Genomic DNA, 57,671 nt, shown 5'->3' on the forward strand with positions numbered 1-57,671 from the left:
CGAGCGTCTCGCATTCGAAGCGCACCCCGTCCGCCGAGGTGAACATCGCCGTGCCGGGCGCCAGGTACTCCACCTCGTCGTCGTCCGCTGCGGTGGCCGCGGCGAGGTACTGGGTGAGCGTGAACAGCGCCGCCTGGCCCACCGAGGTGCGCACCCCGTCGACGCGCAGGCCACGGGCGCGTGCGATGAGCGCGGCGAGCACCCCCTGCGCCGCGAGCACCCCCGCGGCGGTGGCGGCGTAGTCGACGGCGAGCGGGGTGGGCCGCCCGACCGCCCGGCCGTGCACGTGCATGATTCCGCAGGCCGCCTGCACCGCCCGCTCCTCCGCCAGCGGCAGGTCCACCGGGCCAGCCCAGTCGATCTCGTGGGCGACGGAGCCGATGGCGGCGGTGAACGGCACCGTCCCCAGCAGCCGGGCGGCGAGGTCCGCAGCGACCTGCGGCCCGGCGGACCGCACGCTGTCCCCGCGCGGGCGCGCCACGTGCGTCGTCATCGGCCGGTCACCCCCTCGGGGCGGCGACCCTGCACCGAGTACAGGGTGCTGGAGACGGCGCAGAAGGCCGGGCTGAGCAGCAGCTCGCGCACCTCGTCCAGCTGGCGCTCGGTCAGCCCTGCGGCGATCAGCCGCTCCCGCAGGTGGTGGGTGTGGTGCAGTTGCAGGCGCAGTTCGGCTGTGCCGGCGCTGCGTAGCCGCAGGTAGGGGCGTGGGTCGATGTCGACGAGCCCGGCGGCGCGCATGGCGGCCGGTACCCGTTGGCCCCAGTGCGGGTCCCCGCCGCGCGCCCGCAGCGCGCCGGCCTTGGCGCGCAGGAACGTCCGGTACAGCTCCGCGGTGGCGTCGTCGGGTGTGAGCAGCGGTGGCTCGTAGGAGGCGTCGAGCTCGTCGATCTGGAGCGTGCCGCCCGGCTTGAGGGCCCGGACCAGCTTGCGGAGCACCGCGTCACGTTCCGGCAGGTGTTGCAGGACGAGCCGGGCGACGATGAGGTCGTAGGCCGCCTCGGGCAGCGGGTCGGCCACCACGTCGTGCGCGAGGACGACCAGGCCGGGCTGCTCGGCGAGGTGCGCGAGGTGGTGCGGCTTGATGTCGGTGGCCGTCACCTCACCGCTCGGGGCGACGCGTTCGGCCAGCCAGCGTGCCACGCTGCCGCCGCCGGCGCCGACGTCCAGGCAGCGCCAGCCGGCGGTGACACCGGTGGCGGCCAGCCTTTCGAGGGTGATCGGGTCGTAGGCGGTGGTCAGGCAGGCATGCTGCTCGTGGCTGTGCGTGCTGTCGTTGTCGAAGACGTAGCCGGGCCCCTCGACGAGGCCGGCCTGCGGTGACGGTGACGGGGGCACCCGGGTTGCTCCGTTTCCTTCTCTCAGGTCCATCGGCCCGATCCCGAGGTCTCCACGGAACCCGTGAGCAGGCGGGTCAGCTCGTCGCGCCGTACCTTGCCGGTGCCGGTGCGCGGCACCTGCTCCCAGGTGAGGACGGTCGGCGGCTGGAGCGGCGGCAGGTCGTAGGAGGCGCGCCGCCAGCTGCCCCCGTCCAGGGCGCCGTCGGGCGTGACGACGACGGGCAGGGGTGGTCCGCCCCGGGTGCCGAGCACGATGCACTCGAGGGCCTGCGGCAGCCGTTCTTCGAGGATGTCCTCGGTCTCCAGGCAGCTCAGGTCGGGCACGTGGTCGACCTCGCGGTCGAGCAGCCGGACGCTGCCGTCGCGGTTGCGGACGCCCATGTCGCCGGTGTTCCACCAGCCGCCGGCCCGCTTGGCACTCCAGCGTTCCGTCTCGCCCACGTAGTCGAGGCCGCGGGCGGCGGTGCGCGCCAGCAGCAGCCCCGTCCGTCCGCGCGGCAGCCGCTCGAAGGTGTCCGGGTCGACCACGCGCAGCCGGGTCTTGACCGGGACGGGGCGGCCCAGGTTGCGGGTGGTGGGCTGGGAGAGTTCCGCCGACACCGTGCGCCGGGTGAGGAACCGGAAGGTCAGCGGGCCGGTCTCGGTCTGCCCCCAGCCCTGCATCCACACCGGCCGGGGGTGCCGGCTGGCCGCCAGGTAGGCGCGGATCGTCGGGGCGTGCATGGCGTCGTAGGTGCTGGCGAACGTGCGGACGTGCCGGAAGGGGTTGTCCAGGCGCTCGGTGAGCGGCTCGAAGCGGACGAACGTGGCGGGCAGCGCCTCGAAGACGGTGGGGGGATGGGCGCGGAGCACCGGGTCGGCGCGATGGAGGTCCTGTCCCGTGATGATCACGATCTTCCGCGGTGCCATGCACAGGGCGCTCGCGGTCCAGCAGAACGTCCTGCCGTGCGCGAACGCGCTCGCGTTGCCCAGGGTGTCCTCGCGCCGCAGCCCGATCCTCGGGTAGCGCACGCTCTCGAACCGCGCCAGCTTGCGGATGATCGTCCGGGTCGAGTGCACCACCAGCTTGGGCACGCCCGTCGTGCCCGACGTGTGGTTGATCACCAGGGGCTGGTCGTCGTGCCGGCGCTGTGGCCCGGGGGCGGTGTGTCCCTTGAGGTCGTCGAGGCCGAGCGCGTCGGGTGCCGTGCCGTCCAGCGTGACGGTGGTGCCGGCGAGCGGGGTGAGGTCGGCGCCCTCGTCCCGGGCCCGGGCGAGCAGGCCCGTGGTGGTGACGAGCAGCGTGGGCGCGAGACGTTGCAGCAGGGTCCGCAGCGCGCCGCCCGGCAGGTGGGCGGAGAGCTGGGCGGGAACGGCTCCGATCCGCACCGCGGCGCAGGCGAGCAGGTCGTAGTCCCAGTGGTTGTCCTTGACGATCGCCACCCGGTCGCCCCGGCCGGCTCCGGCTGCGGCGAGCCAGCCCGCCGCGTCCTGGACGAGGGCGGCCAGCTCGGCGACGGTGTACTGCGTGCCGCCGTCCGCGGCGATGTCGAAGGGCCGGTCCAGGTGGACGCTCGTTCCCGGGCCGCGTGCGGCGCACTCGTCGAAGAGCACGCCCATGTCGTGGGGTTTCATGAGGCCTTCTCCCATGCGGTGGGCCGGTCGGGCGCGCGGTGTCCGCGGAGCCGGCTGAGCACCCGGGACGCGGCGAGCGCCCCGGCGCGCACGGCGCCTTCGCTGGCCGGCCGCAGCATCACCCAGTCGCCGGCGTACTCCACCGGCCCGACCTCGCGCGCCATGAAACGGGCCCTCAGCCGCAGCGCTTCGGGGGTCGCTTCCGGCAGACCGTGCACGAAACGGTGCACGAAGTACCGCGCGTCCGCCGATTCGAGTCCGGGCACATAGCGCCGTGCGGCGCCGGTGAGGCGGTCGATGACCTGCTGTTCCGGCGCTTGCAGGAGCTCCGGGATGGTGGCGGCGCCGGCCATGAGGGTCAGCAGGCCCTTGCCCGCCGGTACCCGCTGCGGGTGCTTGACGTGGTCGACGATGACGCCGGCCAGCACGCTCTCCTCCTTCTCGGGCGTGAGCAGGCAGTACAGCGGCCTGCTCGACTCCGGTGCGAGCGGTCTCCGGAGCAGGCAGCTGACCTTCAACGTCGGCGTGAACGTGCAGGCCTGGAGGTATGCGGTCACGTCCTGCGGGGCGCCCGGGTGCAGCCGGGCGGCGATCGGTGCGGGCACGCACAACACCGCCGAACGCGCCGTGACGACGGAGTCGTCGACGCGCACCCGTGCGCCCTCGCCGTCGGCGGTGACCTCGTGGACGGTGCTGCCGGTGACGACGTCGAGCCCTTCGGCGAGGCGACGGGCCAGCAGGTCCATGCCGTCCCGGTAGGTACGCCAGCCGGCCGGATGCCCCACCGCGAGGAGCAGGCTCACCATCGGCGCGGCCGTGGAACGCGCCGTGTCCCAGCCGAAGAAGCCACCGGCGACCGGCTGGAGGAGATAGTCGTGCAGGTCGGGGTGGTAGCGCGCGGCGAACTCCCGCAGCGTCGCCGCGCCCAGCGGGGTCAGCTCCGGATGGTCACCGTCGAACGCATGGCGGCGGCACCCGGCCGACACCAGGAAGCGCGCGAGGTCCAGCCTGGCCCGTGGCGAGAGGCCGGCGCCGCCCAGCACCGCTGACGTCTCCGCGACCCCCGGGTGAGCGCGTCCGTCGCGCCACATGCCGATGGAACTCCCGATGCGCGGCACCTCGCTCATCGGCACGCCCAGCCGCCGCAGCAGCTCCCAGGTCGCGCGGTAGCCCTGCTCCGGGATCTGCTCGGCGCCCTCGTCGACGGTGTAACCGTCGTGCCGGAAGCTGTGCATGCGGCCACCGACGTGCGCGAGCTCCTCGTACACCCGGACGGTCAGGCCGGCGCGTTGCAACTCGTACGCGGTGGTCAGGCCGGCGATGCCTCCGCCGACCACGGCGACGTCGAGATCGGGGCTCATCCGGCGACCCCCCAACCGGCCATGAGGTTCGCGGCGATCAGGAGCACCACGCTGAGGCGGTGCACCGTGAACCCGCGTTTGCGGGCGAGCATGATGTCGCCCTGCCGGAAGCCGGCGAGGTACTGCCGCAGCCGCCACACCGTCGCCGGCAGCATCACCAGGACGAACCACCAGGGGGCGATCCCGACCGCCGAGGAGAGTGCGCCCAGCAGGAACTCCGCCGCGGACAGGCACCCGATGAAGAGGGCGTTCCCGCGTGGCGACACCAGGGCCGCCACCGTCGGCCGCCCGACGCTGCGGTCCCCTTCGACGTCGTTGGTGTTGGAGTAGACGCCGAACATCAGCGGTCCGAAGCCGAAGAGCACGCCCTGGACCAGCACGAACGCGGAGTACTCGCCCGTCACCAGGCCGTACGGCGCCATCACCAGCGCGCCGCCCAGCAGGACGAGGAACGCCTCCTGGAATCCGTGGTAGCTGATCTTCACCCCGTAGGAGTACTGCGGGGAGATCGCGAACAGGGCCACGATCAGCACCACGGTCCACAGCGGCCGGTGCGGGGCGATGGCCAGGGCAGCCGCCCACACCAGGCCCCCGATCGCGGTGGTGACCCAGGCGAAGGCCAGCGCTTCGCGGGGGCTCAGCGCCCCCGCCACCAGGGGTTTGCGTGACTTCCTGCGCCGGGGGTTGTCCGGGCCGTAGTTGACGAGGTCGCTGCCGTCCAGGAAGCCGGTCAGGTCGTCGAACGCGACGAGACCCATCATCACGAAGATCTCGCCGACCAGGAACACGACGAGCGTCCCGGTGTCCGCGGCAGCGAACCGCGCGGTGGGCAGCAGCACCGCCGACAGGACCAGGACGATGCTGAGGTAGTAGTCGTAGACGTCGAGCTTGCCGAGTCGGGCGTAGCTGCGCAGCCGGCTGCCGGGGCGGTCGCTGCCGACGGCATGCGGGCGGGCCGCGATGGGATGGGTCATCTGCTCTGCTCCCAATGGTCGTGGCCCCGGCTCACGCCGGGTGGGGGAACCGGACCAGGGCCGCCGTGGACCGGTCGCCGCCGTAGTCCAGGGACCGCTCCTCGACGACCTGCGCGCCGTTCATCAGGGCGAGATAGGTGTCGAGCGAGCGCAGTCGGGACCATCGGCTGACCGGGATCCGGGCGCCCTCGTACTCGATGAGCACGAGATACCGGCTGGCTGCGGCGAGGGACGCGCAGACCTGGGACAGCTGCTCCCCGTCCAGCAGGTGCATCAGCACCCAGACGGAGACGCTGACGTCGAAGGTGCCCCCGCGCCAGGGCAGTTCCTCGGCCCGCGCCAGACGGAAGTCCACGTGGTCCAGGCCGGCGCACGCCGACCGCGCGGCGTCGAGCATCCGGGGCGTCATGTCGATCGCGGTGACGTGCTCGGCGTGGCCGGCCAGCGTCGGCGTCAGCCGTCCGACTCCGCACCCGACCTCCAGCGCGGACGCCACCGGCCTGCCGAGGTCCGCCGCGGCGGTGCGCAGGTAGTCGGCGACGATGTCCCGGGTGGCCGCGGTCACCCGGGAGTTGAGCGGGGTGGGTTGGGACGCGCGCATCACCCGCGCCAGGCCCTGGCGTTCGGCGCGGCGCGCCCACTCCCGTGCCACGTCCTCCTGGGTCGCAGCCGGTTCGTCCGTCGTAGTTTGCACATGGGCTGGCACACAGACTCCTTCGCATCGAACATCCCCCGGCTCTGACGGAGCAGGGGGGCCCGCAGGCGCCCGCCCACCTGCGGGCCAGGGGCTGAAACGGGCAGGGGGACTCACTGGTGCGCGAACGCACACACCGCATCGGCGATGCGCTCGACCTGGGCGTCGCTCAGCTGGGGATGCACGGGCAGCGACAGGATCCGCGCGCTCGCCCGCTCCGCGTGCGGCCACTGGTCGCCCGGCCTGCTGAACGGGGTGAACGCCGCCTGGTGGGGCAGGGGTTGCGGGTAGTAGACGTGGCAGGCGATGCCCTGCCGCGTGAGGTGGGCCCGCAGGGCGTCGCGGTGCTGGGCGAGCAGCGTGTACACGTAGTAGCAGCGGCCGTCGCTGCCGGGGGGCGGTGGTACCAGGCCGTGCTCCGCCAGGGCTGAGAACCGGTCGGTGTAGTAGCGGGCGATGGCCGCCCGGCGCTCCAGGCGCCCGGCCAGGCCGGCCATGCGGTGGACCTGGAACGCGGCCTGGATCTCGTCGAACCTGCTGTTGCTGCCGACGAGGTGGTGGACGAAGCGCCGTGTGCCGTCCTGTCCGTGGTTGCGCAGCATCCGCACCCGCTGCCCGATGTCGGCGTCCCGGGTCACCACCACCCCGCCCTCGCCGGGCATCCCACCCGCCTTGACCTGGACGAACGAGTAGACTCCGGCCTCGCCCCAGAGTCCTGCGGGCGTGCCGTTCAGCACCGCTCCCTGCGCGACCGCGGAGTCCTCGATCAGGCGGACGTGATGCCGCTGGGCGAGTGCGACGAACCGCGGCATGTCGGCCATGACGGAGAACATGTGCGCGGGCATGATCGCCCTGGTACGGCCGGTGATCCGGCGCTCCACCTCGTCGGGGTCGGCGACCATGGTGTGCGGGTGGATGTCGGCGAACACCGGCGTGGCTCCCACCCGCACCACGGAGGCGGCCAGCGGGGCACAGCCGAAGGCGGGCACCACCACCTCGTCCCCGGGGCCCACGTCCATGGCGGTCAGGATGAGGTCGAGCCCGGACGTGCCGCTTGCGCAGGCGACCACGTCCGCGGCGCCGAGGGACTCGCGGAGCAGCTCCTCGAAGTGCCGGGTGTGCGCGCCGAGGATGAAGCGCTGCTCGGGTGCGAGCCCGATCCGGCGGATCGTCTCGAGCATGACCGCACGGTCTTCTTCGAAGAGGTCGGACGGGAAGAACTCGATGGCCTGCGGATGCGGCCGGCTCGCCACCGTCATCGTCCCCTCCGGGATGCCGGGATGGCGGTTGTCGTGGAGAACGCGCGCACCGCCTCGCAGACGTGGTCGATCTGGTCGACGGTGAGATCCGGATAGAAGGGCAACGCCACCGCGTGCTCGCTGGCCGCCTCGGCGTGCGGGAAGTCGCCGCGGGAATGGCCGAGTTCCGCGAAACAGGGCTGGAGGTGCAGGGGTACGGGATAATAGATCTCGGTTGCGATGCCCCGGCCCGTCAGATGGTCGACGAGCGCGTCACGGCGCTCGACTTCTATCAGATAAACATAGAAGACATGTGCGGAATCCGTCCCGCGTTCGACCACCTCGGGCAGGCGGATGATTCCCGGTACACCGGTGAGACGCTCGCGGTATGCGTCGGCCAGCTCTGCGCGCCGGGCGATGTCACTTTCCAGACAGCTGAGTTTGGCCAGCAGAATGGCCGCCTGGATGTCGTCCATCTTGCTGTTCGTCCCCGGGACCGTGGTTTCCGTCGAAATCCGGGGGAAGTCGTCGAGCGTCGGTGCACATCTGCCGTGGTGGCGCAGGCCCGAGACGAGATCGGCGATCTCCCGGTCGTCGGTGAGCACGGCGCCGGCGTCCCCGAGCGCACCGAGGGTCTTGCTCGGGAAGAACGACAGCACGCCGCCCCGGCCGTGCAGGCCCGCGTGGCTGCCGTGTTGCCGCATGCCGATCGCCTCGGCGCTGTCCTCGAGGAGCGTCAGCCCGTGGTGGGCGGCGACGTCGGCCAGCGCCGCCATGTCGGCCATCTGGCAGAACAGGTGCGCCGGCATGACGAACCGGCTTGCCGGCGTGGTGGCGCGGGCCAGCGCGTCAGGGTCCATGGCGTAGGTCGTCGGGTCGATGTCCACGAACTCGGGTCGCCCTCCGGCGAGCACCACCGAGGTGGCGGTGGCCACGAAGGAATAGGCGGGCACCAGCACGCCGTCCCCGGGGCGCAGGCCGCAGGCGCGTAGGAGGAGGACCAGCGCGTCCGTTCCGCTGTTGACGCCGATGGCGTACCGGGCACCGGTGTACGCCGCCAACGCCTGTTCCAATTCAGCCACCTGGCGGCCGTGCGAAAATTTTCCGTTGTCGAAGACCTCTCCCACATGCTTCTCGATCAGCGGCCACAGCCGTTCGAAAGTCACCGTCTGCGAGAAGAACGGGATCACCGGTGTAGCCCCCCAGAGCGTCTTCGTATATACGTGAGGCAGAAACGTCCGCTTGGCATGTGCACCGTCACGGAGTACCGAAAGCAGCGACAGGCGGGGCAGTTATCGCACGCCCTCAGGTCGCTTCGGCACCAGGATTACCCCGTTGCCCCGCGTCATGACCGGACGGCGAACCATCTTCCCTCTTTCGAGTTATTAGATGCTGGCATTACTTGCTCGCCCTTCCGTCACCGCGCGAGAGTCGGCCGACAGCACCGGTCGCCTTGACGGAGGATGATGGCGCCCCCCGTACTCCAACCCCTGATCGTCGGCCTGGGCCGCTCCGGAGCCGGGCTGCACCTGAAGGTTCTGCAACGCATACCCACCGGCCCTCCCGTCGCCTGCGACCCGCGCCCGGAAGCGGGCCGGGAGCTGCGCGGCGTCACGGTCACCCGGTCGCTCGCCGATGCCGCGCGCCTGCTCACGCCCGCCACCACCGTCGTCCATGTCTGCACCCCGCCGGCCACCCGCCCGGCCGTGATCGCCGAGCTGGCCGAGCGCGGGTTCACCAGACTGCTCGTCGACAAACCGCTGGCGATCGACCACGCGGCACTCGACGAGATCCTCCGGCTGCGCCTGCGGTACGACCTCGACATGGAGGTCGTGACCCAGTGGCTGGCCGCCGACCTCACGCGCGAACTGCGCGGGCTGGTGCGGGAGAAGGCCTTCGGCCCGCTGGGCTCCATCGACGTCGCCCAGCACAAGCCCCGCTTCCTGCGCACCTTGGTGACCGAGGCGACCGACGAGGGCCATCCCAGCGCCCTGGACGTGGAGATCCCGCACTCGCTCGGCGTCGTCCTCGACCTGGCGGGACCCGCCCGGCTGCTCACCGCGGGATGGGACGAGATGCGCTGCGGGGACGTCGTGCGCGCCCGTATGGGAGGCACCCGACTCACGCTGGCGCACGCCTCGGGGGTGCGGACCGAGATCGTCTCCGACCTCACCTCGCCGATCCAGCAGCGCAGCTTCACGCTCCGGTTCGAACGCGCCACCGCCACCGGCCACTTCCCGCTCAGCGAGCACGACGACCACGCCCAGTTGGTGACCGAGACGGCCCAGGAGCGGCACGTCCGGATCTTCCGGGACGACTCGCTCACCGCCTTCGTGCGGCGGGCCTACCGGCGCTTCCTGACCGGCCGCAGGGCGGATTTCACGCCGCACCGTGAGGCGGCCCGGCTGCTGTGCGCCGCCAAGGAACGCTGCCGCCGCTCGGAGGACGCGAAGACCGCACTCGCCAACGCGAAAGAGACCACGTGCCATGCCCCTTGACCGGCTTGATCAGCGCTTTCCCGTGGACCGGCTGGCAGGCATCGGTGACGAGGCGGCGGTCGGACTCGACGGGCAGCTCGCCGCGCTGCGCCGGCTGAACTGGTCAACGGTGGAGCTGCGGACCGTGAACGGCACCGCGGTCGCCGACCTCACCCCCGACGCCGCGGGCACCCTCGCCGAGCGCCTCCGTGCCGCGCGGGTCCGTGTGGTCTGCCTCGCCTCCCGCATCGGCAACTGGGGGCGGCCCATCACCGGTTCCTTCGACGACGACGTCGCCGAACTGGAGACCCTCGCACAGTGGTGCACCCTGCTGGGCTGCCGTTACGTCCGCATCATGTCGTATCCCAACGACGGCCTGGCGGAGCGCGATTGGGCGCGGCACGCCATCGACCGGATCTCCCGTCTCGCCGTGCGTGCGGAGCGGTGCGGGGTCACCCTGCTGCACGAGAACTGCGCCGGCTGGGCGGGCCGGAGCGGGAAGCGCACGAGGCGCCTGCTCGACGAGGTGGGCAGCCCCGCGCTGCGCCTGCTCTTCGACATCGGCAACGGCGTGCCACACGGTTACGACGCCCACCGGCTGCTGGAACAGGTCCTGCCGTACGTCGCCCACGTGCACGTCAAGGACGCGGTTCCGACGGCGGCCGGCACGGTGTACACGTTGCCGGGCTACGGCCGGGCGCGGGTGATGGACTGCCTGCGGCTGCTGCTGGGGTCCGGGTACGCGGGGGCGTTCTCCCTCGAACCGCACCTCGCGACGGTGCCGCACGAGGGGCGGCGGGCGCAGAACGGTGACGCGGCCGAGTCCTTCGTGCGCGCCGGCCGGCAACTGCGGCGGCTCCTGGACACGCTGACCCGCGACGAACAGGCGCGTGACGCGCTCGACCGTTCGGGGCCCACGGCGGACGCACCGCCGCGGGCGGCCGGGCCCGTGGTCGCCGAGGCGGACACATGAGGCCAGGCGCGTACCCGTACGGCGGCACGCTGTTCGAGGCCGCCGACCGGGAGTTGCTCCTGACGCTGCTGCGGACACCGACCGTCAACCCGCTCGAGGCCCCGGGCCGTGACGATGCGGACGACGGGGCCGGGCTCCGGCGCGCACAACACTCCTACGCGACGGCCGCCGAGAAGCTCGGCATGCGGATCGTGCGGCACGGCTCCCCGCCCGCGGCGGCGGTCCGGCGCGCGGACGTGCCGGCCGCGGTCCGGCGCGCCGCCGAGGACCCCGACTTCCTCGCCCGGCAGCCGAGCCTCGTGCTCCGCATGGGTCCGGAGCTGCCGCTCGGGTCCACCGTCATGTTCAACGTGCACCTCGACACCGTCGCCGGCCTGCATCCGGTGGGCTTCGACGGTGTCCGCTTCACCGGCCGCGGCGCCATCGACGCCAAGGGTCCCGCGGTGGCGCTGCTGGCCGGCATCCGGGCGGCGCTCGCACGGCATCCGGCGATCGGCCGCGATGTGGCGGTCCTCGTCCAGGCGGTCTCCGGCGAGGAGGGCGGCGCCATGGGGACGTTCGGGACGCGCCCGCTGGTCGAGGCGGGACTCGTGGGGCGCCTCAACGTCTTCTGCGAGCCCACCGGGCTCCGCTACCTCCCCCGGGCCACGGCCTCGATGACGGCGTGCGTGCGGGTCGACGGCGACGACGCCGTCGACGACCGCCCGGCCGCCGGGCACAACGCCACGGTGCTGCTCGGCTTCCTGGCCCAGCACCTGGCGCGTGAGCTGGACGTACGGGTGCCGGGCGGTGCGGTCTGCGTCGCGGGACTGCACACCGGGGACCTGCACAACCGGGTCTACGGCCGGGGCCGGCTGCTGCTCAACCTCGCCTACGGGTCCACCCCGGACGGCGCGGCTGCGGAGCGGGCGATCGCCGGCGCGGTCGACTCCGGCCTGCGCGCCTTCGCCCGGCAGTTCGCGCCCCTCCCGGGGTTCGCGCGCACCGCCGCCGATGCCGCCCGCGTCACCCGCCTGGAGTGGCTCAAACGCGGGCTGCCGTGCCTGGACAACGGCGACCCGTGGGCCGAGGAGGTGCTGGCCCGTGCCGGCGTCGCCCGGTGGCCCGACCACGAACCCGCCTTCACCTGCGACGCCATCTGGATGGCGGGGCTGCCCGGCGTCTTCACCACCGTGCTCGGCCCGGGCTCGCTCGACGCCAACCGCGCCCATGCGCCGGGTGAGTTCGCCGACCTCGCCGACCTGGAGTCGTTCGCCGGCACGGTCGCCAGGCTGCTGATCGCCTTCGCCGAGCGGTCCCGCCACCCGGAGGACCCAGAAGGCCCGGAGAGGCCGGAGAGGCCGGAGAGCTCAGACAGCCCAGAAGACCCAGAAGCCAGAGAGAGCCCTGAAACCCCGGAAAGGACGTCCACGTGAGCCACCGGCAAGACGCCGACACCCGACCGACCGTGCTGGTCGACCACCAGGAGCTGCATGCCGCCGTCGCCGCCTGCTTCGCGGCGCGCGGCGTGCCGGCACCGCGCGCCGCCACGGCCGCCACGGCGTTGTGCTACGGCGATCTCACCGGGCTCGACTCGCACGGTCTCGCCAACCTCAGCCGCCTTTACCTGCCGCTCTTCGACTCCGCACGGGTCGACCCGGTGGCCGAGCCCGTCACCCTCACCGACCTGGGTGCCTGTGCCCTCGTCGACTCCCGGCGCGCGCTCGGGCTGTGGGCGGCCGCCGAGGCGATGGACTCCGCGGTGGCCCGCGCACGGCGGCACGGGATCGGCCTGGTGTCCGTGCGCAACGCCACCCACCTGGGGTGCGCCGGGTTCCACGCGACCCGCGCCGCGTCCGCCGGCATGATCGGCCTGATCGCGAGCAACTGCGGGGGCCAGCGCATCGCCCGTCCGCCGGGGGGCGCGCTCGCCATGCTCGGCACCAATCCCCTCAGCGTCGCCGCGCCCGCGCTCGACGGGCACCCGTTCGTCCTCGACATGAGCACGACCGTGGTGCCCACCGGCCGGATCCGCGCCGCAGCCCGGCACGGCGAGCCCATCCCTGAGGGGTGGCTGGCGGACCGGGAGGGAAAGCCGGTGACCGATCCGGCCGCGTTCGACGCGGGGGACGCCTACCTGCGCTGGCTGGGCGGCGATCCCGAGACCGGCGCCCACAAGGGGTTCGGCCTGGGGCTCGTGGTGGAGCTGCTGTCCGCGGTGCTCTCCGGGGCGGCCGTCGGGCCGGCCGCCGCGGCGCTGGACGGCGACGGCCGTCCGCACGGCAGCGATGACGACATCGGCTTCGTCGCCCTCGCCATCGCCCCGGGGACGCTGCGCTCCGAGGCGGACTTCCTGGCGGCGACACGTGCGCTCTTCGGCACCCTGCTCGCCTGCCCGCCCCTGCACGAGGACGCTGCGGTGCGTTACCCGGGCTGGTGGGAGGCCGAACGTGCGGCGGAACGCCGACGCACGGGTGTCCCGCTCGCCGCCGCCCTGCACGCCGAGCTGGTCGGTCTGGGTGTGCTCCGGAGCGACGAGGGAGCCGCGTGACGGCCCCCGGCCGACCGGCCGCGCAACCAGTCACCCGATCGGCCGCCCAACCGGCCGCCCACCGGGTCGGCATCGTCGGGCTGGGTGTCATCTCGGCGTTCTACCTCGCCGCCGTCGACCAGCTGCCGGGCTGGGACCTGGCGGCGGTGTGCGACGTGCGCGAGGCCGCGCTGGCCCCGCACCGGGGGCGCGTGCCGTGCTACCGGGAGCACCGCTCGATGCTGGCGGACGCCGCACTCGACGCCGTCGTCGTCACGGTCCCGAACGACGCCCACGCCGCCGTCTGCCAGGACGCCCTGAGCGCCGGCGTCCCCGTCTGCGTCGAGAAGCCGCTCGCCCTGACGGTCGCGGAAGGTCGCGCTCTCGACCGGCTGGCACGGGAGCGTGGCACGCCGCTGTTCACCGCCTTCCACCGGCGGTACAACGCCGCGGTGCTGGCGCTGCGGCACCGACTCGCCGACCGGACCGCCGGGGACGCCGCGGCTCCGATCGCGTCGATGACGGTCCGCTACCTCGAACGCATCGAGGAGCACATCGGGGCGGACACCTGGTACCTCGATCCGCGCCGGTGCGGTGGCGGATGCGTGGCGGACAACGGCCCCAACGCCTTCGACCTCGTCCGGTTCCTCCTCGGCGACGTCGAGGTGACGGATGCGGCGCTCCAGCGCGACGCCGCGGGTGTCGACCGGCAGGCCACGGTGCGCCTGCGGGCGCCGGGCGGTGCCGAGGCCACCGTCGAACTCGACTGGTCCCACCCGGGCGAGACGAAGGACCTGGCGGTACGCCTGGTCGACGGCACGGTGCTGCGGGCGGACCTGCTGGCGGGCCACCCCGGCTTCAAGTCGTCGTTGTGGCACGAGTACGTCGGCATCCTCCGGGACTTCGCCGCGGTGCTGGCCGGCGGCGGGCCCGGGCCCCGCGCCGGACTGAGCGCACTCGAGCTGGTCGCGGCGGCCTACCGCGCCGAAGAGCCGTCCCCTCGAACGTTCGGGAGTCCCGTGTGAATCCGCTGGTTCCGCCTGTGCGCACGTCCGTCCTGACCGCGTCCGTCGAGGACGGCGCGAAACGGACTGTCGAGGGTGTCCTCGTCAAGGTTCTGCTGCACCGCAGGACCGAGCGCGGTATGTCCCTGGAGCCGTTCGCGAGCCGCTGCGTGCGGCGCGGCGAGGTGCACGAGCTGGTCACCACCGACCACCACGAGACGGCGCCCGGGGCGCGGATCGACCGGGTGGGGTTCCTCGGCTTCGCCGAGTTGGGCTGTGCGGGGGTGGTCGACCGGGGTGACGCCTTCTGGATCGGCGGCACCCGGATCGGCACGGTGCTCGGCTTCGACGCCTGCCACCTGCCGAACCACTACAACATCCTGATCAGGACCGACCGGTTGCTCACCGGGGGCGAGCTGGGCCTACGGCCGGAGATGCCGGTGCGCTTCGCGCCCGCTGCGGCGCAGGCCGGGATGTCCTGATCCGCGCTGCCCGACGTGGGAACGGCTCTCCCGACGCCACTCCGCTCACCACGTGAAAGCGGCTGGTGACCTCGTACGAGGTTCACCAGCCGCGTCACCCGGGCGTCACCCCAGCAGTTCGACCTCCAGGCGGCCGAAGTGGTACTCGCGTACGGCGCCGAGCAGCTCGTCGAGGGACAGCTGGCCGTCGCCGTCGGCGTCGACCTTGCTGAACGCCTCGCCGGCCGCGTCGCCGGGGACGCCGACGGCCGTCAGCCAGGACGCGAACTCGGAGCTGTTGATGAGCCCGTCGTCGTTCTTGTCGCACAGCCCGACGATGGCCTTGACCACCGGGCCGAGGGCACGGTTGAAGGCGGCCTCGCCCGCCTCGAAGATCAGGTTCCCCGTGATGCCGACGAAGGCGTCCCGAGAGATGGACCCGTCGGCACCGACCCCCGCCTCGCGGGCGAGATAGTCGAAGAGACCGTCGAACGCGGCACCGAGCGCCGCCGCCTCCGGAGCATCGGCGGACTTGCCGAAGTTGAAGGCGATCTTGGCGGCCTCCTCAGCGAAGTCGCCACGCTCCAGAGTCCCGTTGCCGTCCGCGTCCCACTTGTCGAAGCGCTTGTTGATCCGGTCGTTCGCAATGGCGGTAGTCACCGACTGCGTGTCCTTTCTTCATGTTTTCCCATTCCTTCTCCCGGATGTGACCAGGAGACAACCGGCGCCTTGTGCAGCTTCTTCGGCACCGGCTTGCGCGTGCGTCATCGACGCCCGGCGCAAGTCTTGAATTACCCGGATGGCATCACGCGTGCGGCGGCGCGTGATGCGTTCGTCACAACAGCGCGGTCCGGGCGCCCGCCACCTTTCCGCGGGTGTCCAGCACGGGACACCCGGCGCGGCCCACCATCGACGTGTCGTAGCAGGCGTGGCCCTGAAGGAGAATCGCCACATCCACGTCGTTCAACGCCTCCGTAAGAGACGCCGCCCGGCTGATCACCGCACCGTCCACCGCGAATTCGGGAATGTACGGATCGTGGTAGACGAGTTCGGCTCCCTCGGCTCGGAGCCCTCTTGCCAGCGGTATTGCGGGGGTCTCCCGGACGTCGGCCACATCCGGCTTGTACGTCACTCCGAGCAACAGGACCCTGGCGCCGCGCAGGGATCGCCCCGTCGTCTCACCGAGGAGTGCGGCGGCCCGATTGACGACGTGGCGCGGCATCCGGTCCAGTACGCCCTGCGCCGCCGGGACCAGCGTGAGCGGGAACCCCTCCGCGTCGGCCTTGGCCGCCAGGTAGTGGGGGTCGACCGGGATGCAGTGCCCGCCCACTCCGGCCCCCGGGGTGAAGGGCTCGAAGCCGAAGGGTTTCGTCGCGGCGCAGTGCAGCACGTCCCAGACGTCGATGCCCATGTGGTCGCAGAGCAGCGCGACCTCGTCGACGAGTGCGATGTTCACGAAGCGGTAGGTGTTCTCCAGCAGTTTGGCCATCTCCGCCTCGCGGGTACCGCGCGACACCACCACCGTGTCGACGAAGCGGCTGTAGAAGGCCACCGCGTGCTTGGCGCAGAGCGGCGTGCAACCGCTCACCACCTTCGGCGTGTTGGGTAGTCCGAACTCCTTGTTGCCGGGGTCGATGCGTTCGGGCGAATAGCCGAGGTGGATGTCCTCACCGACCCGTAACCCGCTCGTCCGTTCCAGGGTCGGCCGCACCACGTCGTCGGTGGTTCCGGGGTGGCTGGTGGACTCCAGGACCACCAGCGTCCCGGTGCGCAGGTGGGCGGCGACGGTGCGCGACGCCGCCTCGACGGCGCCGAGTTCGGGCCGGCGGCGCGCGGACAGGCCGGTGGGGACGCAGATGACCACCGTGTCGGCCCGCCTGATCACCGAGGGGTCGGTGCCGGCGCGGAATCCCGCGGCCCGCATCGCGGCGAGCTGCTCGTCGCTCACGTCGCCGACGTGTGAGCGCCCCGCGTCGAGCCCGGCCACCACCGCGTCGGAGACGTCGTAGCCGAGCACCGTCAGTCCTGCCTCGTGCGCCCGCCGCGCGAGCGGCAGCCCGACGTAACCGAGGCCCACGACCACCAGGTCAGTCCTCATGCACCACGCTCCCTCCCACGCCGACGGTTCAGACGGAGAAGCTTCCGTACCCTTCCGGAACGTGCATGCCGAATCCGGGCAGCACCACCATGCCGGGGGCGCCGCAGAAGGGATCCGGGTGAATCATGACGGTCGCGTCGGTCTGGTTGTTCAGCACATGTGCGAAAAGCGGAAAGGAATAACAACCCTCGGGGTTCTCATAGGTCTTCAGTGGGGTGACTTCGGTACTGAAAACCACCACCTGCCCGGTGGCAGCCTGCGCGGGCGTAGCCGTGACTCCCATCATCAACCCGGCCACTCCCAGAGCCATCAACGTGGCAAAACGACGCATGACACTTCCTCCCAGAGGTCGACACCGAACGTATCTTTTCCTCCTCCAACGTGGTTATGTCATGATGATCTCATTCCACCCTTTCGAGCAGCGGCTAGAACCCTTATCGCATTAAGGGCACGCATCGACCCCCATACGACCGAGGCCATATCTCACCTCTTGCGGATGGCCGAATTTCATCGCCGGCGGCATTTACGCGACCGTGTCCGACGAAGGGCGCAGCGCGGGGTCCGACAGGTGGGGCGGCCCGGCAGCACGGCGCCTTCAACGCGCCCCCGTACGCCACAGCGGCAGCGGGCGTCCCGGGGTCAGCGGTGCGGCCGGCGCATCCGGCGCCGTACGGAACTTCTGCCGCCGAACGCCCGCTTGACCACGCCCGCTCCCCGGAACTCGCTATAACCTTGCTACCCCATCGTCACGAAACGGCTGTCCACGCCGGTGAAGGGTGAGGTTGATGCGGGTCGGGGAGTTACGGGCGCCCGAGAGCGAGGCCACAGCGAACCCCGTTGACGACAAATCGGATGAGAAGCGGCGGTTGTCCGTCTTCGATCTCGTCGGTATGGCGGCCGGCGGGGTGATCGGTTCCGGTTGGCTGCTCGCCGCGGTCAAGGCGGATGACACCGCGGGATTCGGCGCCGTGTGGTCCTGGGCGATAGGGGGCGCCCTGATGCTGGTCATCGCCGTGGTGATGGTCGAACTGGGGACGGCGGCGCCCAGGACGGGCGGGCTGGTCTTCCTGCCGTTGCAGAGCAGCGGGCCGCTGGTGGCCACGATCGTCGCGGCCGCCTTGTGGATCTTCTACGCGATCAACACGGCGAGCGAGGCCGCCGCGATGACGAAGGGCCTGTCCTTCTGGCGCTCCGGACTCTCCTACCCCTCCGACCCCGGTGATCCCTCCCAGTACACGCTGACCCATACCGGCCTTTTCTGCGCGGCCCTGTTCATGGCGGTGATCACCGTACTGAACCTGCTCGCCCAACAGCTGCTGGTCAAGGTCAACTTCCTGCTGACGGTGTGGAAGGTCGCCGTTCCGGTCCTGGTGGTCGTCCTGCTGATCGCCTCGGGCTTCGACCACCACGGTCCGACCACGCGGCCGGACACGCACGGCCACGGAGTCGGTGCCGTGCTGGCCGCGGTCGTCAGCAGCGGTGTCATCTTCGCCTACATGGGCTTCCAGGCGCCGCTGGACTTCGCCGGGAGCGTGCGGCGCCGCGGGATCGGTCGGCCCGCCCGCATCCGGTGGGCCGTCTACGGGACGGTCGTCGGCTCGCTGATCCTTTACGTCCTCTTGCAGATCGTCTTCTCCACTCACCGGAGCCAGTGGCTGCCCGGCAGCCCAGACTCCCCGTACACACAGTTCGCCATCGCGGCGTCGATAGGCTGGATCGTTCCCCTGCTCAGGGTGAACGCCCTGCTGTCACCGATGGGTGCGGGGGTGGTCTTCGCCCACGGCCTCACCCGTGAGGTCGCCGCGCTCAGCCGGGCCCACCTCACCCACCGGGGACTGCAAACCGCCACCAACGCCTCCATCAGCCTGGGCCGTCGCCACTACGACGTGTACTGGGCGGTACTGCTGGTCGACTTCGTGATCGCCTGGATCATGCTGGTGGTGTGCGGCGGAAGCTGGGGCACCCTCGCCGCGATCAGCGGCGTCCTGGGCCTGGTCATCTACGTGATGCCGGGCGTCGTCCTGGTCTCCCTGCGCAAGCACCTGGCGGAGGGCCAGATCGGCGCCACCGCACGGGTCCTGGCACCGGTCGGCTTCGTGGCGATAGCCCTGGTCCTGTACTGGGCCGGCTGGGAGTCGCTGTGGAAGGGCATGGCCGCGCTGGCCATCGGCATCGTGCTGCTGCTGGGGTTGCCGGTCCTCGCGCGGTGGGACCTGCCCGTGGTGGGCCGTCTCCTGCGCCAGTACGACGCGAAGGAGCACGCCGACCTGCTCCGGACGGTGCGTGATCCCCAGGCGGCCTGCGCTGCGTCGTTGACCGGATATCTGGCCGTGCTGACCCTGCTCACCCTGATGGGCAACTCACCGGTGGCCCTCCTTCCGAAATCCGTGGGAAGTGTCGTGGTCGGCGTGGCGGCGCTGCTGGCCTTCTGGCACCTGGTCGCGCTGTCCAAGGCGTACATGGAGAAGGAGAAGCCCAAGCTGCCCGCCCCGCTGGAAACCGCGCTCCCGCGGGCTACCGCTGGGAAGTGATGACCGCCGTCGCCTCCGTGTCGCAGCCCCCGTTCCACAGGGCGCTGACCGCCTCGTCGCGTGACGCGTCGGACCAGCGGCCCACGGTGGCGCGCAGCAGGAAATGCCGGCGCTCGTCCGTCATCGTGCTCCCGCGCAGCCGTCGCGTCACATCCACGACGCCCTGCGGGGTGACCCGGTCCTCGTTCTCCAGATAGCGTTCCAGCAGGTCCCAGCCGTCGGCCGGGCAGTCCTCCGCATACAGGCGGCTGGCGATCTCGGCAACGAGACCGGCCGCGCCCTCGCCCCTGCGAGCCGGTCCCACGGGGTCGGCCAGCTCCTTGCGCGCCCAGCGCCGATCCATGGACATGTCCTTGGCCCGCAACTGCTTCACGTACGAGATGAACACCTTCACGTACCCGGTGAGCAGCTCGCTGGCCGGGTCGGTCTCCAGGATCCGGGTGGCGAGTTGCTGCGCGATTTCCCGGGCGACGTGCTGCCGGTCCCGGCGCCCGGTGACCTCGCGCAACAGGGTGACCAGTTCCGGACCCGATCGTCCGGCGATCTGGACGGCGGCTTCGATCCGCAGCAGCCGGGTGCACTGGGGGGAGGCGTGCTTGTTGCGGCTCAGCCACGTGTGGATCCGGTCGATGTCGTCCAGGCTGCGCGGCCCGGAGGCGCCGGCGCCTCCCCTGACGATCTCGGCAAGCAGGTTCCTGGTCGTCTTGGTGAGCGCTTCGGACCTCTGCCAGGCGGCGATGATGTCCGCCAGTGCCCGCTGATCGGCACGGGAGGCGGCGTACCCCCGCAGGGCGGCACACTTCTCGGCCTGGGGCTTGAGCAGCAGGCCGCAGAGGTCCACGAGTTCCTGCGCCGGCCAGTGGAGGCCGACGTCCTTCACCAGGATGTCGGTGTCACCGGAACGGATGGAGATCAGCTTGGCGGTGACGCGCACGGTCCGGTCGACCCGCGGCGCCTGGACCACCTCCCCTTGGAGCCACTCCTCCAGGATCCGCTCGGAAGGGCTGAACTGGTGCAGCGCGCCGACGAGGTCGTGCAACTCCTCCGGGTCGGCGTCCGACACCTCCGGCGACGAGTCGTCCACGTCGATCGCGTCCAGGGTGAGCCGCAGCAACGTGTCGGCTTCCCGGACACAGCCCTCGTCCCGCAGCGCGATGTAGAGCAGGGCCTTGTCCAGGTGGGTGCGCCCCGAGCTCGTCCGGGCGAACACCCGCAGCGTCTGGGCGGCCAGCTCGGGCGTGTCCAGGCGTCGGCAGGTGGCCACGAACTCGGCGACGTCCAGGGTCGCGCGCTGGCAGGCGACGTCGTGGATGATGCCGTCGCTCAGCGGGGTGCTCCCGGAGCGGCCCGCCCCCTCCGCCTTCCACTGCCCTATGGCGAGTTCGGCCGCCTGCGGAACGCTTCTGGTCAGGGCGGCGGTCGCCAGTACGTGGACCGCGTCGCGGTAGTCGAAATGCGCGGAGAACTGGATGAGTTCCGCCACGTCCCGTTTGATCGCGAAGGCCTGGAGGGCCCGGATCGCGACGGCCGGCTGGGCCTCCTCGTGGTCGTCGTCGGCCCCGGGGTCGGCCGTGCCGGGCGCGTCGCCTTCGCGTAACGCCTGCATGCGCTGGACGAAGTCCTCGACGGTGCCGCTCGTCACCCAGGCGTAGCCGAAGTCCTGTTCCCCGACCGTCTCGTCCTCGGAAGGACCCGTGTCGTCTCTTCTCATCGACGCAGAGCCCGCTCCACCTGATTCCAGTAGCGGGCGAACTCACGCGGGGCGAACTGCTCGTTCGCCTGCTTGTTGATCTCGTGCGCGATGGCCCGGCCGCCGTCGCTCCGCTGCTCGTACAGGGTGGCGACGACCTTGCCGGTCTGCCGCGGGTCCCGGAGCAGATTGCTGAGGTCGAGGTCGACGTCCTGCGGCCGCATCAGGGTCTCGACCCACTCCGCGGTACCGACCGGGAGGCCGGGCGGCCGTCGGCGCAGGGCGGGGTCCATGCGGTTGGTGAACAGGCGGGTGCGTTCCCGGGCGCCGTTGAGCGTCATGTTCGGCACGTCGTGGGAGGTGACACAGCGGTGCATGCCCGCCTGGACGGCGTCATGCACCATCCCCAGGGTGAGCTGTTCGTTGGGGTCCTCGGTGCCGCGCAGCAGCACGTTGAGCAGGTGTCCGCTGAACGGTGTGCACTCGGACAGCGGGTACGGAAGCGCCGGGCACCCCTCGGCGTCCGCGTAGTGCCAGTCGTTCTTGGTGGCCGTCAGCACGCAGCTGCCCTCGTCCAGTATGCCCAGCGCATCGGGCGACCCGCCCAGCTTGGGCAGTTCGTTGGAGTAGCAGCAGTCAGCGATCAGCACTTTCAGCTTCGCCTCGCTCTTGCGCATGGCGCGGTAGAGATACCAGCTGGAGAGCCACGTCCACGGGCTGTCCCGGCGCGAGGACTCCACCGAGAAGTGCACCTGGGGCCCGGGGAGGTCGCGCCAGTGCGCGCCGTGCCCCACGTAGACGACCATGAAGACATCGTCCGGCTCGGTCTGGTCCGCGACCTCCTGCACCGCCTGCATGACGCCGTCGGCCGTGCGCAGTTCGTCCTGGGTGACCAGCCGGCAGCTGGTCCACATGTCGTCCCCGGCCAGCACCTCGGCGTACGTCCGGGCGCTCGCGCTGATCCAGGAGTAGCTGGGTATTCCGGAGTCCGGGCCGTACTCGGCCGGCCCGATCACCACCGCGCGGCGTGCCACCTCAGTGGTCCGATCCGGTGGAAGCGGGGCCACCCGGCGCTTCCCCGTCGGGCGCCGGTTCCTCGCTGACCGTCATCTCCAGCGGGTCGAGCCGCTCGCTGCGCCACCGGCCGACCAGTTGCTTCGCCCGGTCCAGGGCCGCCTGCACGGTGACCTCCGTGGCCTTGGTGAGGACGGCGACCATCACGATCTCGGCGATGCTGCCGTTGAGGACCTTGCCCTCGTCGACGGGTTGGGGGCGCCAGACGACTCCGGTCTGCCGCTCCAGTTCCGCCAGCATCAGATCCGGCTCGTCGATGCCTAACGGCCCCTTCACCGTCACCGAGATCCTTGCGCTCACGACCTACCCCCCTATGGGCCTGACACGGCATCAGTCAGTCGACGGTAGCTTTGCGCTCTGTGCAGCGTCAACGCGCCCCGAGGCGCGGCGAAGGCGCTGCTCACGCCGGAGCTTGCAGCCCGGGTGGCTTCGTATGGCTTCATATGCTTCATGACGGCTTCATGCCGCTTCATTCCGCTTCAGGAGAGCTGTCGCCACGCGTGGTCGAGCGTCAGGCGCAACTGTGCCCTCTGTTCGGCCGTCAGGCCCTCCGTCATCCGCAGCTCCAGGTCATGGACGGGCTTCTCGTAGTCCGCGAGGAGCCGGTGGCCGAGATCGGTCAGCGCCAGGAGCAGCTCGCGCCGGTTGTCCGGATTGGGGCGCCGGACGACATGGCCGCGGGCCTGGAGGGTGCGGACCATGTCGGCCATGGACTGGGCGGTGACGAAGGAGAAGCGGGCGAGCTGCGCGGCGGTGAGGCTGCCGTGGCGTTGCAGCACGGTCAGCGCGGTGTACTGCAAGGCGGTCACACCGGACGGCTTGAGCACCTCGTCGAGCCTCGCCCGCACCACCAGCTCGGTGCGTTTGAGCAGATACAGCAGCGACGGGGAGGCGTTCGCGCCTCGCCCGGCAGGCTGCGCGGCGGCTTCGGACACGGCACCCCCCGTTCGACGGTCCTGGCGGCGCGCCGCCACGGCACGCCCCTGGAAGACGAGGCCACCGTACTCCATTGACAGGAATCCTGTCGGTCACAACACTGATGTCACAGCCAGGAATCCTGTTGATGAAGGGTGTCGCCCATGGATCTCACCGGGAAGGTCGCCGTCGTCACGGGCAGTGGCCGCGGCCTCGGGCTCGGCTACGCCCGGGCACTCGCCGCGGCCGGGGCGTCCGTCGTGGTCAACGACGTGGACCAGCAGGCCGTCGACGCGGCGGTGCGCGGCATCGAGGCGGCCGGCGGCACGGCGGTCGGGGTGGCCGCCGCCGTCGGGGAGACCGCCACGGCCGAGGAGCTGGTCGCGACGGCGGTGCAGCGCTTCGGCCGGCTCGACGTCCTGGTGACCAACGCCGGCATCCTGCGGGACAGGGTCCTGTGGCGGATGACCGACGCCGACTTCGACGACGTCGTACGCGTCCACCTGCGCGGCACGTTCACCTGCGCACGGGCCGCCGCGGTGCGGATGCGGGAGCAGGGCGACGGTGGGCGCCTCATCCTCATCGGCTCACCGGCCGGCCAGCGCGGGAACTTCGGCCAGACCAACTACGCGGCGGCCAAGGCCGGCATCGCGGCGATGGCCCGTACCTGGGCGATGGAACTGGCCAGGGCCCACATCACGGTGAACGCCGTCATTCCCGTGGCCGCCACCGAGATGACCAAGACCATCCCGGCCTTCGCACCGGCCATCGAGGAGGCCGAGCGCACCGGGGCGCCGCTGCCCGACTGGCTGCGCAGGGACGAGGGGCTCGGCTCCGTCGAGGACGTCGCCGGCCTGATCACCTTCCTCGCCTCCGACGCCTCGGCCACCGTCACCGGCCAGGCGATCGGCGTCGGCGGGGACCGGCTGGCGCTCTGGACGCATCCCCAGGAGAAGAAGGCCGACCTCAGGGACGGCGGCTGGAGCGCCGACGAGATCGCCGCCGCATGGGCCGACGGTGTCGGCGCCGAACCCGAGACCTTCGGCATCCCCGCACCCCAGTCGCCGGCGGGAGACTGACATGACAAGACCGTCCCGTATGGACCCCGCCCAGCTGACCGCGATCGACGTGCACACGCACGCCGAGGTGTCCCGGACGGGCCATCCCGCCCTCAGTTCCGAGCTCATGGCTGCGTCCGAGAAGTACTTCGCCGCACACGGTCACCGGATGCCCACGATCGACGAGACCGCCGACCACTACCGGCAACGGCGGATGGCGGCCGTCGTCTTCACCGTCGACGCCGAGCACGCCCTGGGCCATCCGCCCATTCCGAACGAGGAGGTCGCCGAGGACTGCGCCGCCCATCCGGACGTGCTCATCCCGTTCGCCTCACTCGACCCGTGGCGCGGACGGGCAGCGGTGCGCGAGGCCCGCAGGCTGGTCGAGGAGTACGGCGTCCGGGGCTTCAAGTTCCACCCCAGCCTCCAGGCGTTCTCACCCGACGACCGGATGGCCTATCCGCTCTACGAGGCCATCGAGGAACTCGGTGTGCCGGCCCTCTTCCACACCGGCCAGACCGGCATCGGCGCGGGGTTGCCGGGCGGCGGAGGCATCCGCCTGAAGCACTCCAACCCCCTGCTGGTCGACGACGTGGCGGTGGACTTCCCCGGCCTGCGGATCATCCTGGCGCACCCGTCGTTCCCGTGGCAGGACGAGGCGCTGGCGGTGGCGACGCACAAGCCGCACGTGTACATCGACCTGTCCGGCTGGTCACCGAAGTACTTCCCGCCGCAACTCGTCCGGTACGCCAACACGCTGCTCAAGGACAAGGTCCTCTTCGGCTCGGACTACCCGGTCATCACGCCCGACCGCTGGCTGAGCGACTTCGAGAAGCTGGACATCAAGCCGGAGGTGCGCCCGCGCATCCTCAAGGACAACGCGCTGCGGCTGCTGGGGCTCGACTCCGGCTGAACCCGGCTGATCCCGGCCAATCCCGACCGTTTCCGGGTCCCCGTTCTCGTCCCCGTCCCCGTCCTCGTCCCCACTCCCCTCCCCGTTTTCCTTCCCTCCCCCTCCCCCTCCCCCTATCCCGTTCCCCGCCTCCTTTCCCGTTTCCTCCCCGTTTCCCGTTTCGGACTTCGCCTCTTGTCCCCTCCTCTCTTCCGCCCACTGCGAGCCCCGCCGGCTCAGGCGCAGGGCTCGGCCCATCCGTCCGAAAGGAAGGGCCCCGGATGCGCAACCACGGCATCGGATCCTGGACCGCGCGACGCGCCCGCAAGACACCGCACCGGACCGCCGTCGTCCACGGGGACGTCACGCTCAGCTACGCCCAGCTGCATGACCGGGCCACGCGGCTGGCCCACCATCTGCGCGGGCTCGGGGTGCGCCCCGGCGACCGCGTCGCCTTCCTCGGCCCCAACCACCCCTCGTTCCTCCAGACCCTCTTCGCCACCGGGCAGCTCGGTGCCGTCTTCGTGCCGCTCAACACCCGGCTCGCCGAGCCCGAGCTACGGCACTGCCTCGTCGACTCAGGGGCGAGCGTGCTCGTGCACACCGCCGCCTTCGAGGAGTTCGCCGCGTCCTGCGACACGCCCTGTCGCCGCACGGTGGGCGCCGCACTCGACGAGGAGCTGGCCGCCGGTGAGGCGACGCCGATCGACGTGCCCGTGACGCACGCCGACGACGCCGCGATCATGTACACCTCGGGGACGACGGGACGTGCCAAGGGCGCCGTGCTCACCCACGGGAACCTCATCTGGAACAGCCTCAACACCCTGGTGGACGGCGAGTTCCCCGACGGGTCCGTCACCCTGCTCTCCGCGCCGCTGTTCCACACGGCCGCGCTGAACATGACCTGCCTGCCCACCCTGCTCAAGGGCGGCACGCTCGTCCTGGAGGAGTCGTTCTCCGCCGCCCGCGCCCTCGAGCTCGTCGAGCGGTTCAGGGTCAGCGTGATGTTCGGCGTGCCGACCATGTTCCAGCAGATCGCCGCCGAGCCCGGGTTCGCCGCGGCCGACCTGTCGTCGCTGCGGATGCTGATGTGTGGTGGTGCCCCGGTGCCGGAGGCGTTGATCCGGACCTACCAGCAGCGCGGGCTCGGCTTCATCCAGGGCTACGGCATGACCGAGGCCTCTCCGGGCGTGTGCCTGCTCGACGCCGAACACGCCCTGGACAAGGCCGGCAGCGCCGGGCTCCCGCACTTCTTCAGCGATGTGCGGATCGTCGATCCCGCGGGAGACGACGCCCCCTGCGGCGAGCTGCTCGTGGAGGGGCCGAACGTCATGCGTGGTTACTGGCACCGCCCCGACGAGACGGCCGCGGCGCTCGACGAGGGCTGGTTCCGCTCCGGAGACATCGCCGTCACGGACGCGGACGGGTACGTCACCATCGTCGACCGGACCAAAGACCTGATCATTTCAGGCGGGGAGAACATCTATCCCGCCGAGATCGAAAAGGCCCTCTACGCCCACCCCGCCGTCGGCGACTGCGCCGTCATCGGTGTGCCGGACGTGACGTGGGGCGAGGTTCCCCGCGCGGTGGTGGTGCTCGCACCCGGTGCCCATGCCGCCGCCGAGGACATCCTTGCCTGCCTCGACGGGCGGCTGGCCCGTTACAAGATCCCCAAGTCACTCGTCTTCGCCGACTCGCTGCCCCGCAGCGGCGCCGGGAAGCTGCTCAAGCCCCGCATCCGCGAGATGTTCGGTACCCGTCCCTGATATTCGGTACCCGTCCCCGAAGGAGACCCTGCACTATGGCCGCCTTGCGCACCGCCACCGGACTCGCCGGGATCAAGGCCCTCGCCGGGGCCGATCTCGGCCACAGCGAATGGCTGGAGATCACCCAGGACCGGGTGGACACCTTCGCCGACGCCACCGGCGATCACCAGTGGATCCACACCGATCCCGAGCGTGCCGCCACGGGCCCGTTCGGCGGCACGATCGCCCACGGCTATCTGACGCTGTCCCTGATCATCCCGCTCTTCAACCAGTTGCTGGCCATCGAGGGCACGTCCGTGGGCATCAACTACGGCCTGGACAAGGTCCGCTTTCCCCACCCGGTGAGGGTCGGCGCCAAGATCCGGCTGCACGGCGCCGTGGAGTCGGTGGAGGACGTGCGCGGCAACGGCGTCGAGTTGCGGCTGGCCTTCACCGTGGAGATCGAGGGTGCCGACAAGCCCGCGTGCGCCGCGCAGGCCATCTATCGCCATTACGCCTAGGGGGTGTCCGGGGCCCTGCCGCCCTCGATCGCACGCCGGGGCCGCGTCGTTTTCGACGCGACCCCGGGCCCCGGACGCCGGACCCCGGCACCGCTCAGCGCGGTGGCCCGGTCATCCCCGGTCATTCCCAGGCGCAGTGCACGTGGTTGCTCTCGTTGATGGCCTCGGTGGCGCCGTAGGACTTGCAGGCGCTGATGAAGGTGTCGTTGCCGACCGACATGTTGTCGGCGTCGAAGGCGATGCCCTTGTAGTGGTTGGAACCGCTCGTGTGGTCACCGCCCGCGATCTCGGTGATCAGGAACGTGTAGCCCTTGTCGGTGGCCAGCTTGAGCATGCCGTTGAGCATGTCGGTGGAGAGCCAGACCTCGCGCTCGCCGACGTCGCTGTAGCTGCTGGTCTCGGCGGTGGTGCCGTTCTTGGTGTCTGTGATGTTGGCCTGGGCCGTGGAGTCGGGGTCGCTGATGCCGCTGACGTGGTAGTTCAGCAGCGAGATCTGCGAGTTGGCGTCGATGGACGCGGCGAGCTGGGCGCGGGTGGTGTCGCTCCCACCACCGCCGGCGCCGCCCACGAGGGCGTTCCAGGTGTCCACGGCGACGATGCCGTCGGCCGTGAGGCCGTGCTTGGTCTGGAAGTCCGTGACGGCATCGGTCACGGCCGTGCCGAAGGTCCCGTCGACGGCCAGGCCGTAGCCGTACCGGTTGAGCTGGGTCTGGGCCGCCTTCACGGCGCTTCCCGTGTCGCCGCTCTGCACGGTGACGACCAGCTTCGGCCAGGTCAGCGGGCCGACGCTGCCGTCGGCCGTGAGTCCGTTGGCGCTCTGGAAGGCCTTGACGCCGGCCTCGGTGTCGGCACCGAAGATGCCGTCGGCCGTGGTCGCGTCGCCGTGCTCGGTGAGCAGGTGCTGAATGGTCGTCACCTGGTCGCTGGTCTCGCCACGCGAAACGATGGGCCAGGTGGCCGCCGAGGCCGTGCTCGGGCCGAGCAGCACGGCTACGAGCGCCGCGAGGACCGTGGCGACGATCACGGGTAAGCGTCTTTGCATGACTCTCCTTGGCCGGGCGCTGCCTGCACGGTGAGGACAGCGGTATGGGCGTTGTGACGCATGAAATGTCATACGTCGCCAGATGCGCAAGGGACGCGAATCGCCACCGCGGGGACCGTGCGTGCGGGCGGGCCGTGCGGGCGGGCGGGCCGGGGTGGCCGCCGGGTCGGCGGCCACCCCTCGTTCCGCAGTGCCCGTACGTTCCTCAGTGCCCGTAGGCGACCAGCGTGTGGGAGGCCGGTACCACGACAAGGCCGCCGCCCGCGCCGAGGCCGGTGAGGGGCTGGGACACGTTGTGCTCGTCGGGTCCGTGGATCGGCGCGCCGACGTCGGTGGACCAGACGGACTCACCGGTCGCCCCGTTGAGCGCCCACAGCTGACCCGTTTCGGAGCCGACGTAGACGTAGCCGTTGACGACGATCGGCGCGGTGCTGATCTGCCCGTCGCCCTTGAACGTCCAGCGGGTGGCCAGGGTGGGGGTGTACCGCTCCTGGAGGACGCCGCCGTCGACGAAGTAGCCCTCGCGGCCGTCGACAGCCGGTGCCGGCGACGAGCCGCCTGCCGCGTAGGTGTCGCGTACCGTCCCGTCGGTGGCGTCGAGCACCGAGGGGGTCATCCCCGCGTCGTCGCGTATCCAGACCCCGCCGTCGGCGACGACAGGGGTGCGGCCGCCGCCACCGGAGCACTCCGTGTCGTGGTGCCAGATCGGGTCTCCGGACCGCGGGTCGAAGGCGTAGGTCTGCTCGCAGGCGTAGGAGACGTAGACCCCGTCGGCCGTGACGGCGGGCGAGCTGTCGTCGCCGTTCGCGACCGGCCGGGTCCAGCGCACCGCGCCGCTGGCCGCGTCCACGGCGTACAGGGTGCCGCCCGAGCCGGCGCCGCCCGTGTACACCAGCCCGCCGGCGAACGTGGGCGGCGAGGTGAAGGAGTACTGCCCGGGCAGCGTGACGGTCCACAGCTGCGCCCCGGTGGCCGGGTCGAACGCGGTCAGCACGCCGTCGTAGTTCTGGGCGTAGAGCCGGCCGTCCCCGTAGGCGAGCGCGGACCACCAGTAGGTGCCGCCGAGGTCGACGGGCGCCCACGCGTCCTGCCCCGTGGTGGCGTCCACGGCGTACAGGGTGGTGCCGTACCCGTCCGGCGAGGCGGCGGTGGCGAACACGCGCCCGCCGGCCACGATCGGGTAGGAGACGTCCCCGCCCAGGTCGCGTGACCACTTCTCGCCGAGCGGCGGCGCACCCACGCCGGTGTCGAGCAGGCTGCCGTCATGCTGTGCGTTGCTCTGGTAGGTGACCGAGACTCCGGTCTGCGTCGTCTGCGCGGTGCCCGGCGTCGTGAGCCCCACGACCGACAGCGCCGCGCCGCACAGGACGACGATGGTTCTTCGAAGTTTCACTCAGGTGTCCCTCATCATTCGGCTTCGCACGTGGCGATGCGTACGGGGCGGGCCGGCCCCCGGATGCGGCGGTCGGCTCCGAGCCCGTGACATGTGCCGAAGATAGCGAAACGCACTGACAACGCGGGTGGTTGAGCGACTTCGCCCTACGCGGCTACTGCTGCTCCTGCTCCGGGGCGGCGGCCGCAAGGTCGTCGATGCTGCCGGACATGATCGTGCGCAGCTGCTCGGTGATGTGCTGGGCGGGCCAGTCCCACCAGGCGATGTCCAGCAGGCGGGCGATGTCCTCGTCGCTGTGGCGGCGCCGGATGAGGGTGGCCGGATTGCCGCCGACGATGCCGTAGTCGGGGACGTCGTCGACGACGACGGAACCGGAGGCGACGATCGCCCCGTGCCCGATCCGGACCCCGGGCATGATCATGGCCTGGTAGCCGAACCAGACGTCGTTGCCGACCACGGTGTCGCCGCGCCCGGGCAGACCGGTGATCAGATCGAAGTGCTCGGCCCACGAGCCGCCCATGATGGGGAACGGGAACGTCGAGGGCCCGCTCATGCGGTGGTTGGCGCCGTTCATGATGAACCGCACTCCCTCGCCGAGCGCGCAGAACTTTCCGATGACCAGCCTTTCCGGCCCGTAGTGGTACAGCACGTTGCGGGTCTCGAAGGCGGTCGGATCGTCGGGATCGTCGTAGTAGGAGAATTCGCCGACCTCGATCAGCGGCGAGGTGACCAGCGGCTTCAACAGCACGACACGCGGCTGGTCGGGTATCGGGTGCAGCACGGTCGGATCGGCGGGAACGGCTGGCATCGCTAATCGACTTCCTCACGCGGTACGGCCGGAACTGGGCTGCCCATGATCGCAGACTGCCGCGGCGCGCCGCCGCGGCCGACACCTGGGCCTGGGCCCGGGCGTCGGCTAACGCGTGGGGCCGTGGTCGGGCTCAGCCGCCTTGGCGGCCCGCTCGATCTTCGCGCACATCTCCTTCCAGTAATCCCTGTCGTGCCCGTGCAAGGCCTCGCCGTCCGCGTACGCGCCGACCGCGCCGTCGAGTTGTTCCCGCAGGATGTCGGCGTGTCCGGCGTGCCGGTTGGTCTCGTTGAGCACATGGACCATGACGTTGAAGAGCTTCACGTGTGGACGGGGCCACCAGGGCACGAACCCGGGCGCGTCGATGGCGAGCGCCTTGATCGTCGCGTCCGTGTGCTCCCCCACGCGCCGGTAGAGGCCGACGATCTGTTCCCGTGTCTCGTGCTCGGTGACCCAGTGTTCGTCCTTCCACGCGGCGTCGTCGTCCCAACGGGGCACGGTGTCGGGGAAGGGCCGGTCGAAGACCTCGCCCAGGTACCTGGCGTCGCAGAACGCCACGTGCTTGACCAGGCCGAGGAGGTTGGTCCCGGTGTCGGTCAGGGGGCGGCGGACGTCGTACTCGGACAGCCCGTCAAGCTTCCAGAGCAGCGCCGCGCGTGCCCGCCGAAGATCGTTGTGGAGGTACTCTTTCGCGAATTCGTCGACCACGGGGTGTCAGCCTGCCATGCGCCGTCGATGGATGGGAATGTCCGTCGCGCCGGGCCTCCGGATCGGCTCACGGTCGTTCGACGACGATGTCCCCGGACCGCGAGGGGACGGCGTCCAGCGCCGCGAGCGTCTCGTCGTCGAGGGCGATCGCTCCCGAGGCGACGTTGGCCTCCAGGTGCCCGACGTCGGCGGTACCCGGAATGAGCAGCGTGTTCGGGGCGTGGTGCAGCAGCCAGGCCAGGCCGACCTGCGAGGGAGTGCGGCCCAGGGACCGGGCGACGGCGGTGACGGCGGGCTCGTCGGTCACCTTCGGCATACCGGGGAAGGCGCTGCCGAGCGGGAAGAACGGCACCCAGGCGATGTTCTCGGCACGGCAGAGCCGGAGCATGTCCTCGTCGCCGCGGGAGACGAGACTGTAGGCGTTCTGCACGCAGGCCAGGCCCACCGGGAGCGCCCGGCGCAGCTCGTCCATGCCGATGTGGCTGATTCCGATCTCGCCGATCTTGCCCTCGTCGCGCAGGGCGGTCATCTCGGCCAGCTGGTCGTCGATGTCGACGATCTGCTCGCCCTCAGCGCGCAGGCCCGGGCCGCGCGCGGCGCGGCGCAGGTTGACCAGCGGGATCTGGTCGAGTCCGAGGCCGGCGAGGTTGTCCTCGACGCCTGCGCGCAGTTCCTCGGGCCGCTGGGCCAGGCGCAGCTGGTGTGGGCCGCCGGGGTCGGGGGTGGCACCGACCTTGCTGACGAGGAGGACGTCGTCCGAGGGCCGGATGGCCTCGCGGATGACGTCGTTGACGAAGCCGTTCCCGTAGAACTGCGCGGTGTCGATGTGGTCGATGCCGAGCTCGACCGCGCGGCGCAGGATGGCGAGGGCCGCGCGGCGGTCGTCCCGGAGGCGTGCCAGCTGCATGGCTCCGTAGCCGACGCGGGAGACGGTGCGACCGGCCAGCAGGCCCGGCCCGCCCGCGCGGGGGACTCCGGTGGCCGTGGACTCGGAGGATGGGCTGGAGTAGGTCATGAGGTGCCCGTTCTTGTGAGACACTGTAGAAACGGAGGTTCCTCCGCTTACTAGGACTGTAGCACTACCGGAGGAGCCTCCGTTTTGAGTACGACCGAGCCGCCGCACCCGGACCGCTCGCATGCGTCCGAGCCGGGGCGTCCCGCCCGTGCCGATGCGCGGCGCAACCGCGAGAAGCTCCTCACCGCAGCCCGTGCCGTGTTCGCCGCTGCCGACGACACCGTCGCCCTGGAAGCCATCGCCCGCGAGGCCGGCGTCGGCATCGGCACCCTCTACCGCCACTTCGCCACCCGCGAAGCCCTCGTCGAAGCCGTCTACGCAGCCGAGCTGGACGACGTCGCCGCCAGCGCCCACACGCTGCTCTCCGAGCTGCCACCGCCGGCGGCCCTGCGCGCGTGGATGGACCGCTACGCCGCGTTCGTCGCCACCAAGCGCGGGATCATCGGCACCCTCCGTGCCGGCTGGGCCGCAGGGACCATCGCCACACCGGCCACCCGGGAACGCCTCACCGCCGCGATCGCGACCATCCTCACGGCCGGAGCGCAAGCGGGCTCGCTCCGCCCGGACGTCGAGCCCGACGACGTGACCACCATGCTGCTCGGCATCTTCCTCGCCACCGCGGCCGGCGGCGGCACGGATCGCACCGGCCGCATGCTCGACCTGCTCGTCGACGCGCTCCGCCCGCTCACGGAACGGGCCGACCCGTCCTGACTACGCGCCTTCTGACTTCGCGCCTTCGTCGAGCTTGCCCTCGTGCACCGTCGCCACTTCCTGCTGCGGATCTCGTTCGCGTTCCTGCCGCGGATCTCGTTCGCGCGGTCGGGCCACAACGGTCTGGCCGATTCCGCCCGGTGGCGTGAAATACCAGCGCGCGGTGAGGAGCATGGGGACCCCCATCACACTGGCCACGAGCACCGAAGCGGCCGAGAGGGACGCGTCCGCGAGCCGTGCGCCGAAGGTGCTCCCCAGGAACACGCATCCGTCGACCACGGGGATGAACGCGGCGTAGAAGTACCCCATGACCGCGCGCGGGATCCGGATCTGGACCTCGGCGTAGTACAGGACGTAGCCGGCCGACTCCATGATCCCGATGACGACCATGACGGCCAGTGCGGCCGAGAGGTTCGGCAGCCACGGCAAGGACAACCACCCCACCGCCTCGATCAGCATCACGGCGACGTAGAGGGCACCCGAACTCACCTTTCTGAAGCGCGCCGTGAGCAGGCTTCCGCAGAGCCCGCCGATACCCACCACGGCCAGCATCCAGCCGTAGAACCCGGAGACGCCGGAGTACTGCCGCGCGCCCATGACGACCAGCATCATCCGGCCGAGCGTCACGGCCAGGACGTAGCTGAACGAGGTGAGGGTCGCCCCACGGATGAACGCGTCGCCCGAGATGACACGCAGGAGCGTCCGGGTGCTGGTGACATACGCCGCCATGAGCGCCCTGCGGCCCTTGGCCTGCGTGGGTTCGGCCTCCTCGTCCTCGGTCGGCGGCAGGGGCGGGACCCGGAGCATCATGATCAACGCAACGAGCGCGCTCGCCGCCTCGAGGAGGAAGGCGGTCCCCAGCGGCCAGCCGACGGCGATGATGGTGCCGACCAGCGGAGGACCGGAGAGAGTGGACACCCGCTCAGCGGCCATGAGCAGGCCGTTACCGCGCCGCTCGTCGCCCTCGCTCACCACCGCGGGACGCAGGACGAACCGGGCGGGCCCGGCGAGCATCGCGGTGAGACCGATGCCGAACGTGAGAAGTTGGATCTGCCACAGCGCCTCGCACACGGGGATGTTCGCCGCGAACAGCGCGGACAGGAGCGAGCTGAGCATGGCGACACGGCGCGGGTCCCGCCTGGCCAGAAGCCTTCCCACGATCGGCCCGACCGCGATGTTGGGCACCAGCCTGAGGGCCAGGGCCAGCCCCGCGGCCAGCGTGGTTCCGTAGTCGCGGATCAGGAGCAGCGGAAGGGCGACCGCGGTCATGCTCGTCCCCAGCTCGACGGCGAAGATGCTGACCATCAACGGAACGAGACCCGGTTTCCGCACGCGTCAACACCTCTGGCGGCCCGGTGCGGTGCCCGCGACGCTCTCGTCCTGCCGCCCCTGGGGGTCCCCCTTCGCCATGGCCGTCAGTATGGACCTCGTGCGCGAGGGCGGGCACCGCAATTTTTCGCGAGGCCGACGTGGACGTGGTGCGCCGCATCCGCAGCCTGCTCGCCGCCGGCCTGAACACCGCCGCCCCGGCCGACGTGACCGCACGCGCGAAGGACGTCGTGCCCTCTGCCGCCGCGCGGTGACGCCGTCCTGGGCGCGTCAGAGGTGGTAGGTGTTGCTCTTCTTCGCCAGCGCCCACACGTAGTACCACTTGTCGTCACGCAGCGCCCGGAGGCTGGAGTCGGCCGCTGCCTGGATGATTCCCCAGACACCACCGGCGCCGGCGACCCCGAGGACGGTCACCGCCTCCTGAAAGGCGGGCCCGTACACCGCGACGAGGGTGGCGCCGACCGTGCCGACCGTCGCCCCGGTGACCGCGACAGCTCTCTTGCGTCGCGCAGCGATCATCTGACCTTGGATCCTCCAGATCTCGCTCTGGATCTGCTGCCCGATCTTGATCATCTCGCGTTCCGCCTGATCCGCATGCAGAGCATCGTCCAGACCGACAAATGCATCACGCATGAAAAGGCGAAACTGGGCATAGGAGGCGAATTCATGGACGGTGATCTCGCTGAAATCCCGGAGGTCCACGCCCTCAAGAAAAGGAAGATCGATATGCAGGATGGGGCGCACGATCTCACTGTAAACCGGAGAATCCGCATATTCGCCTACGATCCTCCCGTGCCGCCTGATGAAGTCCAGCAGGAGAAGGTTTCTCCGGGTTCGTGCTTCGTCGGTGGTACGCGTCGTATTGACAAATCCGGTCGTCACACCGGATTCGGATTGCTCTGTCGTGTCAATTTTGAAGGTGGGTAGATACCAGAGGAGCCCGGTCTTGAGAAGTTCTTCCGTCTCTGTGATCCAGCTGCCCAGGTGTCGCATGTTCGGGCATTTCATGGAGGTCGTCCGCCACGTGGAATGTCCCTCGACGACCTGCGGAAAATGGTGTGCCCCAACGGAGATCGCACGAACATTCGATGCGACTCTACGCTCAACGACACTCCACGCCCCCGCCCCACCATGAGAGAGCAGGAGCGTGTCCGACACAAGAATCCCGCGCTTGGTGAAGGCATCGAAATCGCTGTCCGATGCGACGAGCCCGATATGGAATCTCTGCCGGGAAAAGAGGTCACGGGATTCGGGTGCACTCAGCTCCGCCCAGCTCCTGAAGTAGCGACCGTACTCCTCCGCCATGGACTCCGGGTACTCTCGCGCCCTGCGTGGCAGTTGCCCGAAGAAATCCTGCATGACCCCCGCCAATGACGCATCCTGGATGGGCTTCTTGCGCTTGAACACGAGGGTCCGCCGATCTGAAAATACTACGAACGGTGCACGGGCCCGGGTTTTTCCTCCATCACCATGACCCGCCTCAAGTATCCGCGCAGTCGACGACGCAATGCGAGCGGTTCCAAGAACTACCGGCCGCCCCCCACCCGCCCCACCGTCACCGAAGCCGTCAGCGGAGTGTCCGCCGAGGACTCTCCCACGTAGAGCCGGTACGTGCCGTCCGGCACCGTCCAGCCGTGTGTGTGGGTGTCCCAGATGCGCAGGGCGTCCGTGGTGAGGGTGAGGGTGACCCGCCTGGTCTGGCCGGGGTTCAGGGTGACCTTGGTGAAGGCCTTGAGTGCCTTGGGGGGTTCGCCGGAGCCGGTGGGGTGGCCGACGTAGGCCTGGATGACGTCGGAGCCGGTGCGGTGGCCGGTGTTGGTGACGTCGAGGGCCAGTTTCACCCTGCCGTGGGTGCCGGCGGCCGCGGCGATGCGGGTCGGGGTGGTGCGCAGGTGGGAGAGCTTGAAGGTGGTGTACGACAGGCCGTAGCCGAACGGGAAGAGCGGGGTCTCGTTCTGGTCCTGGTACCAGCGGTAGCCGACGTCCAGCCGCTCGCTGTAGTCGTACACGCCGTTCACGGCCGGGTAGCGGCCGGGCGCCGCGGCCACCGGGGTCTGCGTGTCGCTCTTCGGGAACGTGACGGGGAGCCGGCCGCCGGGCTCGGCGGCGCCGGTGAGCAGTTCGGCCAGGGCGGCGCCGTCCTCCTCGCCGGGGTACCAGGTGTCCAGCACCGCGCCCACCCGGTCGAGCCAGGGCATGAGGACCGGGGCGCCGGCCCGTAGGACGACCGTCGTCCTGGGGTTGGCGGCGGCGACCGCCTCGATCAGGGCGTCGGTGGTGCCGGGCAGCGCCAGGGTGGTGCGGTCCGTGCCCTCCTTGGAGGTGTCGCCCACCACGACGACGGCCGCGTCCGCGTCCTTGGCGGCGGCGACGGCGGCCTCGATCTGGGGGTCCGGCAGGTTCGGCGCCGACCAGCCCACGCTCACCGAGGCGTCGCTGGCGTTGTCGTAGTACTCCACCCGCAGGGTGTGCTGCTCACCGGCGGTGAGTTCGATCGGCGCGCTCGTGACGGTCCTGGACGCGTGGTCGCCCCAGTTGTCGACGATCAGCTGGTCGTCGAGGTAGACACGGCTGCCGTCGTCGCTGGTGGCGGCGAGGGTGTAGGCGGCGGTGACGGGCGGGGTGATCGTGCCGGTCCAGCGCGCCGAGAAGCCGTCGGTCGGGAGGCCCTCGGCCGGTGCGTCCTTGCCCCAGGAGAAGTCGATGTTCGACTCGGAGCGGGTGAGCACCGGGGGTCCTGTGAGGGTCTTGTTGGCGAAGTACTCGCCCTTGAGGTCGCTCAGCGCGGAGGCCGGGATCGGCGGCTGCGCCGTGGCGCTGCCCGCCTTGACGAAGTCGACGTCCACCGCGTCGCCGAGCTCCGTCCTGATGCCCGAGACCGGGTCGACCTTCTTGTACGGGGTGACGGCCGAGCTGCCGCCGCCTCCGGTGATCGCGGTGTCGGCGTTGGGGCCGATCACGGCCAGCGAGTCGAGCTTCTTCGGGTTCAGCGGCAGCACGTCGTCGTTCTTCAGCAGCACGCTGCCGTCCTCGGCGGCCTGCTTGGCGAACGTGGCGTTCTTGTCGAAGTCCGCGGTGGTGGACCGCTGCGGGTCGAACAGGCCGGTGCGGAACTCCAGGCGCAGGATGCGGCGCGCCGCGTCGTCCAGCACGGCCTGCGGCACCTGGCCGGCGGCGACGGCCGCGGGCAGCTGCTGGAAGTAGGTGGTGCCGCTGAACTCCTGGTCCAGGCCGGCGAGTGCGGAGTCGACCGTGGAGTGGTTGGCCGGGTAGTCCGTCCCGATCACGCCGTCGAACTTCCATGTGTCGATCAGGACATCGCGCAGGATCTGGGCGTTCTCGCAGGCGTAGACGCCGTTGACCTTGTTGTAGGCGCACATGACGGACCAGACCCTGCCGTCCTTGACGGCCTTCTCGAAGGCCGGCAGGTAGATCTCGTGCAGGGTCCGCTCGTCGATGTCGGAGCTGGCGGTCTTGCGTTCGGCCTCCTGGTTGTTGCCCGCGTAGTGCTTGACCTGGGCGGCCACGCCCCGGGACTGGATGGCCCGGATCTGCGCCGCGGCGATGTCGCCCGCCAGCTGCGGGTCCTCGCCGAGGGTCTCGAAGTCACGGCCGGCGAGCGGGGTCCGGACGATGTTCACCATCGGGCCGTAGATCACCTGGTAGCCGCGGTACCTGGCCTCGCTGCCCATGACGGTGCCGTATCCCTCGGCCGTCCGGGTGTTGAAGGTGGCGGCCAGGGAGACCGGTGAGGGCAACGCGGTCTCCGGCTGGCCGTCGCGCACGCCCGCGGGACCGTCGGTGAACTGCGTGCCCGGGATGCCGAGCCGGGGAACGCCGGGGACGTAGCCGGTGGCGTGCGAGCCGGTGGGGCGGCCCACCGCCGTCATCAGGGTCGCCTTCTCCTCGTTGGTCATCTGCGCCAGCAGTTGGTCGACCCGCTTCTCCAGCGGCAGGGAGGTGCTGAGCCAGGGTCTGGATCCCTCCGGATCCTGGCCGGCGGACTCGGCCCCGGCGGCGGAAGGAAGCGCGAGCGGAAGGGCCAGGGCGGCGGTGGCCACCACGGTCGCGATACGGGCCAGACGCATGCAGTCACTCCAAGGCGGACGAGCGGATCTACGGCTGATGCGCGGGAGGCCCCGCAGGTGTCAGGTGGTCCGGTGCACGAAAAACCTGACTCAGTGTGGGCCCCCACCCACAGCGCGTCAACGTGGCGGACCTGCCTTCTGCGCCATGGCAACCCGCGTCCTTCGCCTTGCGCATCCGTTCCCCGTATGGCCTCAAAAGGACGCGTCGGGTACCCGCACCGCCAGCAGGGCCACGTCGTCGTCGTTGTCCGAGGGGCGCGTCCGGGCCAGCAGTTCGTCCGTGAACGACTCCAGGGGGCGGTGGACCAAGGACGCCGCGTGCCGTCGCAGGTGTTCCAGTCCCTCGTCGATGGTGTGACTCACGGACTCGATCAGGCCGTCGGTGTAGAGCAGCAGGGTCGCCCCGGGCGGAAGCTCCGCCACGGCGTCCGGGCGGGGCTGGTCCGGCGTGACGCCGAGCAGTACCTCGTTTCCGCCGGTCAGATAGCTGGCCACGCCCTCGCCGGTGACCAACAGCGGCGGTGGATGACCCGCGTTGGTCCAGGTCAGCTCGTAGCGGCCGGCGTCGTTCCGGGCCATCCGGGCGAAGATCAACGTGGCCAAGGAGACCTCCGCGACGTGCAGGGCCGCCTGGTCGAGCCACTCCACGATCTTGCTCGGCGGCCTCCGCTGGGACAGGGCGTACGCGCGCAGCATGCTGCGCAGCTGGGCCATGCCGGCCGCCGCGTCCAGGTCGTGGCCGACCACGTCGCCGACGGCGAGGGCGGTGGCGCCGTCCGGCAACACGAAGGCGTCGTACCAGTCGCCGCCAACCTGCGAGGCGTCCGGCGCCGGCAGGTAGCGGACGGTCATCTCGCTGCCCGGCAGACGCGGCAGTTGGGGCAGCAGGTGGCGTTGCATGGTCTCGGCGATCTTGCGCTGCCGCTGGTAGAGACGGGCGTTCTCCAGGGCCAGGCCGGCCCGGCGGGCGATGTCCTCGAGCAGGGCGATGTCGGCCGCCGTGATCTGCTCGGGCTGGTCGGCGCGCCCCAGGGTGACGGCGCCCAGCACCTCGTGGAGGGTGCTGAGGGGGGCGATGATGGCCGAGTGCATGCCGGTCGCCTCGAACAGGCGACGCTGCTCGACAGCGATACCCGAGTCGGGCGGCCCCTGGTAGGTCTCGGGCCCTGCGACGGTGGACGCGACGCCGCGCAGGGCGCGGGACAGCGGCATGGGGGACTCCTGGGGCACCGGCGGCATGGGCCCCTGGAGGTCCTTACGGAACACCACGGTGCCGTCTTCGGCGTGTGCGACGGCGAACCGCTGCACCTCGTCCCGCTCGGTGATCAGGTCGATGACGGCCCAGTCGGCGAGGCGGGGCACGACCAGGCCGATCAGATGGCGCAGCGCCACGTCGATGTCCCGGGTGGAGGTGAGCAGGGTGGTCGTCTCGGCGAGCAGCGCGAGCCGTTCCAGGTCGGAGAGCCGGTCGCTGCCCGACGGCAGCTCGGGGCTCCTGTCGAGCTCGTCCGCCGAATGGATGAGGACGAGCACGGCCGACGGTCGCTCTCGGACGCCACAGGGAGTGACCAGCCACATCACCCGCAGCAGCGTGCCGTCGCCACGCTCGACCCACAGGTCGCTGCCCTGTGTGGTGCGTCCGGCCAGCGTGTTCTCCCGGAGGCGGCACTGGGCCCGCGGCACGGGATCCCCCTGGCGGGTGCGGTGCAGCAGGTCATGGGCGTCCTGGCCGATCATGTCGGAGGCGGAGCGGCCCAGAAGTCGTTCACACCGCGCGTTGGCGCTGACGATGCAGTTCCGCTCGTCCGTCAGGAACGCACACGTGCCGAACTCCTCCAGGGCCCTGGCCACCACCTCCTGAGGACCCGGGCCCGTCATGGCCAGCCTCCTCTCGATCGGAGAACGCCTCGGCCGCTGTGATCCGGTGTTCCCCCTGGGGCGCATGTGATGCCTGGGGTCGGGGACGATTCCCTGCCCCGTCCCGCTGGGGTCGCCGTCCCCGCCGCGAAGGCCCGGTTGACATGACGACACCCTGCACGAATGCTGGACCTCTTGGAGAGCGCTCTCCGATCGCAAGGAGTGGGAGGCCCGGATGGCGGCTGAGGAAGCGGAACCAGTCCAGGAGGCGGTGGCGGAGGAGGGAGCGGAGGCGGGGGTCGAGCAGCTTGCGGAGAAGCTGGACCTGGCCCAGCAGGTCAAGCTCCTCACCGGGGCGACGACCTGGCGCACCGCGCCCGAACCCGCCATCGGCCTGACCGCGATCGCGTTCTCGGACGGCCCGGCCGGGATCCGCGGCGAGCAGTGGGACGAGCGCCTCACCTCCGTCCTGCTTCCCTCCCCCACCGCGCTCGCGGCGAGCTGGCAGCCCGCGCTCGTCGGGGAACTGGGCGCCCTGCTGGCCGCCGAGGCCCGCCGCAAAGGCGTGCACACCGTGCTCGCGCCGACGCTGAACCTGCACCGTTCGCCGCTGGGCGGCCGGCACTTCGAGTGCTTCTCCGAGGACCCGTGGCTGACGGGCGTCATCGGGGCGGCGCTGGTCCGGGGCGTGCAGGGCGCCGGGGTGGCCGCCACGGCGAAGCACTTCGTGGCCAACGACTCCGAGGCGGACCGCCTCACCGTCGACGTGCACGTGTCGGAACGGGTGCTCCGCGAGGTGTACCTGGCGCCGTTCGAGGCGGCGGTCGAGGCCGGCGTCTGGCTGGTGATGTCCGCCTACAACCGGGTGAACGGCGCCACCATGTCGGCCAGTCCCCTGCTCCGCGACCCGCTCAAGGCGGAGTGGGGCTTCGACGGTGTCGTGGTCTCCGACTGGGGAGCCGTGCGCGACACCGTCGGACCGGCCACCGCCGCCCTCGACCTGGCCATGCCGGGCCCCGCAGGGCCCTGGGGCGATGCGCTGGCCGCCGCGGTCCGGGAGGGGCGGGTGCCCCAGTCGACCGTCGACGAGAAGGTACGCCGACTGCTCCTCCTCGCCCGCCGGGTGGGCGCCCTCGGGGCGGCCCCGGGCGGGTCGGTGGCGGTCGACGGGGGCGCCGCGGGAGGGGCGGGCGCCGCGGGAGCGGCGGGCCTCGCAGGCGCCGCGGGAGCAGCGGGCCTCGCGGGAGCCGCGGGAGCAGCGGGCCTCGCGGGAGCCGCGGGAGCAGCAGGCCTCGCAGGCGCCGCAGGAGCAGCAGGCCTCGCAGGCGCCGCGGAAGCCGCGGGAGCCATGGGAGCCACGGAAGCCACGGGCCGAGCGGCCACCACGGCGCCGGACCCTGCGGATGCCTCGGTCACGGACACGGCACGGGTGGACACGGCACGGGCGGACGCGGCACAAACGGAAACCGCACAAGCGGACACGACACAGCCGGACACCGCACAAGCGGACACCGCACAGACGGACGGAACACACCCGGACGCGGCACAAGCGAACACGACACACCCGGACGCGGCACAAGCGGACGCGGCCGTGCGTGCGTTGTTGCGGCGGGCGGCGAGCGCCGGCACGGTGCTGCTGCGCAACACCGGGGTCCTGCCGCTCGATCCGGGCGGCGTCCGGACGCTCGCCGTCATCGGCCGGCACGCGGCGGCGCCGCGCGCCCAGGGCGGTGGCAGCGCCGAGGTGTTCCCGGACCGGGTGGTGACGCCGCTTGACGGCATCCGTGCCGCGCTGCCCGCCACCACGCGCGTCGTGCACGCCCCCGGGCCCGCGCTGGACGCTCCCCCGCTGTCTGAACGGCGTGGGCGGTGCCCCCACCCCGCGCCTCTGGACGGCACGCTCGCCCGTGACCCGCTCACCGGCGAACCGGGCATCCGGCTGCGGGTGCTGGACGCCGCCGACCGGGCGGTGTTCTCCGAACACCGGCTCTCCGGACGGATCCTGGAGCCGCACCTCGCGCCTGGGGCGCACACCGTGGAACTGTCCGCCCGCTGCACGCCCCGCCAGGCGGGCGAGTGGACCTTCGGTGTGGCCGGGTTCGGGCGGATGACGCTCACGGTGGACGGTGTGCCCCTCGTCGACGGCGACTTCCCCCGCGAGACGGACGACCCGACGCAGGTGCACGTGCGTCCGCCACGGCAGCAGGCCCGCATCACCCTGGACGCGGGCAGGGTGGTCACCGTCGTCGCGCGCCGCGAACTGGCGGCGGACACCGGCAGGGCGACGATCCTGTCCGCAGCGCCACCCCCGTCGGACGACACCGCCGACCTGGCCGCGGCCGTCGACGCCGCGCGCCGCGCCGACGCGGCCGTGCTGCTCGTCGGCACCACCGAGGAGAGCGAGTCGGAGGGCCGCGACCGCACCGGGCTCGACCTGCCAGGGCGCCAGGACGAGCTGGTGCGCGCGGTGCTCGCGGCCCAGCCGCACACCGCGGTCTGCGTCAACGCGGGCGGTCCGGTCGCAATGCCCTGGCATGCGGGAGCGCCCGCGCTGCTGCTCACCTGGTTCCCCGGCGGCGAGGGCGGGCACGCGCTCGCCGACGTGCTGTTCGGCCGCACGGAACCGGGCGGCCGGCTCCCCACCACCTGGGGCACCACCCTCGCCGACGTGCCCGTGCACGCCACCGACCCCTCTCCCGAGGGCGTCCTCGCCTACACCGAGGGCCTACACATCGGCCACCGCGCCTGGCTGCGCGCGACCACCCCGCCCGCCTACTGGTTCGGGCACGGGCTCGGCTACACCACCTGGGCGTACGAGGCGCTCCACACGCCGGACGAGGCCGTGCCGGACGGCGCCGAGCTCCGCGTGCGGGTGCGGGTGCGCAACACCGGGCCGCGTGCCGGGCGTGAGGTGGTGCAGGTGTACCTGGCCAGGCCGGGCTCCGCCGTGGACCGCCCGGTGCGCTGGCTCGCCGGGTTCGCGGAGGTCACCGCGGCGCCCGGCGAGACGGTGACGGCAGCGGTGCCGGTGCCGCACCGCGCCCTGCGGCACTGGTCGTCCGACGCGCACGGGTGGCGGGTGGAGCCGGGCCCGTTCACCGTGCTGGCGGGGCGCTCGGCCGGCGACATCCGGCTGGAGGGCCGGCTGACGGTGCGTTGAGGTCGAAGACGGCACACCGAAGGCCGCCCGCCCCCAGGTAGCCGAGTGGGGGCGGGCGGCCGTGGTGGTCAGATCCCGGCGAGCCGACGTGACGTCACCGTCGGACGGTCGTCGGACGGGGCGTCGGACCGGTCGTCGAACGGCTCAGCTGTACACGCCGAACTCGTACAGCGAGTAGCCGTAGCCGGTACCGCGCTGGGTGCCGGTGAGGCGTACGTACCGGCCGGTGCCCGAGACGTCGAAGTCGTCGATGTTGCCGTCACCGTTGTCGACGGACTTCACCGTGGTCCAGTTCTGGCCGTCCTGGGAGGTCTCGATCCGGTACGCCCTCGCGTACGCGGACTCCCAGGCGAGCTGGATGTGCTTGAACGTCGTCGAGCTCCCCAGGTCGACCTGGACCCACTGCGGGTCGCTCCAGTCGCTGGCCCACCGGGTGTCGAACTTGCCGTCCACGGCGTTGCCGGCCGGGCAGGGGCAGCCGCCGGTGGGGTCGGTCTGGGCGGTGGAGGCGGTGGCCGGCTTGCCCTGCGCCACGTCGGTGCCGTTCACCGGCGGTGCCACCACCCGTACCGACCTGGCCTCGATGCCCGCGTTCCCGTGGCCGTCCGTGGCCCGGACGTACACCTTGTAGACGCCCACCTTGTCGGGCACCTTCGCGGTGAGCGAGCCGTCGCCGCCCACGGTGGTGTCCGCGGCCACCAGCGCCTTGTTCTGGTCGATGTAGTTGCTGCTGAACAGCACCTGGTAGGTGACGGGGTCGCCGTTCGGGTCGGTGGCCTGGGTGGCGATGTGCAGCTGGCCGCCGGCGGGCACCCCGTCGGTGGCGTGGTCGACCGTCATCTGCGAGATCACCGGCGGGGTGTTGTCGTTTGACGTGTCACCGCCGTACGCCTTCTTGACGGAGTAGTACGACAGCCGCTTCAGACCGCCCGGCAGCAGGTTGAACCAGATGCCGCCGAAGTCGTCCTCGGTCCCGTAGTGGAACATCGTGGCACCCAGCGCCACACCCTTGTGGCCGGTGATGCAGCCCCAGGCCTTGGTGTAACCGTCCGCCTTCTGGAGGTCGGTGGGCTCGTCGGGCACGCCGTTGGCGTCGTCGGGCACCTCCCACTCGCCCGCCGGGCCCGTCTCGGTGACGATGTAGGGCTTGGTGTAGCCGCCCTGTTCCCAGTCGGACCTGATGTTGCACACCGCGTTGTAGGCGTTGACCGCGTACAGGTCCAGGTCGGGCGCGTTCCTCTTGTAGTACGGCCAGGCGCCGGTCCAGGCGTCGGTTGAGGTCACCGGGTGGTTGGAGTCCACCTGGTGGATCTTCTTGGCGATGTCGTTGACGAAGGTGGTGTAGGCGTTGCGCTGCGCCTCCAGCTCGTCGCCGCTGAAGCAGTTCTGGAGGCCGAGCGTGGACTCGTTGCCGACGTTCCACATCAGCACGCCGGGGTTGTCCTTGTAGGTGTCGACCCACTTCGGGAACTCGGCGAGCATCTGGTCCTTGTAGGACGTGTCCGTCACGTAGTTGACGCAGCCGCCGGACCCCGGGCCGCCGCCCGGCTGGAGCCAGAAGCCGGCGATCACCTTGACGCCGTTGGCCGCTGCCGCGTCGAAGAGCGGCTGGCTGGTGGCGTCGGTGCCCCAGGTGCGGATGGTGTTGACGCCCATCGAGGCCAGGTCCGGCAGGTACTTCGTGGCGTCGGCGACCGCCGGCCCCCAGGTGAGGCCCTTGACCTGGTACGGGGCGCCGTCCACGGTGAGCTGCCAGTTGCCCTGTGATCCGGTGACCTTGACGACGCTTCCCGCAGCCTGCGCGGACGGCGCCTGAAGGCCGATCAGCGTGCCGGTGAGCAACGCCGCGGCCGCGAGCGGCGCGACGAGGGCGCGTTTCGGCGACCGGCCGGTGGGGTGGGGCATGGTGCGCTCCTTCGGTGTGCGGGTGGTTGTGGGGGAGGTCGTCGGCCACCCAGGAGAGCGGGAGAGCGCTCTCCCTCGGTCGCCGACGAAGGCCGGGCCCCTTGACGGGCCCGGCCGGGTGGCGGGTTACGGAAGCTCGTAGTCGTCGTTGAGAACGGGCCCCTCCTGCGGGTTGCTCTGGTCGTAGCCGCGGTCGTCGCACTGGAGGCCGTGGTTGATGCAGTGGGTGACCATGGCCTGGAGCGTGGCGGCGTCCCAGCCGTCCATGAAGTCGTAGTGGAAGGAGAACCCGGCGCCGCTGGCCAGCCTCACCTGGGACATGTCCCCGTTGACCGGCCAGGCCATCTTGAACTCGATCATCGGCAGCGCGACCGGGTGGTCGGCCGGACAGCCGTTGTAGTTGGCGCCCGAGGCGACCGGGTAGGCCATGTGGCTCTGGTGGTCGGGGGTGTCCAGGTGGATGCCGTCCCAGCAGCTCGGGGCCTGGAGCCTGATGTTGAGCTGGGTGTCCTGGCTGGTCGGGCAGCTCGCCGGGAAGTCCCAGTTGTGGTAGCTCTCGCCGCACTCCCAGCCCTCGACGGTGCCCTTGAGGTGCTGGAACTCGTCCTTGCTCTGCATGGGGCTGCCCACCACGAACCTGAGCCCCTTGGGGAAGGGCCGCACGCTCGTGTAGTCGGTCACGCCCGCCTTGTAGTAGATCGTCTGCGGCCCGATCGGCATGATCTTCTGGTCGCCGTCGTACAGGCTCGGCATCCAGTAGGCGGACTTGTCACCGACGGCGTTGCAGCTGGTCCCACCCTGGTCGAGGGTGCCCATGGTGGTGTCGGCGTTGGTCAGGGTGTTGCCCATGAACGTGTGGTCGTGGGACTTTCCGGGCTGCCCGGGGAAGACGATCGGGTCGTCCGGGGCCGTGTGGTTCGGCGCGCACTTCGCCTGGAACTCGTGGAAGTACCGGTGCGGCGGGTCGACGGTGGACGGCACCACGCCGGTGACCGGCGGGTCGGCCATGATGTAGCCGTCGCCGTCCGGGTCGTCGCCGGACGCCTTGGTGGACGGGGACATGGTGTGCGACATCGTGTGCGACATGGCCGCGGAATGCCCCGCCGAAGCGCCGTGACCGGCGCCTGCCGCGACACTCACGACCGCCGAACGCTCCCCGGCGTCGCCCACCGCGGTCACCTGGCCGACGCCGATCGCGGTCAGGGCCAGCGCGGTGGACAGGAGCAGTCCGGAGAGGGCTTTGGGCCTCCAGGGCATGGCGAGCCTCCTGCTGCTGTAGGGGGTGTGAGTGGGAGAACGCGTCCGGCGGATCGTCAGGGATACCGCCGGGAGAGCGCTCTCCCACTGCCCAGGAGTGTTCCGCTCCTGACAAGAGCGTGTCAATACCCGGTGAATGCGGCGCCGGGGTGAGGAGAGGGTTTACGGGGCAGTGAACGGGGCGGAGGCCGACGAGGACCGGACCCTCGTCCACCGGATCCGAACCGACCGGACCCCCGGCCAACCGGACCCAACCGGTAACCGACCGGCACCTGACGCCCCGTAAGACGCCTGACGCCCCGTAAGACGCCGCGGTGCGCGTGCGCCGCCCCCGGCCGATACCCGCTGGGCCCCCTCCCCGGCGCGCGGTTAGCATCGACCGTCGACGAGTCGTCGATCGCATGACGGCAGAACGGTATGACGGCCTGTCGGCCCGTCGTCAGAACCGCATGACGGCAGAACCGCATGACCGCATGCGGCATGACGGCATGACGGCATGACGGCACCGATCGTCACGCGGCAAGGCCGCGCGCAAAGGCTGCACGTGAAATCAGGGGGACGTGACACATGGCGGACAAGGTCGAAGAGCCGGTTTCGGTGTCTCGCCGCATCGAGTCACCGGCGGGCGACATCTTCCGGGTACTTGCCGACCCGCGGCGGCACCGTGACATGGACGGCTCCGGAATGCTGCGCGAAGCCGGCTCCGACACCGTGCTCACGGGCGTCGGCGACGTCTTCGTGATGAAGATGCACTACGAGCCGTACGGCGACTACGAGGTGCACAACCACGTCGTGGAGTTCGAGCTCGACCGGCGCATCGGCTGGGAACCGCGGCCGGGTCCCGGGCATCCGGACCACGGCTCGACCGAGCGCAGGTTCGGCCAGCGCTGGATCTACGATCTGGAGCCGGACGGGCCCGCGGCGACGGTCGTGACGGAGATCTTCGACGCTTCCCGGCTGCCGGAGGACAAGCGCCTGGAAATGGAGAAGGCCCGCCCCTTTTGGGTCGCGGCCATCGAGGGGTCGCTGCGGCGGCTCGACGAGGTGTGCACCGGTCGGACGCCCGAAGCGGATTCCTGACCCCGGCGCCGCGCCGGCGCCGCGTCCACCGCACGCCCTCCCGCCGGCCGGCGCGGCCGGCGCCCCGGGGTGACCCTCGCGATCACCCGGGGCGCACGGGCCGTGCTGACGTTCTCCGAGGACCGCCCGTCACTTCCGCCAGAACAGGTGGTGCGTCACGCCGCTCGGGCTGGGCACCACGTCGAGATGGAACCGGTCGAGCAGCTCTTCGGGGGACTCCCAGAGCCGCAGTCCGGACCCGAGCTTCACGGGCGAGACGGCCACGTGCAGGGTGTCGACGAGGTCGGCGTCGAGGAACTCCCGGATGGTGGTGACCCCGCCGCCGAGCCGGACGTCCTTGCCCTGCGCCGCCTCCTTCGCCTGTTCGAGAATGTTCTCCGGATCGCCGGCGACGAAGTGGAAGGTGGTGTCGGAGAGCGTGAACGAGGGACGCTCGTGGTGGGTCATGACGAACACCGGGGTGTGGAACGGCGGCTCGTCGCCCCACCAGCCGCGCCACTCGTGGTCGCTCCAGGGTCCGTGCTGGGGCCCGAACTTGTTGCGGCCCATGATCTCCGCGCCGATGTTGCGTGCGTAGTCCCGGGTGAGGTAGTCGTCGAGGCCGCGGCTTCCCCCGGGGTCGGTGCGCATGGGCCAGCTCGCCGTGGCGCCGGCCCAGGCGAACAGCTTGGCGGGGTCGATGGCATGGCCGAACGGATGCTCAAGGCTCTGGTCCTCACCAGCACCGATTCCGTCACTCGAAATGTTGAAGTTCTGCACTCTCAGTAGCTGGGCCATGCGCTTCCTCCTGGGTGTGGTCGGCAACGGGGGTGAGACTCTCCGGGCCGGCGAAACTCATCGCCGGGCCGGCAAGAGTCACCGCGGCGCCGACCACGGCCGCGCCGATCGGGTGCCCTATTAGGGCCGTTCGGGTGGACGCGCCGCCCCGGCGCACAGGGCTGGGCGGCTCGCCTCGGTGCGCTTCCCTACGCTCCCGCCGATGGATGAAGAACGCTCGTGGTGACGCCGACACAGGTCATGACGTCAGCTGCCGGGCGGTAGGGCCGCCCGGCCACTCGATCTTCGGGGGGAGAGCTATGACTCGGCCTGGTACTCGCGCCGTGCTCGCCTGGATGGCCTTCAGCCTGTTTCTCGTCGCACCCTGGTTGGCCGGCTGCACGCAGGACCCCCCTGCCCGGGGACAGGCGTCGCCCACGCACGGCGTGACACCGGCCGCCGGCCGGCCCCTCGAAGATCCCCCCGTGGTGGCGAGCAGCGACGGCGTGCTGAAGACCACCATCGTCGTGGAGCGCCGCAAGGTCCCCGTCGGCGACCAGCTCCTGTACGCGACCACCTACAACGGGGCCTTCATGCCGCCCACGTTGCGGGTGAAACCCGGCGACCGCATCGACCTCACCATGACCAACAACATCGATGAGGACACCAACCTGCACACGCACGGCCTGCACGTCTCGCCCCGCGAGCCCTCGGACGACATCTTCATCAAGATCGGGTACGGGCAGTCGTACCACTACGAGTACCAGCTGCCCGACGACCAGCCCGTCGGGACCTACTGGTACCACTCGCACGCCGACATGAAGTCCGAAGCGCAGGTCGCGGGCGGTGAGTCCGGCATCCTCGTCGTCGAGGGCCTCCAGGACTTCCTGCCGCCTTCCCTGCAAGGGATCACCGAGCACACCATCGCCCTCAAGGACTTCCAGGTCGAGGGTGACGCGATCAAGACCCACGACCTGGACATCGGGGCGTCCACCAACCGCACCGTCAACGGCCAGCAGAACCCGGAGATCCGCATCCACCCCGGCGAGACCCAGATGTGGCGGCTGGCGAACATCGGGGCCAACATCTTCTACAAGCTGCACCTCGCGGGGACCCACTTCGACGTGATCGCCCAGGACGGCATCCCCGTCCAGCAGGTGTACTCCGTGGACACGCTGGTCATCCCCGCCGGCGCCCGCTTCGACGTCCTCGTCCAGGGCGGCGACCCCGGTACCGCCCACCTGGAGACCCTCCCGTACGACACAGGCCCGGCCGGCGACAAGTTCCCGCAAGCGGACCTCGCCACGGTCGTCACCAGCGGTACGGCCCTGCACGGGGCCGCCGTACCGAAGAAGTTCGCCCCGGCCGAGGACCTGCGCGACGCGGAGATCGCGGACCAGAAGGTCATCGTCTACACGGAGAACGGGTCGAAGACGAAGTTCTCCATCAACGGCCGGCAGTTCGACCCCGACCGCACCGACTTCACCGCCACCCTGGGCACCGTCGAGGAGTGGAAGATCCACAACAACACGAAGCAGAGCCACAGCTTCCACATCCACACCAACGACTTCCAGCTGATCAGCGTCGACGGGGAGGCCCAGGACCCCACCCATGCCCGGTTCGACACCGTGGACATCCCCGCGAGGAGCACCATCGTCGTCCGGATCCGCTTCGCCGACTTCACCGGCCGCACCGTGTTCCACTGCCACATCCTCAACCACGAGGACAAGGGCATGATGGCGGTCCTCGACATCGTGCCGCCCGACGCCCAGTCGCGGAAGCGGGATGACGACCAGCACGACGACCACCAGGACAAGCGGCACGACCGGTGAGCTGTGAGCACCCGGCACCCGGCACCCGGCACCCGGCCACGCTTCCGGATCCCGTGACCGGGCCGGGTGCCCCGCCCCACCCGCTCACGCCGCCGCCAGGGCCTCCGTCGGTGGCAGTCGGGCGGCGCGCAGGGCCGGGTAGAAGCCGGCCAGGCCGCCGATGACCAGGGTCGCGGCCAGCCCACCGGCCATCGCCCACGCGGGGACCAGGGTGGGCCAGCCCTGGGACGCGGCGAAGGCGGCCGTGATGCCGATGCCCAGCAGCACCCCGCTGACGCCGCCCAGCGCGGACAGCAGCAGCGACTCGCACAGGAACTGGGTGCGGATTTGCGCCCGGGTGGCGCCGAGCGCCCGGCGCAGCCCGATCTCGGCGCGCCGCTCCAGTACCGAGATCACCATCGTGTTCGCCACCCCGACCCCGCCGACCAGCAGCGCCACCGCGCCGAGGCCCAGCAGCAGCCCGTTCAGCGCGGAGTGCGCCGCCTGTTTGGCGGTCAGCGCGTCGGAGGGGCGGGAGACCTGGACGGAGCTGGGGTCCTCGGGGTTGGCGGTGGCACCGAGGACGGCCTGGACGTCGGCGACGGCGTCGTCGCTCGCACGGGTGTAGATGGTGGTGGCGTAGCCGTCGAAGCCCAGGTCGTGCTCGGCCTCCGACCAGCCGACCAGTGCGGCGGCGTCCAGTTCGGGCACGAGTTCGTCGGGGCCGAGGATGCCGACGACGGTGCACCACCGCCCGCCCAGCCACACCTGGGCACCGTCCCCGACGCGGGAGACGGCCAGCTGCTCGGCGGCCCTGGCACCGAGCACCACCGCCGGGTACCGCGCGTCGGCGCCGGTGAGCCAGCGTCCCGCCACGACCCGGGCGCCGACGGTTCCGGGCAGGTCGGTGCGGGCCGCGTAGACGCCGATGCCGCCGGTCTCCTCCTTCGGCACATGGTCGTTGCGGTACACCTTCGCGTCCGTCAGGCCGACCTGCGAGACGGACTCGACCGGTCCGATGGCGCCGATCATCTTCGCGGCGTCCACGGGCAGACGGGCGTCGCCGCCGCCGAACGACTGCCCCGGCGCGACGGTGAGCAGGTTGGTGCCCAGCGCGTCCAGGGTGCGGTTCAGCTGCTCGCTCGACGACGCCGAGATACCGACGACGCCGATCATCGCGGCGATCCCGATGGCGATGCCGAGCGCGGACAGGAACACCCGCATCGGACGGGACCGCAGCCCCGAGCCGCCCACCCGCATCACGTCCGCCGGGCTCATCCGGGCGGGCCGGGGCCGCGCCGGCCTGACGGTGCTCATGTGCTCACCCCGTCCCGGGACAGGACGGCGCCCTCGCCCACATGGTCGGAGCGTCCCGCGCCGTCGGGCCGCCCGGCCCGACCCGAGTCGTACGCGATCCGGCCGTCGCGTACGCGTACCTCACGCGGCAGGGCGGCGGCGATGTCCCGGTCGTGCGTGATGATCACGACGGTCGTGCCGCCGCGGTGCAGCTCGTGCAGCAGGTCCATCACGGCGGCGCCCGAGCGCGAGTCGAGTGCGCCGGTGGGCTCGTCGGCCAGCAGCAGTGGCGGATCGCCCAGCACCGCCCGTGCGATGGCGACCCGCTGCCGCTCACCGCCGGAGAGCTGGTGCGGCTCGTTCAGCAGCCGGTGTCCGAGGCCGACCCGGCGCAGCGTCCGCTCGGCCAGGCGGCGGCGCTCACGCAGCGGCGTGCCGCTGTAGAGCAGGCCGTCGGCCACGGAGTCCAGGGCCGCGACCCCTCGCGCCAGGTGGAACTGCTGGAAGACGAAGCCGATCTGCGTGGCGCGCAGCGCGGACAGCTCACGGTCCGAGAGCGCCTCGACGTCGTACCCGGCGACCCGGACCGTGCCGGAGGTGGGGCGGGTGAGGGTGCCCATGATGTTGAGCATCGTGGACTTGCCGGAGCCCGACGGGCCCACCACGGCGAGCAGTTCGCCGCGGTGCACGGTCAGGTGCGCGTCGCCGAGGGCGCGCACGTCGCCGTACGTCTTCGTCACGCCGAGGAGTTCGAGCACGGGTCCGTGCGCGGCGCTCACTTGGGCACCCCCACGACCATGCCCGCCGTGACGCCGGCGCCGGAGACCTCCACCATGCCGTCGGCGAACATGCCGAGCTTCACGGGCACGTACGCGATGCCCCTGCTGCCGACGGTCTCCAGCGCGTAGCCGCCCTCCCGCAGCGCCACCAGCGCGTTGATGGGCACGGCCAGGACGTCCTTGTGGGTCTGCGCCTGGAACGTGACGTCGACGGGGGCGGCCTGGTAGCGGCCCAGCTTCTTCTGGTCGGCCACCGACAGCCGCACCGGCAGGGTGGCCTGCGGGGCCTGGCCGCCGGAGGAACCGGTGCCGCCCGTGCCGGCCGTGCCGCTGCCCCCGGTCGCGGAGGGGGCGGCGGACGCGGCGGTGCCGACGTCGTCGACGGTGGCGTCGGCCTCGGTGCCGTCGGGCAGCTTGACGGTGGCCTTGGTGCCGTGGTCGGCCAGGTCCTCGTACTGCACGTCCAGGTCGACGGTGACGATCCGGCGGTTGCCGGTCCAGGTGAGCACGTCCCCGGACGGGGGGCCGCCCAGCGCGGCCTTGACGTCGTCGACGCGACGTTCGCCGTCGGCGACCACGGCGTCGCCGGGTCCGACCGTGCCCGTCACGGTGCGGCCCAGGTCGTCCTGCCAGTCCCGGACCGCGGAGGCGGTACCGGAGGTGTAGGTGTCGTCGACGGTGAAGCCGGTGTAGCCGAGCGCGGAGAGGTTCTTCTCCAGCAGCTCGACGTCCTCGCCGTCCGGCACTCCCACGTCCAGCGTCCGGTACAGCGGCGTCGAGCCGTACAGCAGCGGCACCTTGTGCGCGTCGAGGCTGTAGACCGGCTTGCCGCGCCTGATCACGTCGCCTTCGGAGGGGAGCCAGGTGAGGACGCCGGTGCCGGCGCCCGCGTCACTTCCGGTGCCGGCGGCCTGCTTGCCTCCGGAGGCGGGGCCTTCGGAGGGGGCCTGGACGGCGCTGGCGGGGCCGTAGCCGAGACTGCCGTCCACCGTCTCCGTGCGGGTCAGCGTGGTGCGCTGCACCTTCGCGGTGCCGGGCGGGCCGGACGGTGCGGCGCTCGCCGTGCCGTTCCCGTCCGCGCCGCCGAGGCCCCCGGTCGCCGCGACCCCGGCGACACCGGCCACGACGAGCACGGCGGCACCCGCCACGACGGTACGCAGCCGGCGGCGCCGGGGGCGGCGGGCCGCGGGCGGCTCCGCTCCGGCGGTGGCACCCGGCAGGCGGGAGCCGTCCACGGTGCCGGGCCGAGCGGGCTCCGTCGAAGGGTCGTCCGGGTCGGTGGGGATGAGCGGACCCGGCTGCTTCCCGAGCTGCTCAGAGGCGGTCACCGGCCGCCTCCCTTGCCGGTCAGGAGATCACGGCAGTTGTCCAAGGCGGCCGGGAAGTCGGGGTCCTCCGTGTGCAGGTTGTCCTTGTCGAGCCCGTCGGGCCCCGGGTCGGCGACGTCGACGCCGTTCTTGCGCATGCACGCGGCGAACTTCCCCAACGTCTCCGGGTCGCTCTGCTGGTCGGACTTGTCCTTCAGGGACTGCGGCATGCTGTCCCGGCACGCGTCCATGCCGGCCCGCAGCTTGTCCATGTCGGCGCCGCCGCCGATGAACTGCCTGAGGTTCAACTTGCCCGTCTCGGGGTCCGGATCCTCCATCTCGACGCCCTGCTTGCGCATGCAGTCCACGAACTCCTGCGCCTGCGCCACGTCGTCCTTGCCGCCCGTGCCGGACGCGGCGGAACCCTTGTCGCCGCTGACCGATGCGACCCCGGAGCCGTCGCCGGATCCACCGCATCCGGCCAGCAGCACCGCCGCCAGCACCGCGGCGACGGTCGCCGTGACCCCGCGGATCGTCGTCGTACTTCGCATGTCCTGCCACTCCCTGCCGCCTGGACGCCTGTCGTCCTACCGGGGGTGGATGCTGGCGTGGCCGGCTCGACGTGGCGTGCGGCGCGCCTCGGGACGGCCTCGGACCGGCCTCGAAGGTTCCTGGGAATCGGGGCGGGCGGGCCGGCCCGCCGGCTCAGCCAAGCGGTAGGACCACCCGGAACGTCGCGCCGGTGCCGGGGGACGGCACGCCGAGTTCGATGCGGCCGCCGTGGGCCTGGACCTGCGCCGCCGCGATGGAGAGACCGAGCCCGTTGCCGCCGCCACCGGTGCGGGCGGAGTCCGCGCGGTACAGCCGCTCGAAGACGTGCGGGGCGTGCTCCGGCGGCACCCCCGGGCCGGTGTCCGCGACCTCCACCACGGCCACCGGGCTTCGGGGCGCCGCCTCGGCTCCGACGCGGGCCAGCACCGGGCCACGCGCCGCGCACTCCCGTTCCGTCCCCAGCCGCACCGTGATCCCCGCACCCGACGGCGTGTGCCGCTCCGCGTTCGTGAGCAGGTTGCCGATCACCTGCCGCAGCCGCGCCGCGTCACCGGACACGATCACCGGCTCCAGCAGCCCGTCCGCCCCGTCCAGGGCGACGAGCCGCACGGTGCGGCCCGGGGCGCGGGCGTGCGCCTCGCGCACCATGTCGGCGCAGAGTTCCAGCAGGTCCACCGGAGCGCGTTCGACGTCGCGCGCCTCGTCGAGCCGTGCGAGCAGCAGCAGTTCGTCGACCAGGCCGCCCATCCGGCGCGCCTCGGCCTCGATGCGCCGCAGCGCGTCCGCGGGGTCACCACCGCGCCGGGACAGCTCGGCGAAGCCGCGGATCGAGGTCAGCGGGGTGCGCAGCTCGTGCGAGGCGTCCGCGAGGAAGCGGCGCAGTCGCTGCTCGGACGCGGTACGCGCGGTGATCTCCGACTCGACGCGGCCCAGCATCGCGTTCATCGCCCGTCCGACCCGCCCCGGCTCGGTGTGCCCGTCGGCGCCCGGCACCCGCCGGCTGAGGTCGCCCGCGGCGATGGCGTCCGCGGTGGCCTCCATCCTCGTCAGCGGGCGCAGCCCCACCCGGACGACCAGCGCGGCGGCCACCCCCAGCAGCACCAGCACGGCGGCCACCACGCCTGCGTCGATGAGCAGCAGCCGGTCGTACGTGTCCGTCACCTCCGTCAGGGAACTGGCGAGGATCACGACGGCGGAGTCCGCCGCGCCGGTGCCGGAGTCCTCGCCGGCGGATGCGGAACCGACGAGAACCGGGCGCACGTAGACGCGCCACTCGGCGCTCCCGTGCTCCCCCGGCACGGTGAACGGCTCCCCTCCCACCTGCCGGGCAAGGTCCGCGCCGTCCGGCAGGTCGGGGCCCGGCGAGTCGGGATCGACGGCCAGCAGCTCGGACGTGCCGTGCCGGTCGGCCAGGTAGATCCGGGTGTGCCCGTTGTAGCGCCTGGCGAGCAGGCTCTCGGCGGAGCGCGGGTTCGCCAGCGGGCCCCGCTTCAGCTGGCTGAGCCGCTTCCCGTCGAGCACCGGCGACGCCGCCCCCGCGGTCAGCTGCCCGTCGACCCGGTGCAGCAGGTACGACTTCAGCAGGACGAGCCCCGCTCCGTCCGACACCAGCACCGCGACCGCGGTCAGCCCCGCGGCGACGACCGCGAGCCGCGCCCGCAGCGTCCAGTGCCGCCAGCGGCGCACCCGGGGCGGGCGCGGCCACGGCCGGCGCGAGAACGGCCACGTCCGCCGCGGCCGGGAGGGCTGCCGTGGACCGGTGTCGCTCACCTGTCGCCGTCCCGCCCCCGCGGCAGCCGGAGCGTGTAGCCGACCCCGCGCACGGTGTGGATCAGCGGGACGCCGAGCGAGTCGACCTTCTTGCGCAGGTAGTAGATGTAGCTCTCGACGATCCGGCTGTCCCCGCCGAAGTCGTACGACCACACCCGGTCCAGGATCTGTGCCTTGCTGACCACCCGACCGGGGTTCTCCATCAGGAACCCCAGCAGCTTGAACTCGGTCGGCGACAGCGCCACCAGCCGTCCGCCCCGGCGCACCTCGTGCGCTTCCTCGTCCCACTCCAGGTCGGCCAGGTGCAGCAGCCCGCCGCGCACCGGCGGCTCGGGCGCCGGTGCAGGTGGCCGTGCCGACGTCCGGCGCAGGATGGCCCGGATCCGCAGCACCAGCTCCTCCAGGCTGAACGGCTTGCTGACGTAGTCGTCCCCGCCCGCCGTCAGCCCGGCGACCCGGTCGGCGACGGTGTCCTTGGCGGTGAGGAAGAGCACCGGCACGTCCCGTCCGCCGGCGCGCAGTCGCCGCGCGACCTCGTAGCCGTCCAGGTCGGGCAGCATCACGTCCAGCACCACGAGCGCGGGGTCGGCCCGGTCGGCGGCGGCCAGCGCCTCGTAGCCGCCGGCCGCGGCGACGGCGTGGAATCCGACGAGGCGCAGCGTCTGGGAGAGCAGGTCCCGGATGTTCTCCTCGTCGTCGACGACCAGGACGGTGCTGCGCTCGGCGCCCTCGTCGTGGCCACTGACGGTGTGATGGTCCCTCACGCCGTCTGTCTATCCGTCCAACCTCAAAGGTTCCTGAGAACCACCTCAAGAATCCGACAAGGGCTCCGGGCGGCCGACGTCAACGCGCGGAGGGCGCGCGGCGGCACGCCCTCCGCGCCGCCGCCAGGTCCGCACGGAGCCGATCCTCCGTCGCCGTCGACGGATCCGAGTACTGGCCCGTGAGGCAGACGGGGCCCGTGTACCCGAGCGTGGGCAGCGTGCCGAGCGCCGCCGACCAGTCGGCGAGCCCCTCGGTGCCGGCCACGAACCAGGTCCGCCAGCCCCCGCCGACCTGCGCGGGGTCGCCCGCGGTGCCGGAGGCCGAGCATCAGCGACTGGGCGGCCGCAGCCTGCCTCGCCGGCGTAATCACATTTCTGCGGCATTGCTTCACCACCGGAATTCACCGGGCCGTGCCGCCGACGGGTCGGGAGTGGCCTCCGGGTGTACATGCATATGGATTACGTACACCACACGCTTGGCCGGTGGCTTGTTTTCGATGGCTAATTCATGACGGCACCAGGTAAACGGAACCGAGGTTTCCTGTCCGCCTCAAGACATGCGGCCGTCGACGCCCGTGTGACGTCCCCCACCCTATGTATGTGATGTTGCGTCAGACGACGGCCGCCACTAGCGTGCCGAACGGCCGCGCTTTCCCCTTTGCACAAGGAACCCGTCTGTATGAAACCGCTGATCGGAATCACCTCACGATTCCGTACGGCCATGCAAAGCCACGCCCTTCACCGGGGTTATGTCGACCAGGTCGTTCGGGCCGGCGGAGTGCCGATCATCATTCCCTGCATCGACGAGAATCTCTGCGATCCCTTTCTGTCGCGCATCGACGGACTCCTCCTCACCGGCGGCGAGGACATGGACCCCGCCTATTGCACGGGGACCACACGGCAGGACGGATACCAATACCATCCCACCCGCGACGCATTCGAGCTTTCCCTCACCACGGCGGCCCTTGCAGCGGGGCTGCCCACGCTCGGCGTCTGCCGCGGCTGCCAGGTCCTGTACGCCGCCACCGGGAATCCGCTGATCTCCCACGTTCCGGATGTCAACGACGGCCTGGTTGACCACCGCAAGTCGCTCTCGGAACCGTCGCGGCACAGCGTC

General features: G+C 71.3%; 50 protein-coding genes (2 of these 50 only partly in view). 16 read left to right on the plus strand and 34 right to left on the minus strand.

Annotated features, from left to right (window positions below; genetic code table 11):
- The 8 genes from NQO67_RS12525 to NQO67_RS12560 form a co-directional block, all read right to left on the minus strand.
- Window positions 1-493 carry the beginning of a CoA transferase gene (locus tag NQO67_RS12525; protein ID WP_255949942.1) on the minus strand. 1,253 nt of this gene lie to the left of the window's left edge, so the window shows 493 of its 1,746 coding nt (coding positions 1-493); its start codon is at window positions 491-493; its stop codon lies off the left edge, out of view.
- Entirely contained in the window at window positions 490-1,335 is an 846-nt protein-coding gene (locus NQO67_RS12530; protein WP_255949943.1) for a methyltransferase, read from the minus strand. The genes NQO67_RS12525 and NQO67_RS12530 overlap by 4 nt, the downstream gene beginning before the upstream one ends.
- Before the next feature lie 23 nt (window positions 1,336-1,358).
- Entirely contained in the window at window positions 1,359-2,951 is a 1,593-nt protein-coding gene (locus NQO67_RS12535; protein ID WP_255949944.1) for a class I adenylate-forming enzyme family protein, read from the minus strand.
- Complete coding sequence (locus NQO67_RS12540; protein ID WP_255949945.1) at window positions 2,948-4,312, minus strand: protoporphyrinogen/coproporphyrinogen oxidase; 1,365 nt, start codon at window positions 4,310-4,312, stop codon at window positions 2,948-2,950. Before NQO67_RS12540 ends, NQO67_RS12535 begins: the two co-directional genes overlap by 4 nt.
- Window positions 4,309-5,286, minus strand: coding sequence for a UbiA family prenyltransferase (locus tag NQO67_RS12545; RefSeq protein WP_255949946.1), 978 nt, complete (start codon window positions 5,284-5,286; stop codon window positions 4,309-4,311). Before NQO67_RS12545 ends, NQO67_RS12540 begins: the two co-directional genes overlap by 4 nt.
- A gap of 31 nt (window positions 5,287-5,317) precedes the next feature.
- Window positions 5,318-5,938 carry a class I SAM-dependent methyltransferase gene (locus NQO67_RS12550; RefSeq protein WP_255949947.1) on the minus strand — a complete coding sequence of 207 codons (621 nt, stop codon included), beginning with the start codon at window positions 5,936-5,938 and terminating at the stop codon, window positions 5,318-5,320.
- Between the two features lie 155 nt (window positions 5,939-6,093).
- Complete coding sequence (locus NQO67_RS12555) at window positions 6,094-7,239, minus strand: DegT/DnrJ/EryC1/StrS family aminotransferase (RefSeq protein WP_255949948.1); 1,146 nt, start codon at window positions 7,237-7,239, stop codon at window positions 6,094-6,096.
- Window positions 7,236-8,384: a DegT/DnrJ/EryC1/StrS family aminotransferase gene (locus tag NQO67_RS12560; protein ID WP_308295650.1), complete on the minus strand. Its 1,149-nt coding sequence runs from the start codon at window positions 8,382-8,384 to the stop codon at window positions 7,236-7,238. Before NQO67_RS12560 ends, NQO67_RS12555 begins: the two co-directional genes overlap by 4 nt.
- A 300-nt stretch (window positions 8,385-8,684) precedes the next feature.
- Here NQO67_RS12560 and NQO67_RS12565 point away from each other — a divergent pair, with 300 nt between their 5' ends.
- The 6 genes from NQO67_RS12565 to NQO67_RS12590 are packed head-to-tail and all read left to right on the plus strand — an operon-like array spanning window position 8,685 to window position 14,663.
- The gene (locus tag NQO67_RS12565; RefSeq protein ID WP_255949949.1) at window positions 8,685-9,716 is read left to right on the plus strand and encodes a Gfo/Idh/MocA family oxidoreductase; all 1,032 of its coding nucleotides are present in this window, start codon (window positions 8,685-8,687) and stop codon (window positions 9,714-9,716) included.
- On the plus strand, window positions 9,706-10,668 hold the full coding sequence (locus tag NQO67_RS12570; protein WP_255949950.1) for a sugar phosphate isomerase/epimerase family protein: 963 nt from the start codon (window positions 9,706-9,708) through the stop codon (window positions 10,666-10,668). The genes NQO67_RS12565 and NQO67_RS12570 overlap by 11 nt, the downstream gene beginning before the upstream one ends.
- Window positions 10,665-12,083 (plus strand): M20/M25/M40 family metallo-hydrolase, encoded by a 1,419-nt coding sequence (locus NQO67_RS12575; RefSeq protein ID WP_255949951.1) that lies wholly within the window; start codon window positions 10,665-10,667, stop codon window positions 12,081-12,083. Before NQO67_RS12570 ends, NQO67_RS12575 begins: the two co-directional genes overlap by 4 nt.
- Complete coding sequence (locus tag NQO67_RS12580) at window positions 12,080-13,198, plus strand: Ldh family oxidoreductase (protein ID WP_308295651.1); 1,119 nt, start codon at window positions 12,080-12,082, stop codon at window positions 13,196-13,198. Before NQO67_RS12575 ends, NQO67_RS12580 begins: the two co-directional genes overlap by 4 nt.
- Window positions 13,195-14,202, plus strand: a complete 1,008-nt coding sequence (locus NQO67_RS12585; protein ID WP_255949952.1) for a Gfo/Idh/MocA family protein — start codon at window positions 13,195-13,197, stop codon at window positions 14,200-14,202. The genes NQO67_RS12580 and NQO67_RS12585 overlap by 4 nt, the downstream gene beginning before the upstream one ends.
- Window positions 14,203-14,219: 17 nt before the next feature.
- On the plus strand, window positions 14,220-14,663 hold the full coding sequence (locus NQO67_RS12590) for a DUF6917 domain-containing protein (RefSeq protein ID WP_255949953.1): 444 nt from the start codon (window positions 14,220-14,222) through the stop codon (window positions 14,661-14,663).
- 105 nt (window positions 14,664-14,768) lie between these two features.
- Here the strand turns inward: NQO67_RS12590 and NQO67_RS44230 are convergent, their stop codons facing one another.
- The 3 genes from NQO67_RS44230 to NQO67_RS12605 all read right to left on the minus strand — a co-directional run bounded on the left by NQO67_RS44230 (window position 14,769) and on the right by NQO67_RS12605 (window position 17,071).
- Window positions 14,769-15,302: an EF-hand domain-containing protein gene (locus NQO67_RS44230; protein ID WP_255949954.1), complete on the minus strand. Its 534-nt coding sequence runs from the start codon at window positions 15,300-15,302 to the stop codon at window positions 14,769-14,771.
- Window positions 15,303-15,477: 175 nt separating this feature from the next.
- On the minus strand, window positions 15,478-16,740 hold the full coding sequence (locus tag NQO67_RS12600; protein WP_255949955.1) for a nucleotide sugar dehydrogenase: 1,263 nt from the start codon (window positions 16,738-16,740) through the stop codon (window positions 15,478-15,480).
- Window positions 16,741-16,768: 28 nt separating this feature from the next.
- Entirely contained in the window at window positions 16,769-17,071 is a 303-nt protein-coding gene (locus NQO67_RS12605; RefSeq protein WP_255949956.1) for a hypothetical protein, read from the minus strand.
- 535 nt (window positions 17,072-17,606) lie between these two features.
- On the opposite strand from NQO67_RS12605, the gene NQO67_RS12610 reads away from it, so the two are divergent.
- Window positions 17,607-19,271, plus strand: coding sequence for an APC family permease (locus NQO67_RS12610; protein ID WP_255949957.1), 1,665 nt, complete (start codon window positions 17,607-17,609; stop codon window positions 19,269-19,271).
- Here the strand turns inward: NQO67_RS12610 and NQO67_RS12615 are convergent.
- The 4 genes from NQO67_RS12615 to NQO67_RS12630 all read right to left on the minus strand — a co-directional run bounded on the left by NQO67_RS12615 (window position 19,255) and on the right by NQO67_RS12630 (window position 23,045).
- Window positions 19,255-20,982 (minus strand): hypothetical protein, encoded by a 1,728-nt coding sequence (locus NQO67_RS12615; RefSeq protein WP_255949958.1) that lies wholly within the window; start codon window positions 20,980-20,982, stop codon window positions 19,255-19,257. The two genes, NQO67_RS12610 and NQO67_RS12615, sit on opposite strands and share 17 nt — an antisense overlap.
- Window positions 20,979-21,980, minus strand: a complete 1,002-nt coding sequence (locus tag NQO67_RS12620) for a caspase family protein (protein ID WP_255949959.1) — start codon at window positions 21,978-21,980, stop codon at window positions 20,979-20,981. Before NQO67_RS12620 ends, NQO67_RS12615 begins: the two co-directional genes overlap by 4 nt.
- A 16-nt stretch (window positions 21,981-21,996) precedes the next feature.
- A complete protein-coding gene (locus NQO67_RS12625; protein ID WP_255949960.1) occupies window positions 21,997-22,335 on the minus strand; it encodes a hypothetical protein in 339 nt (112 codons plus the stop codon).
- A 179-nt stretch (window positions 22,336-22,514) separates the two neighbouring features.
- Window positions 22,515-23,045, minus strand: coding sequence for a MarR family winged helix-turn-helix transcriptional regulator (locus tag NQO67_RS12630; protein ID WP_305125705.1), 531 nt, complete (start codon window positions 23,043-23,045; stop codon window positions 22,515-22,517).
- Between the two features lie 60 nt (window positions 23,046-23,105).
- Here NQO67_RS12630 and NQO67_RS12635 point away from each other — a divergent pair, with 60 nt between their 5' ends.
- From NQO67_RS12635 to NQO67_RS12650, 4 genes are all read left to right on the plus strand, one after another.
- On the plus strand, window positions 23,106-24,029 hold the full coding sequence (locus tag NQO67_RS12635) for an SDR family oxidoreductase (protein ID WP_308295653.1): 924 nt from the start codon (window positions 23,106-23,108) through the stop codon (window positions 24,027-24,029).
- Window positions 24,030-24,048: 19 nt separating this feature from the next.
- On the plus strand, window positions 24,049-24,921 hold the full coding sequence (locus tag NQO67_RS12640; RefSeq protein WP_255950040.1) for an amidohydrolase family protein: 873 nt from the start codon (window positions 24,049-24,051) through the stop codon (window positions 24,919-24,921).
- Window positions 24,922-25,181: 260 nt separating this feature from the next.
- On the plus strand, window positions 25,182-26,666 hold the full coding sequence (locus tag NQO67_RS12645; protein WP_255949962.1) for an acyl-CoA synthetase: 1,485 nt from the start codon (window positions 25,182-25,184) through the stop codon (window positions 26,664-26,666).
- Window positions 26,667-26,701: 35 nt separating this feature from the next.
- Entirely contained in the window at window positions 26,702-27,166 is a 465-nt protein-coding gene (locus NQO67_RS12650) for a MaoC family dehydratase (RefSeq protein ID WP_255949963.1), read from the plus strand.
- Window positions 27,167-27,287: 121 nt separating this feature from the next.
- Here the strand turns inward: NQO67_RS12650 and NQO67_RS12655 are convergent, their stop codons facing one another.
- From NQO67_RS12655 to NQO67_RS12675, 5 genes are all read right to left on the minus strand, one after another.
- Complete coding sequence (locus NQO67_RS12655) at window positions 27,288-28,208, minus strand: peptidoglycan-binding domain-containing protein (RefSeq protein ID WP_255949964.1); 921 nt, start codon at window positions 28,206-28,208, stop codon at window positions 27,288-27,290.
- Between the two features lie 205 nt (window positions 28,209-28,413).
- Entirely contained in the window at window positions 28,414-29,601 is a 1,188-nt protein-coding gene (locus NQO67_RS12660; RefSeq protein WP_255949965.1) for an outer membrane protein assembly factor BamB family protein, read from the minus strand.
- A gap of 154 nt (window positions 29,602-29,755) precedes the next feature.
- Window positions 29,756-30,409 carry a CatB-related O-acetyltransferase gene (locus NQO67_RS12665; RefSeq protein WP_255949966.1) on the minus strand — a complete coding sequence of 218 codons (654 nt, stop codon included), beginning with the start codon at window positions 30,407-30,409 and terminating at the stop codon, window positions 29,756-29,758.
- Between the two features lie 108 nt (window positions 30,410-30,517).
- Window positions 30,518-31,117, minus strand: coding sequence for a DinB family protein (locus tag NQO67_RS12670; RefSeq protein WP_255949967.1), 600 nt, complete (start codon window positions 31,115-31,117; stop codon window positions 30,518-30,520).
- A 67-nt stretch (window positions 31,118-31,184) separates the two neighbouring features.
- Window positions 31,185-32,132: an aldo/keto reductase gene (locus NQO67_RS12675; protein ID WP_255949968.1), complete on the minus strand. Its 948-nt coding sequence runs from the start codon at window positions 32,130-32,132 to the stop codon at window positions 31,185-31,187.
- An 84-nt stretch (window positions 32,133-32,216) separates the two neighbouring features.
- Here NQO67_RS12675 and NQO67_RS12680 point away from each other — a divergent pair, with 84 nt between their 5' ends.
- The gene (locus tag NQO67_RS12680; RefSeq protein WP_255949969.1) at window positions 32,217-32,843 is read left to right on the plus strand and encodes a TetR/AcrR family transcriptional regulator; all 627 of its coding nucleotides are present in this window, start codon (window positions 32,217-32,219) and stop codon (window positions 32,841-32,843) included.
- On the opposite strand, the gene NQO67_RS12685 is transcribed toward NQO67_RS12680, so the two are convergent.
- The 4 genes from NQO67_RS12685 to NQO67_RS12700 form a co-directional block, all read right to left on the minus strand.
- On the minus strand, window positions 32,844-34,175 hold the full coding sequence (locus tag NQO67_RS12685) for an MFS transporter (RefSeq protein WP_255949970.1): 1,332 nt from the start codon (window positions 34,173-34,175) through the stop codon (window positions 32,844-32,846).
- Between the two features lie 267 nt (window positions 34,176-34,442).
- Entirely contained in the window at window positions 34,443-35,579 is a 1,137-nt protein-coding gene (locus tag NQO67_RS12690) for a hypothetical protein (protein WP_255949971.1), read from the minus strand.
- Between the two features lie 119 nt (window positions 35,580-35,698).
- The gene (locus NQO67_RS12695) at window positions 35,699-38,260 is read right to left on the minus strand and encodes a beta-glucosidase family protein (RefSeq protein WP_255949972.1); all 2,562 of its coding nucleotides are present in this window, start codon (window positions 38,258-38,260) and stop codon (window positions 35,699-35,701) included.
- A gap of 192 nt (window positions 38,261-38,452) precedes the next feature.
- Entirely contained in the window at window positions 38,453-40,138 is a 1,686-nt protein-coding gene (locus tag NQO67_RS12700) for a SpoIIE family protein phosphatase (protein WP_255949973.1), read from the minus strand.
- A gap of 214 nt (window positions 40,139-40,352) precedes the next feature.
- Between NQO67_RS12700 and NQO67_RS12705 the strand changes: the two genes are divergently transcribed.
- Entirely contained in the window at window positions 40,353-43,277 is a 2,925-nt protein-coding gene (locus NQO67_RS12705) for a glycoside hydrolase family 3 C-terminal domain-containing protein (RefSeq protein ID WP_255949974.1), read from the plus strand.
- A 144-nt stretch (window positions 43,278-43,421) separates the two neighbouring features.
- Here NQO67_RS12705 and NQO67_RS12710 read toward each other — a convergent pair whose 3' ends face one another.
- Window positions 43,422-45,182: a discoidin domain-containing protein gene (locus tag NQO67_RS12710; RefSeq protein ID WP_255949975.1), complete on the minus strand. Its 1,761-nt coding sequence runs from the start codon at window positions 45,180-45,182 to the stop codon at window positions 43,422-43,424.
- Window positions 45,183-45,308: 126 nt separating this feature from the next.
- Window positions 45,309-46,439, minus strand: a complete 1,131-nt coding sequence (locus NQO67_RS12715; RefSeq protein WP_255949976.1) for a DUF1996 domain-containing protein — start codon at window positions 46,437-46,439, stop codon at window positions 45,309-45,311.
- 567 nt (window positions 46,440-47,006) lie between these two features.
- Here NQO67_RS12715 and NQO67_RS12720 point away from each other — a divergent pair.
- Window positions 47,007-47,519, plus strand: a complete 513-nt coding sequence (locus tag NQO67_RS12720; RefSeq protein ID WP_255949977.1) for an SRPBCC family protein — start codon at window positions 47,007-47,009, stop codon at window positions 47,517-47,519.
- 129 nt (window positions 47,520-47,648) lie between these two features.
- Here the strand turns inward: NQO67_RS12720 and NQO67_RS12725 are convergent, their stop codons facing one another.
- Window positions 47,649-48,296: a dihydrofolate reductase family protein gene (locus tag NQO67_RS12725; RefSeq protein WP_255949978.1), complete on the minus strand. Its 648-nt coding sequence runs from the start codon at window positions 48,294-48,296 to the stop codon at window positions 47,649-47,651.
- Window positions 48,297-48,760: 464 nt separating this feature from the next.
- On the opposite strand from NQO67_RS12725, the gene NQO67_RS12730 reads away from it, so the two are divergent.
- Window positions 48,761-50,107: a multicopper oxidase family protein gene (locus NQO67_RS12730; RefSeq protein WP_255949979.1), complete on the plus strand. Its 1,347-nt coding sequence runs from the start codon at window positions 48,761-48,763 to the stop codon at window positions 50,105-50,107.
- A gap of 84 nt (window positions 50,108-50,191) precedes the next feature.
- Here NQO67_RS12730 and NQO67_RS12735 read toward each other — a convergent pair whose 3' ends face one another.
- The 7 genes from NQO67_RS12735 to NQO67_RS12765 all read right to left on the minus strand — a co-directional run bounded on the left by NQO67_RS12735 (window position 50,192) and on the right by NQO67_RS12765 (window position 56,819).
- Window positions 50,192-51,403, minus strand: a complete 1,212-nt coding sequence (locus tag NQO67_RS12735) for an ABC transporter permease (protein ID WP_255949980.1) — start codon at window positions 51,401-51,403, stop codon at window positions 50,192-50,194.
- On the minus strand, window positions 51,400-52,161 hold the full coding sequence (locus NQO67_RS12740; protein ID WP_255949981.1) for an ABC transporter ATP-binding protein: 762 nt from the start codon (window positions 52,159-52,161) through the stop codon (window positions 51,400-51,402). The genes NQO67_RS12735 and NQO67_RS12740 overlap by 4 nt, the downstream gene beginning before the upstream one ends.
- Window positions 52,158-53,489: a peptidoglycan-binding protein gene (locus NQO67_RS43765; protein WP_308295654.1), complete on the minus strand. Its 1,332-nt coding sequence runs from the start codon at window positions 53,487-53,489 to the stop codon at window positions 52,158-52,160. Before NQO67_RS43765 ends, NQO67_RS12740 begins: the two co-directional genes overlap by 4 nt.
- Window positions 53,486-54,019, minus strand: a complete 534-nt coding sequence (locus NQO67_RS12750; protein ID WP_255949982.1) for a hypothetical protein — start codon at window positions 54,017-54,019, stop codon at window positions 53,486-53,488. The genes NQO67_RS43765 and NQO67_RS12750 overlap by 4 nt, the downstream gene beginning before the upstream one ends.
- Before the next feature lie 154 nt (window positions 54,020-54,173).
- Window positions 54,174-55,790 (minus strand): sensor histidine kinase, encoded by a 1,617-nt coding sequence (locus NQO67_RS12755; RefSeq protein ID WP_255949983.1) that lies wholly within the window; start codon window positions 55,788-55,790, stop codon window positions 54,174-54,176.
- On the minus strand, window positions 55,787-56,554 hold the full coding sequence (locus NQO67_RS12760; protein ID WP_255949984.1) for a response regulator transcription factor: 768 nt from the start codon (window positions 56,552-56,554) through the stop codon (window positions 55,787-55,789). Before NQO67_RS12760 ends, NQO67_RS12755 begins: the two co-directional genes overlap by 4 nt.
- 79 nt (window positions 56,555-56,633) lie before the next feature.
- Window positions 56,634-56,819, minus strand: a complete 186-nt coding sequence (locus tag NQO67_RS12765) for a hypothetical protein (RefSeq protein WP_255949985.1) — start codon at window positions 56,817-56,819, stop codon at window positions 56,634-56,636.
- Window positions 56,820-57,233: 414 nt separating this feature from the next.
- On the opposite strand from NQO67_RS12765, the gene NQO67_RS12770 reads away from it, so the two are divergent.
- Window positions 57,234-57,671 carry the 5' portion of a gamma-glutamyl-gamma-aminobutyrate hydrolase family protein gene (locus NQO67_RS12770; protein WP_305125706.1) on the plus strand. Its footprint extends 273 nt past the window's final position, so 438 of the gene's 711 nt are visible here — the first part of the coding sequence; the start codon lies at window positions 57,234-57,236; its stop codon lies beyond the right edge, outside the window.

Origin of the sequence: Streptomyces odontomachi, assembly GCF_024435355.1 — a bacterium.
Lineage (GTDB): Bacteria > Actinomycetota > Actinomycetes > Streptomycetales > Streptomycetaceae > Streptomyces > Streptomyces odontomachi.

Bases quoted from the DNA above. Each gene is read 5' to 3' on its own strand.
- NQO67_RS12535 (WP_255949944.1), bottom strand. From the start codon at position 2,951: ATGAAACCCCACGACATGGGCGTGCTCTTCGACGAGTGCGCCGCACGC.
- NQO67_RS12540 (WP_255949945.1), bottom strand. From the start codon at position 4,312: ATGAGCCCCGATCTCGACGTCGCCGTGGTCGGCGGAGGCATCGCCGGC.
- NQO67_RS12545 (WP_255949946.1), bottom strand. From the start codon at position 5,286: ATGACCCATCCCATCGCGGCCCGCCCGCATGCCGTCGGCAGCGACCGC.
- NQO67_RS12555 (WP_255949948.1), bottom strand. From the start codon at position 7,239: ATGACGGTGGCGAGCCGGCCGCATCCGCAGGCCATCGAGTTCTTCCCG.
- NQO67_RS12565 (WP_255949949.1), top strand. From the start codon at position 8,685: ATGGCGCCCCCCGTACTCCAACCCCTGATCGTCGGCCTGGGCCGCTCC.
- NQO67_RS12570 (WP_255949950.1), top strand. From the start codon at position 9,706: ATGCCCCTTGACCGGCTTGATCAGCGCTTTCCCGTGGACCGGCTGGCA.
- NQO67_RS12575 (WP_255949951.1), top strand. From the start codon at position 10,665: ATGAGGCCAGGCGCGTACCCGTACGGCGGCACGCTGTTCGAGGCCGCC.
- NQO67_RS12600 (WP_255949955.1), bottom strand. From the start codon at position 16,740: ATGAGGACTGACCTGGTGGTCGTGGGCCTCGGTTACGTCGGGCTGCCG.
- NQO67_RS12605 (WP_255949956.1), bottom strand. From the start codon at position 17,071: ATGCGTCGTTTTGCCACGTTGATGGCTCTGGGAGTGGCCGGGTTGATG.
- NQO67_RS12615 (WP_255949958.1), bottom strand. From the start codon at position 20,982: ATGAGAAGAGACGACACGGGTCCTTCCGAGGACGAGACGGTCGGGGAA.
- NQO67_RS12630 (WP_305125705.1), bottom strand. From the start codon at position 23,045: ATGGAGTACGGTGGCCTCGTCTTCCAGGGGCGTGCCGTGGCGGCGCGC.
- NQO67_RS12640 (WP_255950040.1), top strand. From the start codon at position 24,049: ATGGACCCCGCCCAGCTGACCGCGATCGACGTGCACACGCACGCCGAG.
- NQO67_RS12645 (WP_255949962.1), top strand. From the start codon at position 25,182: ATGCGCAACCACGGCATCGGATCCTGGACCGCGCGACGCGCCCGCAAG.
- NQO67_RS12650 (WP_255949963.1), top strand. From the start codon at position 26,702: ATGGCCGCCTTGCGCACCGCCACCGGACTCGCCGGGATCAAGGCCCTC.
- NQO67_RS12655 (WP_255949964.1), bottom strand. From the start codon at position 28,208: ATGCAAAGACGCTTACCCGTGATCGTCGCCACGGTCCTCGCGGCGCTC.
- NQO67_RS12665 (WP_255949966.1), bottom strand. From the start codon at position 30,409: ATGCCAGCCGTTCCCGCCGATCCGACCGTGCTGCACCCGATACCCGAC.
- NQO67_RS12675 (WP_255949968.1), bottom strand. From the start codon at position 32,132: ATGACCTACTCCAGCCCATCCTCCGAGTCCACGGCCACCGGAGTCCCC.
- NQO67_RS12695 (WP_255949972.1), bottom strand. From the start codon at position 38,260: ATGCGTCTGGCCCGTATCGCGACCGTGGTGGCCACCGCCGCCCTGGCC.
- NQO67_RS12700 (WP_255949973.1), bottom strand. From the start codon at position 40,138: ATGACGGGCCCGGGTCCTCAGGAGGTGGTGGCCAGGGCCCTGGAGGAG.
- NQO67_RS12705 (WP_255949974.1), top strand. From the start codon at position 40,353: ATGGCGGCTGAGGAAGCGGAACCAGTCCAGGAGGCGGTGGCGGAGGAG.
- NQO67_RS12710 (WP_255949975.1), bottom strand. From the start codon at position 45,182: ATGCCCCACCCCACCGGCCGGTCGCCGAAACGCGCCCTCGTCGCGCCG.
- NQO67_RS12715 (WP_255949976.1), bottom strand. From the start codon at position 46,439: ATGCCCTGGAGGCCCAAAGCCCTCTCCGGACTGCTCCTGTCCACCGCG.
- NQO67_RS12720 (WP_255949977.1), top strand. From the start codon at position 47,007: ATGGCGGACAAGGTCGAAGAGCCGGTTTCGGTGTCTCGCCGCATCGAG.
- NQO67_RS12725 (WP_255949978.1), bottom strand. From the start codon at position 48,296: ATGGCCCAGCTACTGAGAGTGCAGAACTTCAACATTTCGAGTGACGGA.
- NQO67_RS12735 (WP_255949980.1), bottom strand. From the start codon at position 51,403: ATGAGCACCGTCAGGCCGGCGCGGCCCCGGCCCGCCCGGATGAGCCCG.
- NQO67_RS12750 (WP_255949982.1), bottom strand. From the start codon at position 54,019: ATGCGAAGTACGACGACGATCCGCGGGGTCACGGCGACCGTCGCCGCG.